Source organism: Geobacillus sp. FSL W8-0026, assembly GCF_037966255.1.
In the GTDB taxonomy this organism is placed as follows: Bacteria; Bacillota; Bacilli; order Bacillales; family Anoxybacillaceae; genus Geobacillus; species Geobacillus icigianus.
On sequence record NZ_CP150194.1, the window covers coordinates 3,411,553 to 3,469,223 of the forward strand.

At 52.3% G+C, this 57,671-nt stretch carries 57 protein-coding genes and 1 pseudogene (2 of these 58 only partly in view); 8 read left to right on the top strand and 50 right to left on the bottom strand.

Features of this window, described 5'->3' with window-relative positions; all coding sequences use genetic code 11:
* The 11 genes from NST29_RS17050 to NST29_RS17100 form a co-directional block, all read right to left on the bottom strand.
* Window positions 1–427: the 5' portion of a DUF1861 family protein gene (locus NST29_RS17050; protein ID WP_033018263.1), read on the bottom strand. It extends 545 nt beyond the left edge of the window; the window shows 427 of its 972 coding nt (coding positions 1–427); the start codon lies at window positions 425–427; the stop codon falls past the left edge of the window.
* Window positions 428–696: 269 nt separating this feature from the next.
* The gene (locus tag NST29_RS17055) at window positions 697–1,185 is read right to left on the bottom strand and encodes a macro domain-containing protein (protein WP_033018203.1); all 489 of its coding nucleotides are present in this window, start codon (window positions 1,183–1,185) and stop codon (window positions 697–699) included.
* Between the two features lie 34 nt (window positions 1,186–1,219).
* On the bottom strand, window positions 1,220–1,615 hold the full coding sequence (locus NST29_RS17060) for a DUF488 domain-containing protein (protein WP_033018204.1): 396 nt from the start codon (window positions 1,613–1,615) through the stop codon (window positions 1,220–1,222).
* A gap of 21 nt (window positions 1,616–1,636) precedes the next feature.
* Window positions 1,637–2,068 (bottom strand): hypothetical protein, encoded by a 432-nt coding sequence (locus NST29_RS17065; protein WP_033018206.1) that lies wholly within the window; start codon window positions 2,066–2,068, stop codon window positions 1,637–1,639.
* Window positions 2,069–2,070: 2 nt separating this feature from the next.
* On the bottom strand, window positions 2,071–3,384 hold the full coding sequence (locus NST29_RS17070; protein ID WP_033018213.1) for an AAA family ATPase: 1,314 nt from the start codon (window positions 3,382–3,384) through the stop codon (window positions 2,071–2,073).
* A gap of 955 nt (window positions 3,385–4,339) precedes the next feature.
* Window positions 4,340–5,224 (bottom strand): UTP--glucose-1-phosphate uridylyltransferase GalU, encoded by an 885-nt coding sequence (gene galU, locus NST29_RS17075; RefSeq protein ID WP_033018214.1) that lies wholly within the window; start codon window positions 5,222–5,224, stop codon window positions 4,340–4,342.
* Window positions 5,225–5,858: 634 nt separating this feature from the next.
* The gene (locus NST29_RS17080) at window positions 5,859–6,917 is read right to left on the bottom strand and encodes a glycoside hydrolase family 130 protein (RefSeq protein WP_339232501.1); all 1,059 of its coding nucleotides are present in this window, start codon (window positions 6,915–6,917) and stop codon (window positions 5,859–5,861) included.
* 2 nt (window positions 6,918–6,919) lie between these two features.
* Entirely contained in the window at window positions 6,920–7,867 is a 948-nt protein-coding gene (locus tag NST29_RS17085; protein ID WP_033842909.1) for a DUF1861 family protein, read from the bottom strand.
* Between the two features lie 40 nt (window positions 7,868–7,907).
* A complete protein-coding gene (locus NST29_RS17090) occupies window positions 7,908–8,738 on the bottom strand; it encodes a carbohydrate ABC transporter permease (protein ID WP_033018219.1) in 831 nt (276 codons plus the stop codon).
* Window positions 8,725–9,603: a sugar ABC transporter permease gene (locus tag NST29_RS17095; RefSeq protein WP_033018220.1), complete on the bottom strand. Its 879-nt coding sequence runs from the start codon at window positions 9,601–9,603 to the stop codon at window positions 8,725–8,727. Before NST29_RS17095 ends, NST29_RS17090 begins: the two co-directional genes overlap by 14 nt.
* A gap of 1 nt (window position 9,604) precedes the next feature.
* A complete protein-coding gene (locus NST29_RS17100; RefSeq protein ID WP_339232503.1) occupies window positions 9,605–10,930 on the bottom strand; it encodes an extracellular solute-binding protein in 1,326 nt (441 codons plus the stop codon).
* Between the two features lie 548 nt (window positions 10,931–11,478).
* Here NST29_RS17100 and NST29_RS17105 point away from each other — a divergent pair.
* Entirely contained in the window at window positions 11,479–12,615 is a 1,137-nt protein-coding gene (locus NST29_RS17105; protein WP_033842531.1) for an IS110 family transposase, read from the top strand.
* Between the two features lie 512 nt (window positions 12,616–13,127).
* Window positions 13,128–14,141: a substrate-binding domain-containing protein gene (locus NST29_RS17110; RefSeq protein WP_033018223.1), complete on the top strand. Its 1,014-nt coding sequence runs from the start codon at window positions 13,128–13,130 to the stop codon at window positions 14,139–14,141.
* Window positions 14,142–14,201: 60 nt separating this feature from the next.
* On the opposite strand, the gene NST29_RS17115 is transcribed toward NST29_RS17110, so the two are convergent.
* Window positions 14,202–15,083, bottom strand: coding sequence for an Rpn family recombination-promoting nuclease/putative transposase (locus tag NST29_RS17115; RefSeq protein ID WP_033018224.1), 882 nt, complete (start codon window positions 15,081–15,083; stop codon window positions 14,202–14,204).
* A gap of 183 nt (window positions 15,084–15,266) precedes the next feature.
* Entirely contained in the window at window positions 15,267–16,202 is a 936-nt protein-coding gene (locus tag NST29_RS17120; RefSeq protein WP_324699041.1) for a DMT family transporter, read from the bottom strand.
* Between the two features lie 294 nt (window positions 16,203–16,496).
* On the opposite strand from NST29_RS17120, the gene NST29_RS17125 reads away from it, so the two are divergent.
* The 3 genes and pseudogenes from NST29_RS17125 to NST29_RS17135 all read left to right on the top strand — a co-directional run.
* Window positions 16,497–16,970 carry a hypothetical protein gene (locus tag NST29_RS17125; RefSeq protein ID WP_033018227.1) on the top strand — a complete coding sequence of 158 codons (474 nt, stop codon included), beginning with the start codon at window positions 16,497–16,499 and terminating at the stop codon, window positions 16,968–16,970.
* A 69-nt stretch (window positions 16,971–17,039) separates the two neighbouring features.
* Window positions 17,040–17,537 carry a L,D-transpeptidase family protein gene (locus tag NST29_RS17130; protein WP_033018228.1) on the top strand — a complete coding sequence of 166 codons (498 nt, stop codon included), beginning with the start codon at window positions 17,040–17,042 and terminating at the stop codon, window positions 17,535–17,537.
* A gap of 263 nt (window positions 17,538–17,800) precedes the next feature.
* Window positions 17,801–17,944, top strand: a pseudogene (locus NST29_RS17135) (transcriptional regulator); the annotation flags it as partial.
* Window positions 17,945–18,272: 328 nt separating this feature from the next.
* Here NST29_RS17135 and NST29_RS17140 read toward each other — a convergent pair.
* Complete coding sequence (locus tag NST29_RS17140; RefSeq protein WP_033018230.1) at window positions 18,273–19,265, bottom strand: zinc-dependent alcohol dehydrogenase family protein; 993 nt, start codon at window positions 19,263–19,265, stop codon at window positions 18,273–18,275.
* 419 nt (window positions 19,266–19,684) lie between these two features.
* Here NST29_RS17140 and NST29_RS17145 point away from each other — a divergent pair, with 419 nt between their 5' ends.
* Complete coding sequence (locus NST29_RS17145; protein WP_033018237.1) at window positions 19,685–20,137, top strand: N-acetyltransferase; 453 nt, start codon at window positions 19,685–19,687, stop codon at window positions 20,135–20,137.
* Window positions 20,138–20,617: 480 nt separating this feature from the next.
* On the opposite strand, the gene NST29_RS17150 is transcribed toward NST29_RS17145, so the two are convergent.
* The 3 genes from NST29_RS17150 to NST29_RS17160 are packed head-to-tail and all read right to left on the bottom strand — an operon-like array spanning window position 20,618 to window position 24,129.
* A complete protein-coding gene (locus tag NST29_RS17150; protein WP_033018240.1) occupies window positions 20,618–22,006 on the bottom strand; it encodes a zinc ribbon domain-containing protein in 1,389 nt (462 codons plus the stop codon).
* Window positions 22,006–23,634, bottom strand: coding sequence for a zinc ribbon domain-containing protein (locus NST29_RS17155; RefSeq protein ID WP_339232508.1), 1,629 nt, complete (start codon window positions 23,632–23,634; stop codon window positions 22,006–22,008). Before NST29_RS17155 ends, NST29_RS17150 begins: the two co-directional genes overlap by 1 nt.
* A 12-nt stretch (window positions 23,635–23,646) precedes the next feature.
* Complete coding sequence (locus NST29_RS17160) at window positions 23,647–24,129, bottom strand: zinc ribbon domain-containing protein (protein ID WP_033842897.1); 483 nt, start codon at window positions 24,127–24,129, stop codon at window positions 23,647–23,649.
* Window positions 24,130–24,808: 679 nt separating this feature from the next.
* On the opposite strand from NST29_RS17160, the gene NST29_RS17165 reads away from it, so the two are divergent.
* A complete protein-coding gene (locus NST29_RS17165) occupies window positions 24,809–25,747 on the top strand; it encodes a LytR family transcriptional regulator (RefSeq protein ID WP_339232509.1) in 939 nt (312 codons plus the stop codon).
* Window positions 25,748–25,805: 58 nt separating this feature from the next.
* Here the strand turns inward: NST29_RS17165 and NST29_RS17170 are convergent, their stop codons facing one another.
* The 7 genes from NST29_RS17170 to spoIIID form a co-directional block, all read right to left on the bottom strand.
* Window positions 25,806–26,174 carry a hypothetical protein gene (locus tag NST29_RS17170; RefSeq protein WP_033842895.1) on the bottom strand — a complete coding sequence of 123 codons (369 nt, stop codon included), beginning with the start codon at window positions 26,172–26,174 and terminating at the stop codon, window positions 25,806–25,808.
* A gap of 496 nt (window positions 26,175–26,670) precedes the next feature.
* Window positions 26,671–27,108 carry a 3-hydroxyacyl-ACP dehydratase FabZ gene (fabZ, locus tag NST29_RS17175; RefSeq protein ID WP_033842894.1) on the bottom strand — a complete coding sequence of 146 codons (438 nt, stop codon included), beginning with the start codon at window positions 27,106–27,108 and terminating at the stop codon, window positions 26,671–26,673.
* 162 nt (window positions 27,109–27,270) lie between these two features.
* Window positions 27,271–27,630: a DNA-directed RNA polymerase subunit beta gene (locus tag NST29_RS17180; protein ID WP_033842893.1), complete on the bottom strand. Its 360-nt coding sequence runs from the start codon at window positions 27,628–27,630 to the stop codon at window positions 27,271–27,273.
* Window positions 27,631–27,642: 12 nt separating this feature from the next.
* Entirely contained in the window at window positions 27,643–28,464 is an 822-nt protein-coding gene (locus NST29_RS17185) for a flagellar hook-basal body protein (protein ID WP_033842892.1), read from the bottom strand.
* 18 nt (window positions 28,465–28,482) lie between these two features.
* Window positions 28,483–29,313 (bottom strand): flagellar hook-basal body protein, encoded by an 831-nt coding sequence (locus NST29_RS17190; protein ID WP_033844740.1) that lies wholly within the window; start codon window positions 29,311–29,313, stop codon window positions 28,483–28,485.
* Between the two features lie 715 nt (window positions 29,314–30,028).
* Window positions 30,029–31,030 carry a rod shape-determining protein gene (locus tag NST29_RS17195; RefSeq protein ID WP_033842891.1) on the bottom strand — a complete coding sequence of 334 codons (1,002 nt, stop codon included), beginning with the start codon at window positions 31,028–31,030 and terminating at the stop codon, window positions 30,029–30,031.
* Window positions 31,031–31,123: 93 nt separating this feature from the next.
* Window positions 31,124–31,387: a sporulation transcriptional regulator SpoIIID gene (gene spoIIID / locus NST29_RS17200; protein WP_008880665.1), complete on the bottom strand. Its 264-nt coding sequence runs from the start codon at window positions 31,385–31,387 to the stop codon at window positions 31,124–31,126.
* A gap of 311 nt (window positions 31,388–31,698) precedes the next feature.
* Between spoIIID and NST29_RS17205 the strand changes: the two genes are divergently transcribed.
* Complete coding sequence (locus tag NST29_RS17205; RefSeq protein ID WP_033842890.1) at window positions 31,699–32,208, top strand: BsuPI-related putative proteinase inhibitor; 510 nt, start codon at window positions 31,699–31,701, stop codon at window positions 32,206–32,208.
* Between the two features lie 63 nt (window positions 32,209–32,271).
* Here the strand turns inward: NST29_RS17205 and NST29_RS17210 are convergent, their stop codons facing one another.
* The 26 genes from NST29_RS17210 to NST29_RS17335 all read right to left on the bottom strand — a co-directional run.
* Window positions 32,272–33,876, bottom strand: coding sequence for a gamma-glutamyltransferase family protein (locus NST29_RS17210; protein WP_033842889.1), 1,605 nt, complete (start codon window positions 33,874–33,876; stop codon window positions 32,272–32,274).
* A 517-nt stretch (window positions 33,877–34,393) separates the two neighbouring features.
* Complete coding sequence (locus NST29_RS17215; protein ID WP_033842887.1) at window positions 34,394–35,269, bottom strand: M23 family metallopeptidase; 876 nt, start codon at window positions 35,267–35,269, stop codon at window positions 34,394–34,396.
* Between the two features lie 126 nt (window positions 35,270–35,395).
* Entirely contained in the window at window positions 35,396–36,424 is a 1,029-nt protein-coding gene (gene spoIID / locus NST29_RS17220; RefSeq protein ID WP_033842886.1) for a stage II sporulation protein D, read from the bottom strand.
* A gap of 310 nt (window positions 36,425–36,734) precedes the next feature.
* Window positions 36,735–38,039: a UDP-N-acetylglucosamine 1-carboxyvinyltransferase gene (murA, locus tag NST29_RS17225; RefSeq protein ID WP_033842885.1), complete on the bottom strand. Its 1,305-nt coding sequence runs from the start codon at window positions 38,037–38,039 to the stop codon at window positions 36,735–36,737.
* 31 nt (window positions 38,040–38,070) lie between these two features.
* Window positions 38,071–38,835 (bottom strand): YwmB family TATA-box binding protein, encoded by a 765-nt coding sequence (locus NST29_RS17230; RefSeq protein ID WP_324698706.1) that lies wholly within the window; start codon window positions 38,833–38,835, stop codon window positions 38,071–38,073.
* 270 nt (window positions 38,836–39,105) lie between these two features.
* Window positions 39,106–39,345: a DUF1146 family protein gene (locus tag NST29_RS17235; protein WP_033020467.1), complete on the bottom strand. Its 240-nt coding sequence runs from the start codon at window positions 39,343–39,345 to the stop codon at window positions 39,106–39,108.
* A 280-nt stretch (window positions 39,346–39,625) separates the two neighbouring features.
* Entirely contained in the window at window positions 39,626–41,122 is a 1,497-nt protein-coding gene (gene nuoN, locus NST29_RS17240; protein WP_033020469.1) for an NADH-quinone oxidoreductase subunit NuoN, read from the bottom strand.
* A 4-nt stretch (window positions 41,123–41,126) separates the two neighbouring features.
* Window positions 41,127–42,671: an NADH-quinone oxidoreductase subunit M gene (locus tag NST29_RS17245; RefSeq protein WP_033842883.1), complete on the bottom strand. Its 1,545-nt coding sequence runs from the start codon at window positions 42,669–42,671 to the stop codon at window positions 41,127–41,129.
* Window positions 42,668–44,527, bottom strand: a complete 1,860-nt coding sequence (gene nuoL, locus NST29_RS17250; RefSeq protein ID WP_033842882.1) for an NADH-quinone oxidoreductase subunit L — start codon at window positions 44,525–44,527, stop codon at window positions 42,668–42,670. The genes NST29_RS17245 and nuoL overlap by 4 nt, the downstream gene beginning before the upstream one ends.
* Window positions 44,528–44,546: 19 nt before the next feature.
* Window positions 44,547–44,852, bottom strand: coding sequence for an NADH-quinone oxidoreductase subunit NuoK (gene nuoK, locus NST29_RS17255; protein WP_033020473.1), 306 nt, complete (start codon window positions 44,850–44,852; stop codon window positions 44,547–44,549).
* Window positions 44,849–45,370: an NADH-quinone oxidoreductase subunit J gene (locus NST29_RS17260; RefSeq protein WP_033842881.1), complete on the bottom strand. Its 522-nt coding sequence runs from the start codon at window positions 45,368–45,370 to the stop codon at window positions 44,849–44,851. The genes nuoK and NST29_RS17260 overlap by 4 nt, the downstream gene beginning before the upstream one ends.
* Complete coding sequence (gene nuoI, locus NST29_RS17265; RefSeq protein WP_033020477.1) at window positions 45,367–45,786, bottom strand: NADH-quinone oxidoreductase subunit NuoI; 420 nt, start codon at window positions 45,784–45,786, stop codon at window positions 45,367–45,369. Before nuoI ends, NST29_RS17260 begins: the two co-directional genes overlap by 4 nt.
* 365 nt (window positions 45,787–46,151) lie before the next feature.
* Entirely contained in the window at window positions 46,152–47,153 is a 1,002-nt protein-coding gene (gene nuoH / locus NST29_RS17270) for an NADH-quinone oxidoreductase subunit NuoH (protein ID WP_033842880.1), read from the bottom strand.
* Window positions 47,150–48,250, bottom strand: a complete 1,101-nt coding sequence (locus tag NST29_RS17275; protein WP_033020480.1) for an NADH-quinone oxidoreductase subunit D — start codon at window positions 48,248–48,250, stop codon at window positions 47,150–47,152. Before NST29_RS17275 ends, nuoH begins: the two co-directional genes overlap by 4 nt.
* A gap of 3 nt (window positions 48,251–48,253) precedes the next feature.
* Window positions 48,254–49,681 carry an NADH-quinone oxidoreductase subunit C gene (locus NST29_RS17280; RefSeq protein WP_033020483.1) on the bottom strand — a complete coding sequence of 476 codons (1,428 nt, stop codon included), beginning with the start codon at window positions 49,679–49,681 and terminating at the stop codon, window positions 48,254–48,256.
* Between the two features lie 3 nt (window positions 49,682–49,684).
* On the bottom strand, window positions 49,685–50,197 hold the full coding sequence (locus NST29_RS17285) for an NADH-quinone oxidoreductase subunit B (RefSeq protein ID WP_033020484.1): 513 nt from the start codon (window positions 50,195–50,197) through the stop codon (window positions 49,685–49,687).
* Entirely contained in the window at window positions 50,188–50,556 is a 369-nt protein-coding gene (locus NST29_RS17290; RefSeq protein ID WP_033020485.1) for an NADH-quinone oxidoreductase subunit A, read from the bottom strand. Before NST29_RS17290 ends, NST29_RS17285 begins: the two co-directional genes overlap by 10 nt.
* A 227-nt stretch (window positions 50,557–50,783) precedes the next feature.
* The gene (locus NST29_RS17295) at window positions 50,784–51,185 is read right to left on the bottom strand and encodes a F0F1 ATP synthase subunit epsilon (RefSeq protein WP_033020486.1); all 402 of its coding nucleotides are present in this window, start codon (window positions 51,183–51,185) and stop codon (window positions 50,784–50,786) included.
* Window positions 51,186–51,207: 22 nt separating this feature from the next.
* On the bottom strand, window positions 51,208–52,629 hold the full coding sequence (gene atpD / locus NST29_RS17300) for a F0F1 ATP synthase subunit beta (RefSeq protein ID WP_033020488.1): 1,422 nt from the start codon (window positions 52,627–52,629) through the stop codon (window positions 51,208–51,210).
* 27 nt (window positions 52,630–52,656) lie between these two features.
* Complete coding sequence (atpG, locus tag NST29_RS17305) at window positions 52,657–53,514, bottom strand: ATP synthase F1 subunit gamma (RefSeq protein WP_033020489.1); 858 nt, start codon at window positions 53,512–53,514, stop codon at window positions 52,657–52,659.
* A gap of 66 nt (window positions 53,515–53,580) precedes the next feature.
* Window positions 53,581–55,089, bottom strand: a complete 1,509-nt coding sequence (gene atpA / locus NST29_RS17310) for a F0F1 ATP synthase subunit alpha (protein ID WP_033020490.1) — start codon at window positions 55,087–55,089, stop codon at window positions 53,581–53,583.
* A gap of 24 nt (window positions 55,090–55,113) precedes the next feature.
* On the bottom strand, window positions 55,114–55,650 hold the full coding sequence (locus NST29_RS17315) for a F0F1 ATP synthase subunit delta (protein ID WP_033020492.1): 537 nt from the start codon (window positions 55,648–55,650) through the stop codon (window positions 55,114–55,116).
* Window positions 55,647–56,180: a F0F1 ATP synthase subunit B gene (locus NST29_RS17320; protein WP_200878282.1), complete on the bottom strand. Its 534-nt coding sequence runs from the start codon at window positions 56,178–56,180 to the stop codon at window positions 55,647–55,649. Before NST29_RS17320 ends, NST29_RS17315 begins: the two co-directional genes overlap by 4 nt.
* Before the next feature lie 122 nt (window positions 56,181–56,302).
* Entirely contained in the window at window positions 56,303–56,521 is a 219-nt protein-coding gene (gene atpE, locus NST29_RS17325) for a F0F1 ATP synthase subunit C (protein WP_011232830.1), read from the bottom strand.
* 47 nt (window positions 56,522–56,568) lie between these two features.
* Window positions 56,569–57,282, bottom strand: a complete 714-nt coding sequence (gene atpB / locus NST29_RS17330) for a F0F1 ATP synthase subunit A (RefSeq protein WP_033020498.1) — start codon at window positions 57,280–57,282, stop codon at window positions 56,569–56,571.
* Window positions 57,272–57,671 carry the 3' portion of an ATP synthase subunit I gene (locus tag NST29_RS17335; protein WP_051985083.1) on the bottom strand. Its footprint extends 8 nt past the window's final position, so 400 of the gene's 408 nt are visible here — the last part of the coding sequence; the start codon falls outside the window, past its right edge; the stop codon is at window positions 57,272–57,274. Before NST29_RS17335 ends, atpB begins: the two co-directional genes overlap by 11 nt.

Consider the following 57,671-nt stretch of genomic DNA (forward strand, 5'->3'; position numbering starts at 1 on the left):
CGTCCGGCCCCTGCGCGAACGGTTTCAGCCCCCGGATGTTCGGGCCGCGGTAAAAGACCGTCCGCCAACAATACTCGCCGTCGAACACCGGATGCGGAAACGTTTCCACCCCACCAAACACAAGCTGGCCGTGAATGCGCGCCACAAACGGATCTTGCAAGGCAAACACCGGCGCTCCTTCGCGCGGAATCCAAACCCCATCGCGCTCCACGAAAAAGTACACTTCCGACTGTTCGCTGTCCCGCGATTCAACGCGGCCAGCGATGACCAACTCGCCGTCATCTGCAAACGGCGCGGAAATATTATAAACGTCTCGATCCCCAACACCCGCAAAGCGCAATTTTTGCGGCTCAAACGGCTGTGGGGCCAAGCGGAATTCATCGACTAACACTTGACATGTCTTCAATGTCGGTGATTGGAACAGCATCATCATCCCTCCAGGCGTTGCCAAAAACGCCGTGCGCCTTGTTTTTGGCTGTTGTCCCTGAACAGGCTTGCGCAGGAAACGCTCGTTGACTTCCTTTTCCCCAATTCCCATTCATCGGACAGGAATGGCAGCGCCACCTCCTAGGCTAGACAAGGAAGTCCATGAAACTCGTTTGTGTGTTATATTATAATATGATATGGAGAATTGTGAAACCCGTTATTGTTTGCCAAAAAAGAAGGGCCAAGCGTTGTCAAGGCCCTTTTTCTTCCTTATTCATCTGGCTGAATGTGACGGATCAACGACTCATCGATGTCCACGACCACAAACTCCACATCCGTTACCGGCGCGAGCACCTCGACAAACAACCGCGCCACTTTTTCTTTGTCAAGACCCCCGACACCTGTCCCGAGCGCCGGAAGCGCCACCTTCTTGATCCCGTGCTCCCGGCAGTGCGCGACCAGCCGCTCGAGGCATTGGCGAACGATCGCATACGACGTCTCTCCTGCCGGCTGCTTCATCGTCACAAGATGAATCACGCCGCGAAACGGCAACGTTCCCGCTCCGGTCACATACAGATCGCCCGGCTGTGGATCTTGCGCCTGGCAGATGCGGATCGCCTCTTCCTCAATCACGCGTCCGCCCGCTCGGCGAATCGCCGCCGCCACCCCGCCGCCCATCGGCCCGATGCCGTTGGCGGCATTGCAAATGTACTCGATCCCTTCCACCTTCGTCAAATCGCCGACCATGGCGCGTATCACCGTTCATCCCTCCCGCCAAGGTTGATCGTTATCGTCATTCCATCTGTTCGCACCGCTTCCCATATGCTCCGTTATGGCCGCACCGATGCAAAAATTCCCGCAGCACAACAGCATGGTTATATCGCTCATCTTTCGCCGCATAAAGCAGCGTCACCGTTCCCGAAAGCGAAAGCAGCTCCTTCACCAACGCCTGCTTCGTCCCGTCTGTCGTAAGCTCCCACTCGTACCGCCTAGCAAACTCGGTAAACCGCTCGGGCCGATGGCCGAACCATTGCCGCAATTCCGAGCTTGGGGCGATCGCCTTCATCCATCGGTCAAGGTGCGCCTCGCTTTTCGCCACGCCCCGCGGCCAAAGGCGGTCAACGAGAATGCGGATGCCATCATCGCGTTCGGCCGGGGTATAAATCCGTTTTAGCCGGTAATCATCCATATCGTTTGCCTCTTTCCTGCCCTATACGTTTACCTCGTCCCACTTGGCCTTTACCACTAATGTCCCGCCCGTTCTCCTCAACATTTTTTCCAGCTTAATCAAATAAGTCGATTTCAAAGCGGGCGTCCTCACACGGGTAGTCACGATTCTCCCTTCGAATATATATCCAGGCAACCATTTCCCTAACTGTTCAATTGTTCGGGTGATCTGGTGTACGGCTTTCTCAAGGTCAGACCCTTTTAGTTCGATGAAAAATGCCCGATCTCCTTCTATCACTAAAAATAAAAAATCGCATTTTACCCCCTCTTTAAGCAGACAACCGTCTACACGGTACAGGGCCACCCTCTTTTCCTTCTTGTTGACGAAACGAACCCCTCTTCCGTTTTCCTCAACAACAGCTAATTTTCGATGGTCGCAATATTGCAAACAACTTTCCCATTCTACAACCCACATGTTTACTCCCCCGCTTCCTCCGCCTCCATGAGCTCATCAAGTACACGGTTGATCGCAGATGATGCTTCATCGATCGCTTCGGCCTGAATCAACCGTAATTCATCATCGATAATGCTTCGGTAGCGGAATCTCCCTCCCTCGCTCTCCAGCATGTAGGCCTTTAACCGCTCCGGAGAAAGGCGCAGCTTTCGGTCCACAATCGGATCGGCGCGTCGATCCAGCTTTTCTCCCATCTTGGCCGCGTACAAATAAATATTGAAAGCGGATAAAATATATGGGCTATGAGTCGTAATCACTAGCGTATTATCCGTCGCATTTAGCAATAATGCAAACAAGGCGACCATTTCTTTTTGCGCGCTCGGGTACAAGTGAGCCTCAGGCTCCTCAATAACCATAAACACTCGTCGCCGTTCCAAAATAACCGTGAATATAAGCAACAAAATCCACACTACTTCTTGTTGCCCTGAGGATGAAAATTTTAGCTTTGTATACTCTCTTTCATTAAAAAAGATTTTTTCTCCATGGTCAGAGAACATGTACTTTCCTTTCATCACCCGCTCAATAATATCAATGGCAAACCGAATCGCCTCAAAGTCAATTTTCTCTGTCGAAAATTTTTTCCGATCCTCGACAATTTCCTCAAACGATTGCGAAAACATCTTCTTCAGCAAGTTAATTCGTTCGATAAACTGTTCTGTCAAGACATCGAGTTGCCGTGGGTTAATATCTTGCAGCTGATCGGACAACGTCGCGACTAAACTTCTACCTGCCGGAATGAAGATCGATGTTTTCGAATCGCCAAATACTTCATCAATAGACGTTTTAATTGTTTCCACAACACTTTGTTGCCGCGCTTTCCAAGATGAGACATTCCAAAAATCAGTCAACAGCCGCTCTTGATATTGCGTCTCTTTTTTTAGCTGAATAACGTGCTTGAACGTCTCTAAAATCCCCTTTTTCAAGGAATCGCTAAAGTGGATTTGCACATAACCATCTTTCAAGTCAAGACGCACAAATTTTCCGTCACTATATTCATAACGAATGTGAAACGGTTTCATATGTTTTGTCGTTCCAAAGTAACCGACAAATTTTCTCCTAAGATATTTATTGAACTCAAAAAACGGGCTGTGCTCATCCGTTTGTCGGGACGAAAGCAAATAATTTACCCATTCATCCGGAATAGAGCGGAAGAAAAAAATCAGTTTGCTAATCGTACTTTTTCCGCTCGCTTGAGGACCAATCAAAATCGTTACATCGGTAATCTCCTCATCAAACAGCCCCACTGGCCCAAAATGCTCAATGCGAATGCGAGCCATACCTACCCTCCTCTTGCGGCCATTTTCGGTCTATATGATCGCCCCGCGTGTTAATGATCTTGAGAAAAAATACACCCGGAACTTGAAATCGTCGTTTTCCGAACATTGTTTTTCCCACTAAACAAATTGATACTCTTTAGCTCGTCCAATTGAATGCGCCAAATGTTTTTGAAATGTTCAATCTCAAACGCTCGAATCCTACCGAGTCCACCTGCCCTCTCCTTTTATATGGCAACGAATCCAATAAAGAACATTTGTTCTGATTTCATTGTAAACGTCCCATTTTCGCGGAACAACACGAACATTTCGACAAAAATTTCACGAAGCGAACACACGCCGGGCAATCGGTTTTTCCGTGCTGCTCCGACTTGTAAGGCCGCCATGCGTCAGAGCACACGGTTCACCGTACAAGCGGATGTTGCAATCCAGCCTAGAAGGGTGGTGATTTCGTGGAAAATACTGCTATTCCATCTATTTATCAGTTAGAAAAGCCTAACGAAATCAGCCTTCTTTTTTGGCGATATGTCGCTGATTTGCTCGTGGCAGCCGTTTTTCATCGCCCTCCTAGGAAGCCGGTGATTTCGTGCAAAATACTACTGATTTCACTCATTTCTCAATTAGAGAAGCGTTGCAGAATCAGTTTTCTTTTCTGAATGAAAGTGCGCTGATTGGTGTGTGCCAGCGGTTTTTCGCCCGCCATCTAGAAGGCCGGTGATTGAAGGGGGCAAGCCGCTGATCAAACCCGTTTCTCAAATGGATAAGCCTTGTCGCATCAGGAGCGCCTTTCAAACATCCCCATTGCTCAAGAGAAACAACCGTTTTTCACCAGCCTCCTAGAGGAGAGCGGCCAACGGACAACGAATAACGGTTTTTTTACTGTAGGCACCATATCGTCACTGGCCCCTATTTCCTGCCCGTAATAGCCGCAATTCCATGCACTAGCACCGATATTGAATTAGCTGACTGATCCCTTCGCCTCCGCTACAATCCGCTCCAAAAACGCAAGCAAATCGGCGCGCAACTCTTCATTTTGCAAGGCAAACTCGATCGTCGTTTCAATAAAGCCGAGCTTCTCTCCGACATCGTACCGTTTTCCCACAAACTCGTAGGCAAAGACACGTTGAATTTCGTTGAGCTGCCCGATCGCATCCGTGAGCTGAATCTCCCCACCTGCGCCAACTTCCTGTTTCTCTAAAAACAAGAAAATTTCCGGTGTCAACACGTATCGTCCGACGATCGCCAAATTCGACGGCGCCGTGCCCGGAGCGGGTTTTTCCACGAAGCGACGAACCTGGTAGCGGCGTCCTTGCTGCTCAAGCGGGTCGATGATCCCGTAGCGATGCGTTTCTTCCTCCGGCACGCGCTTGACGCCGATCACCGAACTGAACGTCTGTTCATACTGCTCAATGAGCTGTTTTAAACAAGGCGTTTCCGCTTGGACGATATCGTCACCTAACAGCACCGCAAACGGCTCGTCCCCGATGAAATTGCGCGCGCACCAAACCGCATGCCCCAGCCCTTTCGGCTCCTTTTGGCGAATGTAGTGGATGTCGACCTTCGACGGCTCTTTCACTTTCTCCAGCAGATCTAGCTTCCCTTTTTGCTTGAGAATCTGTTCCAACTCAAACGCGTAGTCAAAATGGTCCTCAATCGCCCGCTTCCCTTTCCCGGTGACGATGATAATGTCCTCAATGCCGGATGCCATCGCCTCTTCCACAATATATTGAATCGTCGGTTTATCGACGATCGGAAGCATCTCCTTTGGCATCGCCTTTGTCGCGGGCAAAAACCGCGTTCCAAGTCCTGCTGCCGGAATGATGGCTTTGCGCACCTTTTTCATTTCTGCTGTTCCTCCTCTATTCCACGATGATCAATCATTGGCACCCTATCTAGGCGGCCGGTGATTGAAGGGAGCAATCCGCTGATCAAACCCGTTTTTCAAATATAGAAAAGACTTGTCGCATCAGGATCGTCTTTCAAACGCTCCCCCATTGCTCAAAAGAAACAACCGTTTTTCACCAGCCATCTAGAAGCGCGGTGATGGTAAGAGAGTGCAGCTTACCAGCCCCGTTTCTCAAATAGAAAAACCCTGTAGCATCGGTATTTTCACAACTTCCCATCGATCAGGGGAAACAGCCGTTTTTCACCACCTCTCTAAGAGGCTGATGATTTCATCGTGTATACGGCTGTACAATATCATTTCTCCATGAGAAAAACTTTGTTGCATCAATCCTGTTTTTCACTCATTCTCGCCTTGATGAAGGGAATCAGCGCCTTTTCACCGACCTTCTAGAACTATATCCTTCGATGTTCACATCGATGTACCATTTGTATAGTGAACAATTGCGTTGTTTTTATTATACCAAATCCTGTGGAATGGAAAAGAAACGAAACTGTTGCGCCAACCCAAAAAGAAACGCCCGGCCGTTCGGGCGTTTCCATTCTGGCATCGCCACCGGCGGGCAACTTTACGATTATACTTTCACAAGCGAATCCAAAATCTCACCGAGCTTCAGCTCGACGCACGCCATCGACGTATCGGCGGCGCCGTAATACATTTTCACGACATCGCCCTCAACGAGCGCTCCGCACGAGAACACGACGCGCCCGAAAAAGCCGTTCACTTCGTAATCGGCCTCCGGCTCGACGAGCGGCCGCTCCGAGCGGGCGAGAACGTTCGATGGATCGTTCAAATCGAGGAGCACCGCGCCCATGCAGTAGCGGTGGTCTTCCGACGCCCCGTGGTACAGCTCAAGCCAGCCGTGCTCCGTCTTGATCGGCACCGCCCCGCCGCCGATGCGGGCGCTGTCCCATTTTCCTTCCCGCAAACCGAACAAAAAGCGGTGGTTCCCCCAGTAGCGCAAATTGTCCGACTCCGCGATCCACACCTCAGGGCGGCCGTTGCTTCTTGGCACCGGCCGATGAAGGGCGTAATACTTGCCGTTGATCTTCTCCGGAAAAATGAGCACATCTTTGTTTTCCGGCGCGAAGATCATGCCGTGATGCACAACCGTCCGGAAATCCGTCGTTGACACCATCGCTTCGCCAACCCCTTTCGGCGACACGGCGCTAAAATAAATGTAATACGTCCCGTCAATGCACGTAATGCGCGGGTCTTCCACCCCGAATGTCTCTAATTCATTCGAAGGATAAATAAACGGCCGATCCTCAATCGCAAACCGTCGCCCATCTTGACTGCGGGCGAGGCGCAAATAGGAAAGCGACGTCAAATACAAAAACCGCTCCGACCCTGCCTCTTTAATGACCCTCGGGTCGGAAAAATCATAGCGCGGGTCATCCTTGCGGAACTCGTAAACATCGACCTTCCCCGTCCGTGGATTCCACACCGGCGCCTTCACCACGTTCGGGTCATCCGAAACCGGCCGCTCAGCCACCCGCAGCAGCAGCAACACTTCCCCTTGAAATTTCGCCACCCCAGCGTTAAACGCCCCGATCACTTCAAATCCGTCATGGTACGGCGGCACATCGTTCGGTGTAATCAGCGGGTTTTCTTCGTAGCGGTAAAGGTGCATCGTCACCCCTGCCTTTCGTATTTCGAAAATGGATCAACAATCGTTAGTTTTTGCGCTTCTGCGTCACTTGTTCCAGCATAAAAATCGGCCGTGCCATCCTCTTTGCGAATCAGTCCACCGCTAAACACCACATCCGCCAAATCCGGCCGCTTCGCCGGGCCGTCGAGGAAATGGGCTCTGGTGGCAATCAACTCCATGTCCGACGCTTCCCCGGTATCCGGATTGAACGCAAACACCATGGGATAATAATGACGGTTCCTCTCCTCATCAAAGCAGGCAATATGCCCGAGAACGCCGACCAACCCATTGGCAAGCAAATGAATTTCATTGGCGCCTCCCCATTCCCCGTCCGCAAACTGGCCATCAATCAACGGGGCGTCTTGAATCGCTTCGACCGTCAGTTCCTCAAGCGAGCCGACACGGGTGAATCCGATTTTTCCGCGTCCGCCTTTTTTCCCTTGCGGACGGGTGAAAACCCCGACCGATCCATCCTGCAGCTCGACAAGACGGATGTCTTTCATCCCATCAGGCCCCGTAAAGAACGGCGTCAAATCATGGAGCGTCGTTCCTCGGTAAAACACCGTCCGCCAATACAACATCCCGCGCAACACAGGATGAGGAAACGCCTCCACACCGCCAAACACCAAATGCCCGTGCACCCGCGAAACAAACGGATCCTGCAGCGCAAACACCGGCGCCCCTTCCCGCGGCACCCATGTCCCTTCACGCTCGACGAAAAAGTATACTTCGGATTGCTCACTGTCTCTTGCTTCCACCCGTCCAGCAATGACCCGTTCGCCACCGTCTGCAAACGGCGCAGAAATGTTGTACACATCCCGCCCGCCAACGCCGGCAAACACGAGTTTCTCCACCCGCAGCGGCTGCGGTGCGCGCTGGAATTCCTCAAGCAATGTCTTGCATGCTTTCCTTGTCGGCGTCCTTGTCTGCATCACGTCTCTCCCTGCTCCCTCTTCCATCATGATCGTTCTATTATTTTAATATGAACTGCATGCCCTCTTTAAAATTCTTGCTAAACAAAAGGAACAAAATCAAAATCGGCAGCGTGAGAAGCACCGAGGCAGCGTACATCGGCCCCGGATAGCCGCCGTACGGTCCAAACATTTGCGCCAACAATACGTTTAACGTCAGCATCTTTTCGTTATTCACAACAAGCATATCCCAAAGCAGTTCCACCCATCGTTCCATAAAAAGGAACAAGAAAATGATCGTCGTGATCGAGCGCGACATTGGCCAGACAATGCGGCGAATAATGGTGAAATGGCCCGCTCCATCCATCTTGGCCGCTTCGATCAATTCATCGGGAATGCTGCGGAAAAAGTTCGTATACATAAAGATGGCCCACAAGTTGACAGCCTTTGGCAAAATCATCGCCCAATACGTGTTGTACCAACCGAAATACCGGACGATCAGAAACAACGGAATGAGCAAAATGATCGACGGATAAAACATTTGAAACAAAATGGCGTTATTGACCCACTGCCTCCCTTTAAACGGCACTTTCGACAACGCGTAGCCCACCATCACCGCCGTCACCAACATCAACAGCGTTGACGCCGATGTGACGAGCACACTGTTGAAAAACGCCCGAAGCCACGGCCGCGGCACGACATCTTCTCCCCCTTGAAACAGCCATTCATACGAGCGAAGCGTCAACGACGACGGGATGAGCTTTCGGTCGACCTCATTCCATGGGGAAAGCGAGCCGAGCACCATGTACAAATACGGAAACACCATCACGAACAGAACGGCAAACGCCAACACATAAAGCAGCCCAACCTTCCATCGTTTACTCCCAACCATGTTTGCCACCCCATTTTTCCAACACCTTGCGAAAGACGAAAATCGACGCAAAGGTGACGATCGAATTGATGATCGCGACCGCGGTTCCGTAACCCGCATTCAATTTTTCAAACGCCTGATTGTAAATCTCCAGCTGCCACGTATGGGTCGCATACTCCGGCCCACCACCTGTCAGCACATACGGTTCGGTGAAAATGCCAAACATCAAACCAACCGCCAAAATCGTCACCGTATAAAACGAAGGATACAACATCGGAATCGTCACGTGCCAAACCCGCTTCCAGCCAACCGCGCCATCGATTTCCGCCGCTTCATACACTTCTTTCGGGATGCTTTCCAAGCCGGCCAAAAACAACAGCGCATAATATCCGACAAACTTCCAAGCCATCATAAGCGCAATGACGAGCGGTGCTAAGATGGGCGAGCCGAGCCAGTCAACATCCCAGCCCAACGCGTTCCGCAAAAATTGATTCAATGGGCTGTTGTAGGAAATGACTCCTTTGACGACAATCGATGACGCCACCCCCGACGCCAAATACGGCAGAAAATATCCGACGGCAAACAGCCCTTTCCACCGAGGCAGATGGTGAATGATCAGCGCCAAAAACAGCGAGCCGGCGATGACGATCGGTACAAACATCAACATAAACTTGTATGTCACCCAAAACGCGGCCCGCACGCTCGGGCTGAAGAAGGCGTCAAGGAAGTTTTGCATTCCCACCGTCTCATACTCGGGAGAAATTAAGTTCCAGTTCGTAAAAGCGAGAAATAACGCCCAAAACAGGGGGATCAAAAAGAAAATAGCGGAATAGATAAGGTATGGGCTGGCGAGCAGCCAACCCATTTTTGCCGCATGTTTATTCATGTTATTTTAACACCCCATTGATCGCTTTTTCCATGTCCTCCCACGCTTTTTCTGGGGTTTTCTCGCCTTTGACGACCGGGTTCAACGCTTCTTTGCCGATCAGCTCTTGAAGCTCAACCATTTTGGCGTTATCCATCGGCGGGATGGCATTCGGAATGTTTTCCGCATACAATTTCAGCTGCGGATGCTCCTCAAAATAGGAGACAAACGCCTTGTTCGTCGACAAGTCGTCCCGCGCTGGTGGCAAATTCGTTTCTTTCAGCCATTCCAAATCGTTTTGCGGATCGGCATACACCCACTTAACGAAATCGAACGCGGCTTGTTGCTGTTCTTTTGTCGCCGAAGCATAAATGACCAGCCCTTTTGTATCGGCGAACGTTTTCGCCTGCGACGGGTCCATGCCATCAGGCACCGGCGGCATCGACAACACGTATTTCTCATTAAACTTCATTTCTGGAAACTTCTCGGCCCAATACGGGAACGTCCACGGACCTAAATCGGACATCACCGACACACCGCTTTCAAACGGGTCTTTCGTCTCTTTCGTCAACACGAGCTTGTTCTTGCTTAAATCAGCGAAAAACTGGAGCGTCTTCACACCCGCATCACGATCCGCACTCAACTTGTTCCCATCGATGAAATGCGCCCCACTCGACGCCGCATTGTAAATCATGAAGAAGTCAAACCATCTCGCCCACCACGTTGGTTTGACCAAGTCGGCTCTTGCCCATAGAAACTTGTTTGGATATTTTTCCTTGAGCTTTTTGCCGACTTCCATGACTTCGCTGTATGTTTTGGGCGGAGCGTTATACCCCAACTCTTTTAGAATATCGATTCGCCAACCGAACAGCATGGCGTTGGAGTAAATCGGCAGCACATATTGATGGCCATCGGCGAACTTCCATGTTGAAATCGTGCTTTTCATTTGCCGTTTGTCGATTAAATCATCAAACCCTTCAAATTGATCCAGCGGCACAATCGCCCGGCTGTCCGCCAATTGGGCGGCAAACCCACGGGAGATGTTTTCGGAAATGACCGGCGCATTTCCTGCGGCAATCGCCGACTGAATGCCCGCCTCCGAAGAAGGGCTTTCCGGCATCGGCGATACTTTGATTTTCACGTTTTGATGCTCTTTCATATAGCGATCCGCCATCTTCTTCCAGAATGCTTGCTGCGTCGGATTCGGCGCCGCCCAAAAATCAATTTGTACGGTCGATCCTTCCTTCTTCTGTCCTTGTTCATTCCCGGTCTGTCCTTGACAGCCTGTTCCGATCACCGCAGCGGCAAGCAACAACGAAGCCAGTTTGAACCACTTGCGCTTTTTCATCTTCCATTCCCCCCTTGGATTGATAAATAGACTTAAAAACGCTTACACAAACAGCCGCTTCAGACAATCTCTCCCCATGACAAATCATAGCGACAGACAAACCTGTCAACTAAAAATGAATATTTGTAACTGTGTTTTATAACATTACAATTACATTATTTCACGATTCCACGAAATAGTCAACTTCTTTTTTACAGAAAAGATCCATGGGGCAACCTTTTGTCCGCCACCCAGTCATGAAAATCGCAACTCACCGGCGTGCGATTTTCACGGAAAAGATCCATGGGCAACGTTTTGCCCTCCACCCAGGGATGAAAATCCCCCTTTTCTTCCCATAATGAAGAATAGGCGCAAACAGTTCAACAGGACGTTATGCTTAATGGTGGCTTAGACCCTGTACGGAAAAGTGTTTGAATCCACTGGGTGCACCACCCATTGTCCGCCCTTTCCTGTGATAGAGGAAAGGTGACGACGAACGGAAAACTGCCGCATTTCTCCCGTGGATTCGCTGTTTGCGCACTCGATCATCGAAAAGGAGGATTTTCATCATGGATGTCATCTATCCTCGCTGCGCAGGATTGGATGTTCATGCCGAAACCATCGTCGCCTGCGCGCTATGGGAAGAAGATGGACACATTCAAAAGGACATTCAAACCTTCTCCACGTTCTCGAAAGGACTTGGCGACCTGCTTGAGTGGCTCGAAGAACATGGCGTTACCCATGTCGCCATGGAATCCACCGGCGTGTATTGGAAACCGGTCTTTGCCTTCCTCGAGGGCTATGTCGACTTGACACTGGCCAATCCGCAGCGGATCAAAAATGTCCCGGGAAGAAAAACCGATGTCTCTGACGCCGAGTGGATCGCCAAGCTGCTCCGCCATGGACTCATTGAAAAAAGTTTCGTCCCCCCAGCGGATATTCGCGAATTGCGGGATTTTACCCGCCTCCGCAAAAAGTGGGTCGGACAGTTGAGTTCAGAGAAAAACCGGATTCAAAAAGTGCTGGAGTCTTCCAATGTCAAACTGGGCTCCGTCCTCTCGGATCTCTTCGGCGTTTCCGGACGAAACATCCTTGCCCGGCTGCTCGAGAAGGGATACGTGGACAAGGACGAGCTGGATCAATGCCTGCGCGGCAGGCTCAAAACGAAAAAGCAGGCGGTGTATGATTCGCTGCTGGGCACCTTGACCGAACACGAGCTCCGTCTCCTTCGCCTCTTGTGGAAACACGTGGAGGAATTGGAGCAGTTAATCGAAGAAGTCGACCAGCACATCGACCGCCTGCTCGAGCCGTATCGGGAGGAAGTGGACTTACTGATGACCATGCCTGGAATCAAAAAACAAACCGCCGCCGTCATCATCGCCGAGATGGGAACCGACATGAGCGTCTTTGAAACGCCGGAACGGGTGGCTTCATGGACGGGGTTGTCCCCCGGCAACCATGAAAGCGCCGGAAAGCGAAAGAGCACGCGTACGACTAAAGGCAATCCCCATCTTCGATCAGCGTTATGCGAGGCGGCATGGTCAGCAGCTCGATCCAAGACACATCCCTTGTCCCGAAAATTTTGGTCGTTGGCGGCCCGATGCGGGAAGAAAAAAGCCCTCATCGCCACGGCTCGACGAATGTTGGTGATCATCTTTTGCATGATCTCCCGCAAAGAGTCGTTCCGCCAACCACAACTTATCTAGTATAGCCAACAGGCAGCCAGATCATACGAGATGTCCGAAAATCGGGCACCTCTGCTTTCCTATTGCCTTCTTTGGCCATTTTCAGTATACCCGCACGGATCAGGAGCGTATACAGCACTCACCCAGTGGTGGGGATTTTCACGGAAAAGATCCATGGGCAGCACGATCTGCCCTCCATCCGGGGATGAAAATCACCGCTCGCCGGCGTGGGATGTTCATAGAAAGGACAAGAAAAAACCATGATTTTAGACGCCATTCATCAACTTGACAAACAAAAATTGTAACGTTACAATATCATTCCGAATATATTTGCTTCGAGAGCTTGAATGTCTTTCGTTTTTACAAGGGATATACTTGAACTAGAGAAAGCAAGCAAACGCTGCGAAAGGGGAGCCAACCTTCCAGATTTCGATGTATACTTGAATGATGGAAAGCGAAAAACCATAACGGCCGTCCTTGTCGACGCCTCAAATCACCGAAGGGCAAAAATAGCGAATCAGTGGAGGTAACGAATGAAAAAACGCATCACCATGCAAGACATCGCCGATCGGCTGAACATTTCCAAAAACTCGGTCTCTCAAGCGCTGCGCGGCAAAGAAGGGGTCAGCGAAGAAACGAGGGAGCTTGTGAAGCGTGTAGCCAAAGAAATGGGATATGAATATCCCGCCTCCCGCGCGAAGTCGCGCGGCAAACCGCCAAAGCAAATCGCTCTCATCGCCTCGGACCGCACGTTTTCGCTGAAATTTTTTGGCGAAATCTACTTAAGCATTGAACAGGAAGCACTATCACACGGCATGAGGCTGCACATCCAATCGGTCAATGAACAACAAAAACAGCGACTCCTGCTGCCTTCGTTCATTGAAGAAAAGGTCGTGGACGGCATCATCGTCCTTTCTCACATCAGCACCGAGTACATTCAACAAATCGTCGCCACTGGCATCCCGACCGTCCTGGTCGACCATCACCACCCGAACATTTCCGCTGACGCGGTGCTGACCAACAATCGGTTCGGGGCGTATGTGGCCGTCCAACATTTGTTGGAGCTCAACCATACCGACATTGCGTTTGTCGGCGACGTCAACTATTCGCCAAGCTATCAAGAGCGGTATGAAGGGTACTTATTGGCGCTGAACGACTATGGAGTGAAACCAAACGAGGAGTGGATGTTCTGTCAGGCGCAAGAGGACGAAACGGTCATCGCAGGCTACATCCGCGACCTGAAGCAGCAGCCGACCGCCTGGTTTTGCGTCAATGACGGGCTTGGCTTTTTCGTCAGCACCAGCCTGCAGCAATACGGGCTAAAAGTGCCCGATGACGTTTCCGTCTGCAGCTTTGACAACGGACAGCTGTCGCAAATCGCGACGCCGAAAATCACGACCGTCGACATCGACCTGAAGCGCTACGGCAAACGAGCGGTGGAATTGTTGCTATGGCGGTGGGACCATCCGAACGAACCATTTCAGGAAGTGCTATTGTCTACGAAACTGATCAAACGGGAATCCACAGCAGCGAAACCAAAGCGCTAGGGCGGGGCTGGCCTTTCGCCCCGCCTGTTTGCCAAGCAGCGTGCGGCGATTCCTTTCCATTCACTTGGAGCCGCCTTGTTTCATTTCCTCAATCTCCGCCACAGACAATCCGGTCAGCTCGTGAATCGTTTGCGCATCAAACCCTTTCCGCAGCATCCGTTTCGCAATGTGCCGTTTTTCTTGCGCCGCTCCCTCTTTGCGTCCTTCCTCCCGTCCTTGAATTTTTCCCCTTTGCTCATATGAGATGATCAATTCCAGCACGCGTTCTTTTTCTTTCGTCTCCATTTGTTCCACCTCGCTTCGGAGCCGTTGTTCTTCTTCATCGGACAGCTTCACATACGTTTCAAAAAAACCTATCAACAGACGCTGTTTGGCCTCGTCTAGCTCGAGACGCACCAACATGCGCAAAAATTGCTTTTTCAGTTCCACTCGTTCACTTTCAGTATACCCCATTTTGCTAAGCAGCGCAGCCGCCACCGGGTTGTCGGTGCGGATGAATTGGCGCCAGTTTTGCTTAGGCAACTCCACATGGAAAAAGCGAAAGTCAAGCACATCGCCAAACGGAAAGGAGAGCGTGAACGAGGAGGGTTCGTCTCGGATGGCATCATAGCTGAAGACGGCAATCGGAATGATCGGAGCGCGGTATTTTTCAAACAAGCGGCTGAAATAAAGAAACATTCGCTCGGGAAACGACGATTGGATGTACGCTTGGTTTTCCACATGAACAATGATCCATCCGTCTTCCCCTTTGAACTTCGTTTTCGCCAGCAAGTCTACCCGGTACTTCTCCCCAGCCGTTACATCCGTAAACAGCTCTTCGGACAAAAACGACAAATGGTTGAAATCGATATGCTCGTGCATATCCGGGAAGAAGAGAAGCACAAATTCCTCAAAAAACGTCTGCAACAGCTCTTTGAACAGCCGGTCGTGATCGATCGCCATACATTCACCTCACAAGAATACGTTTCGTATTCTCTTTTTCGTCATCGTCCGGCAAAATCCTGCCCATGGTAAAAAAATGGCCGTCCCTTTTCGAGAAGAGACAGCCAAACACCAAACCCCTATCTGCTTCTGACAACACGAACGTTTCCTCCTTGCGCGCATGGGGTCAATACGGGGAGCGCGCTACCCCAGCCCCGCCTTTCTTCCCCCAGCCGCAACTTTCGCTCGGCGGAAACGGGCGACGACGTCATCCATCCCCCCGCTGCCCAGCATCACGCCCGCGACGATGAAGAGAAAACCGGCCAGCTGCATCCATGAAACCGGCTCGCCAAGCAGCCAATGCGCCCCCAGCAGCGAAAAGAGTGGATTCAAGTTGATGAACACCGCCGACTCGGCCGGGCCAAGGTGTTGCACAGCCTGATTGTAAAACATATGGCCGAGCGCCGTCGCCACGACCGCTGAAGCGAGGAAAATGAGCCAAAGCGGCAGCGTGCCTGTTTTCAAACTCGACAAGCCATGCGGTTCAAGCGCGAAACTTAGGACAAACAGCCAAAGCGACCCGAAGACAAGCATCCACCCTGTCATCACCCGCGCCTCAACCGTCGCCTTTTTGATCAGAATAAAGCTGATTCCTTGCGCCAAGACAGCCAAAAAGACGTACACATCGCCGATTGACAAATGGCCGAGGCCGCCGTCGCCGTTCGCGACGACAAACACAACCCCAAAAAACCCAAGCGCGATGCCGAGCAACCGAAACGGCGTCGGCCGCTGGCCTAAACACACGATCGCCAACAGCGCCGTCACCAGCGGCACGAGCCCTAAAACAAGACCCGCATTCACCGCCGTTGTGTTCCTCAGGCCCAACGCAAGAAAAAAGTGGTGAGCGACGACACTAAACATGGCGGCCAAACCGATCTGTTTCGCTTCATTCCAGCCGATTTTTTCAAGCCGCCCGATCCCCCATAAAAACAAAAGCACAACCAACCCCGCCGTGAAAATTCTAAACGCCGTCAAGGTCACCGGGGAAAAATGCTCCACAAGAATTTTCAACGCCGTCACGTTCAATCCCCAAGCAACCATGATCCCAACCAGCAGCGCATAAATGAATGATTTCCTCATCACTCTCTACCTCTCCTGCCTGTTCGATGTTCCCGGGAACGCCAAAGGAAAAACGGAGCTCTAACCGCTCCGCCTTTCCGCCTGCTTCCCAATCAGACCAACCGCCGTTTCTCACGCCCGTGCATCATTTCCAACCACTCCTGCCATCCATTTTACTACAGTCTGATGAATGTTTTAACTAAAACATGCGGCCGTATGTCTATCCTGCGGCACAGGTTATGGCGCTTCCCCTTTTCCCCGCCCATATCCGCCGCCCATCGTGCATATTGTATAACAGAGAGGGGAGGAGACTCGATGTTCTCACGCTACCGCCAAAAAACGATCCGAGCCAAGACGGGGGTGGCGGTTCTCGCTGCCGTCGCCGTGTTGGTGGCGATTTTGTCTCTGTTTCTTTCAAGCGAACGGAACGAGGCAAAAGAAATCGTTGATACGTTTTACCGCTACGAACAGGCAGGAGACTTCGGCAGCTCTTGGGAGCTGTTTCACCCGCTCATGAAAACGAAATTCCCAAAAGACGTCTACATCCAGCGCCGCGCCCACGTCTTTATGCAAGACTTCGGCGCCGAAACGTTCGAATACCGCCTTGACGAAGTGGAACACTTGTCTTCTTGGTCGATGTCAGACAAACAAAAACCGTTCCAAGACGTCTACCGCATCCGCGTCATCCAGACGTTTTATAGCGTGTTTGGCGTGTTTGAACTCCATCAAGACGTGTTTGTCGCGAAGAAGAATGGGAAATGGGGGATCGTATTTTCTTACAATTCATAAACCACCGTAGTTCTTCATTAACTGCTATCATGGCACTTCTCCAGCGAGCGAGAAAGGAGTGAAATGGAAATGTATCAACATATCGTCAAACGCGGGGAAACAATCGCATCCATCGCCAGAGACTACCGCACGTCCGTCGCGGCGCTGCTTCGCGCCAACGGCCTTACCGCCTCGTCCGTCATCGTTCCCGGCCAAGCGATCCTCATCCCCCACCTTCCGGCCAAAGGCTCGATTCCGTATACGATCCATGTATCGATCAGCCGCCGCCAACTCACCTTAAAGTATCGGGGAAGAACGATCCGCACCTACCCAATCGGCGTCGGCAAAATGATCACCGCCACCCCCGTCGGCGACTTTGTCATCGTCAACCGTCAGCCAAACCCAGGCGGACCGTTCGGCGCGATGTGGCTCAGCTTATCGAAAATCCATTACGGCATCCACGGCACGAACAACCCGTCCTCAATCGGCAAATACGTATCCAAAGGCTGCATCCGCATGCACAACAAAGACGTGCTCGAACTCGCCTCGATCGTCCCGAACGGAACGGAAGTGTTCATTCGGACGTGAGGATTAAAACCAATCGTCATTCGTTATGACAGCTTGGTTGACCAAGCATCCGCTGAAGAGAAACCATTCGATCTGCGAAAGAAATCCTTTTTGGACCATCTTCGATTTTCAGGACGACGGCCGTTGATCCCGAACGGACAACGCGGTTCCGTTCGGGCGGAAGATCACAACCAATCGAACAGACGGTAAACAAGTGAAGTTGAGACGATGGGGGGCGGGATTTCCCTTCACACCAAGGACATTTTGTTTAAGCGGTGAAGAACCAAGAAAAAGAACTAGCGGTAAAACAAAAGGCCTTTGCAATCGCCAAAAACCTCCTCAATGTCTTGACCATTCACGAAGTGGCGAAACGAACCGGGCTGACCGCCGCCGAAGTTGCCGACATCTCTAGGAGGCCGGTGATGTAATGCAAAATACTGCTGATTCCACCCATTTCTCAATTAGAGAAACCTCGTAGAATCAACTTTCTTTTCTGAATGAAAATACCGCCGATTCGTGTGTGACAGCGGTTTTTCACGGGCCTTCTAGGGCAATGGACAACGATCCGTCGCCGATCCAATAGCGCCAAAGAGTCACAAGATAGCCCCCTAAAAAAGAGCTTCAAACAAAACTCAGATATATTAGCCCAACAGCAAGCTCAAAAGCTGTCTGCGTTTCTCTATTCTAACGAAGATCCATTCGAACCCGCGACATCTCCGACCAAGCGTTAGGCAAAGAAAACACCAAAAACCATTTTTAGGGACTCGTCAAAAAGATTTTCCCTTTATTGAATGGTGCCGATTCGACTGCACGGATAGCTTTCGTTATATCATGCAACGAATAATAGGAAGCAGGCGTCATCAACTGCAACTTCTTTTCATGTATAAGAGCGATTAAACGACAGAAAACGTTTTGCCAAGTTTGTACGGATGCTTGTTGATTCCAATGGCGAAGATGAAACAGTTTTACATGGACTTTCGCCTTTTGCGACACTTCTCGCCCATTCACAGGGGTGCCTGATAAAAGGCCTATCGTTAATAATACTCCTTCAGGACGAACGCAAAAGGCTAGTTCAGCGCCGTCCGCTCCGCCGATGGAATCAATGGCAGCACTTGCCCCCAATCCATTTGTAAGTTCCATTACCATTCTATATAACGATGTATTCGATGTATCAACCACATCAGAAGCACCGAGGTCAAGGAGTTCTTTTGTATGATGCTCGTTTCTTGTCACCGCGATCAAGCGAAATCCGAGAACTTTTGAGAGCTGGGCAAAAATCCGCCCAATCGAAGAGCCGCAAGCATTGACTAATAAAATATCCCCCGGTTGCAGTCTTAATACTTCGGTGCAAACGACCCACGCAGTAACCGGATTGATATAAAGTTGTGCGGCAGTACCATTATTGATAGAATTAGGGATTACGACAGCGAACTCTGCCGGCGTTTTGACATACTCCTGCCACGTACCTTCCCCGCGGAGCGGAAGGACACGCTTACCAATCAAGTCTTGGGAAACGGAAGGACCCACGTCTTCGACAATCCCTACCCCTTCATATCCAGGAATCGCAGGCAAGGAAATGCGGTGAGAGTAAACTCCTTTGATTGGTAGCAAGTCCGACGGATTGATGGGTCTCGCTTGCATGCGAACAAGCACTTCTCCATTCTCCGGTGGACAAATATGTTTATGTTCCAACTTTAATACGTTTTCAGGACTGCCAAATTCATAGAAACGAATACATGTTGCCCGCAAATGACAACCCTCCTTTAATCAGACGTTACTCCAAGTATATAAGAGAAACACAGAACGATCTATAAAATTGCAGCCATTCGGTTGATTCTTATAAAGAAAAAAATCGTTCTCAAAACAAATCATTTTGAATAGAGATTGAAAATATGGTTATTACTTGCCCCTACATTTCCAGCCTCAACAATGCAGAAAAAAGCATTTTTTCATTGGCATGATTTTCTGGATGTACTCGCCGAAAAACCCCTTCTTTTCCAACCTTGAAATGAAACGATCCTCTCTATGCATCGAAAAAGTGAAGCACCGGTAAGACATCGCCCACAAACCCGCACGTCTCAGCCGAAAAAAAAACAATTGCATATAAAAACAAAAAATCGTATATTTATAAAAAAGAATCTATGATCATACGATAGTGAGGGAGCCCAATGCGCATTAGTCATGCCGTCACGAGCGATGTGAAAGAGATGCACGCGTTAATTCAACACTTTGCGGAAAAAGGATTGGTGTTGCCCCGCTCGTTATTATCGATCTATCAGCACTTGCAATGCATGTATGTGGCCAAGGAAAATGATCAAATCGTCGGCACAGCGGGGCTGCATATCTTGGGGCACGATCTCGGGGAAGTCCGTTCGTTAGTCGTATCCCCTGATCATATGGGGAAAGGAATCGGCCGCATGCTCGTTGACCATATTACGAACGAGGCCATCCGACTCGGAGTAAAACGATTAATCTCGTTCACATACCAAATCGAGTTTTTTCAAAAATGCGGATTTGAAATTGCGGAAAAAGCCACATTGCCGGAAAAAGTATGGATCGACTGTGTCAATTGCCCGAAGCTCGACTGTTGTGATGAAACGGCCATGATTAAATACCTTTGATCCTTCTCCCGCCTATGCAACCGCGGAGAGGTGGGAGATTTTTCTTTCGAAGCCCCTGCCCTGCGGCAGGCGGGGAATGGATCATCTCTTTCCAAACAATCCCGCCTGCAGGCGGCGCAGGGAGAACATCGATGATGAGGACGCCGATTCCCGTCTCCCTTCCACTCATGTTGAAAAGCGGGGACCTTCTCGGCGTGAGAGGATGAAACAACCGCTGATCGATCTCCTTTGTTCAATCATTCCCGCTTTCGCTTTTAAATCAATAATAGCAGATTACTTTCCTAGCTGTTCGAGCGTGTCGAGGAGTGAACGTCTTGCAAAATGCAGCCAATCACCTTTTCAAGCGAAGGTCGTTGGTTCTGGAAAAAAACAAAGATCACCTTGTTACGATTCGTTTTTCAACACTTGTTTTCATTGCTGAAGGAGCTCTTGCACCATACTAACGTTCACGTCCATACTTCATGTATATAGGTTAAAAACTCATAAATCTTCTGAAGATAAGACCGTGGTATTTATCAGGGAATGGATTTTGTATTCATCCCCTACCCGCTTTAGCAAATACTCGGATGTAAACTTTTTCTTTTTGGCTGTCCCATCATTGTAATAAATGTCGTACTCCTCTTGCGTCAATATCGTAATTCCCTCATCGCTCCATTTGCAATTGGTGACTTGAACATCAACTAGATTTTCCTTGATTCCTTCGGAAACAACATGTTGAATGTATTTTTGCAACTCTTTGAAAATCGGACCGTTTTCATCAAGATACGGTTCAATAATCGAAAAGTCTCCTTCATTATAGGAACTTACGGCTTTGGATAAGTAATCATCCATAAACCATTTGATTGTTGAATTATAATAGCTCTCCTCATCTTGGACAATCTTATCCCAATGCAACGCTTCTATTTCCATGTTGTTAAATTCCAAGTCAACTTCCTCATCTGCTCCCGAAACGGTCACCTCATCGGTTTTAATACGGCCGTTTTTATTTTGGTATTCAGCGTGTAAAGTCACAGATCCATTTTCATCGATTGGGCCAAACGAATCGATCTCGTGAATCGTTTTTCCAGTTGGTTTTCCATTAACAAATAATTCTGCTTCCTCGACGTTTGAAGTGATGGATATAAAAGAAGCCTCCATCTCTGCCTCATAATCTAATTCATTTTTATGAGCTTCCGAAAAATCCAGAGTAAAATTTTTTCTTATCGTTGTGTAATCAGATTGATACGTAGCTGTCATTTTGTATGTTCCTGGAAAAAATAAACCAATTTTATATTTCTCATTGGCGTCACTCAACGTCTTCTCTTTTTGATCTATTTTTACGTGCACATGATCGAGATTACAAGATACCAACAAGCGGAACGGAATCACTTCAATGGAATATTGCTGATAAATTCCAAACTTTTTTTCTCCCTTCGCTAAAATGAACAGATCGTTTCCATTTCGGTCTGTGACGGGAGAAAACAAGTGATATCCTTCTGGATTGTGAGCCTGTTTTCCTAATTCCGCAAACATTTGGTGTACATCGGCTTCCTCATTTATATATTGTAGGAATCGTTTGGCATTTTCCTCTGTCCACGATAGATGAGGATTATCTTTCTTCAATAGGTTAATGAACTGCTTTACATTTTGCTCTTTTACCGCTGTTTCCAACTGAAAAACGAGTCTCTCAGGGTCAGAACGATACAATAATGTAAAATGAATAACCATGATGCAACACAATAGCAATAATCCTACACCCACCAGCCAATAAAACCTCTTCTGTCGTCCCCTTTCTCGAACTGCTTTCTCTCGATTTTCTTGCTTTGCGCCGCAATGGGGACAATATGACTTGGTCGAGTCTACATTTTCACCACAATTCGCGCAACGCATTATTTCATCCCCCTCTTTTGCTTAGCGAACTGCTGCAACCATGAACCTGCAAATGTGAACAATAGAGAAAAAATAAAGCATTTGACCAGCAGTGTTAACGGCTCTATAAAGAGAGCCATTGATCGTTTCACTTCAGTTTCTCCGTTGACGCTCACAAAATAGCTAATCCCTAGCCGAGAAAACTGGCAAATAACCACTAATCCAATACTATACAAAGCGGCAAAAACGACAATTGGTTTCCATACTAGTTCATAATTCTGACGAATACGGTATCCAACATAAAGAAAAATGGCGATTGGCAATAAAATCAGCAGCTGCATATATATTTCTTTTTCAAAAAATCCCGTATGGAAGAGCCAATCGTATATTTCTTCATAGAATCCAGTATCGTTGCTTATCGGCTTCAAATCAGAAAACAAACCGTAAGTTACAGATTGATGATCATGGAGATTATCACGCTGAAAATGTAATACTCCCAGATGCAGCATTGCCCATAGCCACACTGCCCATTGCATGGCTAAAGCAGCATAAAACAGCTTGGATAACACAGCTCCACCTGCGATCCATTCCAATTCATCGATCTCTAAGCGGGATATACCTAAAAACACAAAAGGTAGCAGCAAAACGAATAGCAGCCCAATTCCTCGCAGCTGCCAAGCACATCCACTGTAAATGACATCGCCATAACGAACGAATTGTTTTATTTCATGAACCGTTCGTTTGTATCCCCTCGAGATCCATATCCCTGTTCCAGCAAAAAAGAAAGAAAGAAGAACCCCATTGACCAAAGTAGTCCAAAACGGATACGTTCCTGTGATATGAAACGAAATAAGACCGTGATCATTTGTATTCATTTCATAAGAAAAACTAGCAACCAGCGATAAGATAGATAAACAAGTCCCGTAAAGGAAGGAAAAGACGATAAGATGACCCATCAGTGTACGCATATTGGTTCGCCATGCTTTTGCAAGCACCACCCCCCCTACAAATAGCGCAAGGAATGGAATGATAAGAAACCTAATAAGTCCAGTTTCTACTGAACCGCCTGCTTCACCAACTTGTCTATCAACATATGCTGCTGCATTCATTTTTATTTCTGGATTTACGGCATGAGTCCAAAGCGTAAAATCAGCCATTGCCTTAATCCAGTTTAGCTTCTCAATATTAGCACGATCCAAGTAGGACAATACGTATTCCAAATCATGTCTCAAACCTGGATTAACAGCATAAAGCCAAGATGACTTCATTCCTTTGATGGCCATTGCCGATAAGAGAAAAAGCACGATAAAGCTGGTTGATACTGCTAAAAGCACTCGTTTCCAACGCAAACTTTTACATAGATCCAACAAAGAAGAAATGGACAAACCTCGATACTTTTGATTTGCTTCGTCTTCCTCTTGCATATGTCTTATATTTTCGCTTTTAGCGATATGCACTTGAAACACCGGTGATCCACAAGATGAACAATACATACAATCGCTCAGTAAGGAATATCCGCAGTAAGGGCAAAAGGTTTTTTGATTCTTTGTATAAGCAAAAGAGATTTTTTCTTTTTGTAATGCCGTGCCATCCTTATAGCAGTAATTAGCCGAAGCAGGGTTTTGAGCACCACATGTTGTGCAATACATTCCTCTACCTCCCTACGCTAACTTTATACCACAACAAATACAAAACTCAGCCGGTTGCAGGATTGGTTGTTCGCATCGTGGGCACACGACGTATTGTTCTCTTTCTTCTTCTTTCTGTTTCACCGGCTGTCCACAAGCACCACAAAAGCGATCCTCCAAAGACAACGGCTGTCTGCAATGCACACACACTTTTCCTTCTGCTCCATGTTCCATGAGTTTCTCTAATTTGTTCTTTGTTTGATACAATGTTTTATCCAATTGTATTAGCACTTCCGAAAGGCTAAGAAGATCAGGATCTTCAATTTCTCCGAGCCTAATTTTTTTATAAATGGCTTCCCCTAATTTAATGAGCACCTCCGCTCGTTTTTCAACTGTCTCTTCGATAACATTTTTGCATTTATTGATTTCTTGGGCGATTTGCAGCTTTTGTTTTCCTTGCTCAATCGATTGCTGAATTTTCGTAATTCCTCCGCTTATCTTCGTTTGCAAATCCATTTACAAACCACCTCCAAAAACATATCTTTTCGCATCTTTGAACTAGCTGGTACGGACACTTCAAAAGGGATAGGACATATGTGCATCGGCTGACCAACTGTTCAGCATGATGTCGATAACATGGCTCTGCCCTGTCTATCTGTCTATCCAAGGAGGACGAATACCGCTGAATTCCACCCATTTCTCAATAAGAGAAACCTAACACAATCAACTTTTCTGTTTTGAATGAAAATGCTGGCGATTGGGGTGCGACAGCGGCTTTTCACTAGAATTCAAGGAAAAATGCTAACATTGAGACAGTAGATTCATCGCTAAAGAGACGATGATGATTGTCATGCTCTCATTACCACCACTTTTCCCCAAAACCGACACTATCCTTCATCACTTTATATACACAAAATATGTATATAATGTTATTACAACCTCCTTTTCCTTCATTTTTCCAATCTTTTAAACATCAATAATGATAGCATAGTACCTTTGTCGTATCAATCATATTTTTGGTCGAATAGTGTAGAAAAAGCGGTTGAGATGACGAATTTTGTCTCGCTCTTTCTTTCAGTTAGTTGGTTCTACAAGTCAAGCTGTATAAAGCAGTTCGCAGTTGTTTTCTCACTTAAAACCGTCTATAATCGAAATGACGTGGCTAAAATTTTCTTGAAGCAAAGGAAGAGCAACGATGAGGGCAAAACGCAGAAAAACGAGAATGTGGCTTCGTTGGTTGATAGCTGCATTAGTTATATTGTTGATTGGAACAGGGATATTTGCCTACTCGATTTACCACCACGTGAAACAGACGGCAAACCAAATGCATGAAGACATCGATTGGAAATCAGGAAAGCGGCAAGAGGATGTATCATTCGAGCGGAAGACACCGATTTCGATCTTGTTGATTGGTGTTGACGAGCGGAAAGGAGACCGTGGTCGTGCGGATACGCTCATCGTCATGACGGTCAATCCGAACAAACAGTCGATTGAGATGGTCAGCGTCCCGCGCGATACGAGAACAGAGATAATCGGAAAAGGGACGAAAGATAAAATCAACCATTCGTACGCCTTTGGCGGAGTGGAGATGACGATGGCGACGGTTGAGCATTTCTTGGACATCCCGATCGACTATTACATTAAAGTCAATATGGAAAGCTTCCGCGATATCGTCAATGCGGTCGGGGGAGTGACGGTGAACAACCCGTTTGCCTTTACGTACGAAGGAACGTACTTTTCCAAAGGGAAGATTACGCTCAATGGGGACGAAGCGCTGAAATATTCGCGCATGCGGTATGACGACCCGCGCGGCGATTTTGGGCGCCAAGACCGCCAGAAACAAATCATTCAAGCCATTATTGAGAAAGGGGCAAGCTTCTCGTCGCTCACGAACTATAGCGATGTGCTCACGGCGATCGGGAAGAACATCAAAACGAACTTAACGTTTGAGGAAATGAAAGAAATTCAGGCGAACTACAAAGATGCCCGTAAACAGATCAAGCAGCTGCACATCACCGGTCAAGGGACGAAAATTAACGGAATCTATTATTTAATCGTGCCGGAGAGCGAGCGGTTGGCCGTTTCCAATGAGTTAAAAGAACATCTTGAATTGAAGACGACAGCAGTAAAATAAATACACAAAACAGGGATGCCCAAAAAGAGACCATTCTCTTTGGGCACCCTTATTTTTCTCACTCGTCTTTATTGTCTTTGTCATTCGCATCCCGCCGATCCTCGACCGGGTCTTCGCGGTCCGGCACTCTGTCCCGCTCATCGTCGCCCGGTCCGTTGTTCGTGTCGTCTCCCGGCGGGAGTTGATTGTTTTGATTGTCGTTCAAATCGGTATCGCGGTTGTCCGGGATGCCGTCGTTGTCTTTGTCGTTGTCCACGTCGTCGTTTTGGTTGATGTCATCGGCCGGGTTCATGTCTCGGTCGTTGACATCGTTTTGGTTGTTTGGCGGCGGCGGGTTGTTGTTATCACGGTTCATATTGCATCCAGCTGCCAAAAAGAGGGCGACAAGGGCGCTAAACAGCCGGATCAGCACCGCTTTTTTCTTCATCCTCTCTACTCCTTTCCATCGGTTGTAGTGACCTTATGTAAGACCGGTCCTTGCTTATCTTTCCCCGAACGGATGATTTCATGCATGAAATGCGGAGGGATCCGTTTCTGCGCTACTTTTCGGTGATCTCTCGGAGGCTGGTGATTTCATCCTATATAAGTTGAAATTTTGTTTTACATCCCGCTGATTCCTCTCATATCAACTTGCACTTAGATGAAACCCGCAACGAAAAATCGGAAATTCTTTATTGAAACTTATATAGATACGGGTTTTCCATGTCATTTCTCAATTAGAAAAACCTTGTTGCATCGGCTCCGCGCGTTCTCCCATTGATGAAGGGAGCCAATGGTTTTTCACCACAGCCTTCTCGGCCAAAAACGAAGAGGATGTCCCGAACGGAACGGGACATCCTCTTTTCCCACTATATACGCAACATGTTCTTCCTATTTTGCCTATCTTGAAGACGGGCCACCTTTTCGGTCCGCGCGGGTTCCATTTAACGAGACGGTTTGTCCCCCAAAGCGAACATGAGCTCTGTTTCGCAAACGAGCTCGCCGTCGACAGTGGCGACGCCTTTGCCTTTGCCGATGGCGCCGCGGGCGCGGAGAATTTCCACTTCGAGGCGGAGCTGGTCGCCTGGTTTCACTTGCTTTTTAAACCGGCAGTTGTCGATACCGGCGAAAAAGGCGAGGCGGCCGCGGTTTTCCTCGCTTTGCAAGAGGACGACAGCACCGACTTGAGCGAGCGCTTCGACGATCAACACGCCAGGCATAACGGGGTATTCGGGGAAATGACCGGCGAAAAACGCTTCGTTGGCGCTGACGTTTTTGAGGCCGACAGCGCGTTTGCCTTCTTCCATTTCAACAATGCGGTCCACAAGCAAAAACGGGTAACGGTGTGGGATGATGGCTTGAATTTGTTGGACATCAAGCATCGGAAACGCTCCTTTCTGCTGGAATCAAGAAGGCTGGTGATGGAAGGGAGCCGTCCGCTTCCTATCATCATTTCTCCAATTGAACATGCAGCACCGTTCCTGCTTTGCCCAGTTCACTCATCGCTCACCGTTTACCAGCCTTCAAGGAGGGCGGTCTTGTCTCTATGCCCCTTTTTGGACAAAGTCAAAAATGTGCTGCCATGTCGACGGACGAAACACGTCAAGCCAGTGCCCGTCGCCGATGACGCTGTAGCCGACAGCCACTCCCACCGCTAGGCAGATGACCATCAGTGCGATGACCATGATCAGCCGCAGCAGCACTGAAACGAACCGGGCGCGCGCAAAATGGCGCGTTTCCGGCGTTGTTTCCGCCTCAGACGGCGGGGAGGTTTTCGTCACCGGCGGCCGTTCTTGCAAGGCCGCGGCGCTCCCGTCGGTCGAAAACGCGGCCAAGCGCGCTTTCCTTCGCTGTTTTCGCCGTTCGCTGCGAGAAAGCGGCTCGTTTTTCGTTTCGTTGCCCATGTTCATCTCTCCTTAAGAGGAGCGCACGTTGTTAATGAGCCCGAGCATTTGTTCGGAAATGGAAATGGCGCGGGCGTTGAGCTGATAGGCACGGCTCGTTGTCATCAGGCCGACGAGTTCCTCGCCAAGATCGACGTTCGCTTGTTCGAGCGCGCCTTGCTTGATGCGGATTTGGTTGCGCAAACCGCCGTTCAACTCTTCACTGGCGCCTGGGACGGCAGGCAGAGTGAAGACGTTGTCGCCTTGGGCCTCAAGAAGCTGCGGGCGGCGAATCGCCGTGACACCCAAGTTGACGCGGGCGACGGCCGCTCCATTGGCGTCGATGGCGGTCAACGTTCCCGTCGGTGACAGCTGCACGTCATGCGTATTCGCTGGCAGCACGATCGGTGCGTTCGTTTCATCAAGCACGAACAGGCCGTCGCTTGTCGTTAACGCGAGCTGGCCGTTCATCGGCGTCAGCGAAAAATTGCCGGCGCGCGTGTAGCCGATCGCAGCCGCGCCGCTGCCGTCGACGGTGCGGACGCGAAACCATTGGTTAGTCGCGGTGAAAGCGAAATCGAGGGCGCGGCCCGTCTCGACAAGCGGCCCTTGCGCAGTGACGAGCATCGTCGAAGCGAGTCCAGCCCCGTTTCCGTAGCGCACCCCCGTCGGCGTTTGCCGGGGCGCTTCGTCGTTCGGCAGGCGGTCGACTTGCTGGGCCAGCAGCTCAGCGAAGCTCGCTTCGCGCCGTTGAAAGCCGACGGTGTTGCTGTTGGCGATGTTATGGCTGATCGTATCAAGCCGCTGCTGCAACGCGTTCATCGTATTAGCGGCGGTGAACATCGAGCGGAGCACAGGCTTGTCCCCCTTTCATCATTTTAGGCGGCCGACTTCGTTGACGGCCTTGTCCAAACTGCGGTCGTACGCTTGCACGATTTTTTGGTTCGCTTCAAAGGCGCGGTAGGCGGCGAGCAAGTCGGTCATCGTCCGCTCGACGTCGACGTTCGACCGCTCAATGAAGCGCTGCTTTACGGTATACGTCACATTGCCCGGCGCCGGCGGCAGCGGACCTCCGGTGCTGCGGAAGAACCCGTTTCCTTCCTTCACTAAGGTGTTCGGATTGGCGGCAAACGCGACACCAAGACGAGCGGTTGCCCCTGTTTCGTCGATGATCGTTCCATCGTCACGGACGGAAAACTGTTCGCTTGACAGAGGGATGCGCTCACCGCTCGCATCAAGCACATACCAGCCGTTTTGGGTCGTCAAATAGCCGTCCGGGCTCAACGTGAAATGCCCGTTTCTTGTGTAACGGATCTCGCCTTGATCGTTTTCAACGGCAAAAAACAGCGCGCCGCGCTCCCCGCTCGTTGGATCGACCGGAACTTGTCCATCTATTAAGGCGACATCGGTCGAAAGCCCGGTTTCTTTGATATCCCCTTGGCGAAAGTTCGGAATCAGTTCTTGCATATAAACGCTGGTATTGAGCGGGCCGATCACGGTTTGGGTCGGAATGGCGCGCGGGGGATTGGCTGGAACCGAACGATCGGCAAGCCGGCTCATCAATAGCTCCGGAAACGCCCTCATCGCTCCAACGTCCGCTTTATACCCCGGCGTTTCGACGTTCGCCAAATTGTTCGTCAGCCAATCGACGCGGCGCTGTTGCGCGAGCATGCCGCTGGCGGCTGTATACAGTCCTCTCAACATGGCCATCACCTCGCTTGTCCTCATTTTTGGCCTTCGTTCGTCGCAACGTTCGGACGCCGTAGCCTTATTTTGTCGCTTTTCATCATTCGCTGGCCCTTCGCGCTCATTGGGCGACCTAAGAGACCGGTGATGCAATCGTGCATACCGCTTCCTGTCATTGTTTCTCAAATAGAAAAGCTTTGTCGCATCAGGATCGTCTTTCAAACGCTCCCCCATTGCTCAAAAGAAACAACCGTTTTTCACCAGCTCTCTAGAAGGCTGGGGATTTAGTGCAAAATACTACTGATTCCATCCGTTTCTCAATTAGAGAAGCCTTGCAAAATCAAGTTTCTTTTCTGAATGAACATGCCGCCGATTCGTGTGTGACAGCGATTTTTCACCAGCTCTCTAGGAGGTTGGGGATTTCATCCTAGATACGGGTTTTCCATTTTATTTCTCAATTAGAAAAACCTTGTTGAATCGGCCCCACGCGTTCTCCCATTGATGAAGGGACTCAGCCGTTTTTCACCGGTTTTCTAAGCCATCTCGGTTCGCGGCCTCAACCGAAAAGGCCGACAACCTTCCGCAAGGCAAAAGAAGCTGCGCGGTCTTGGCGGCGCAGACAACGGCCCTTTTTCTTTATTATAGATGGGCAAAAGCGGCCGCCGCATCCCCCGCCTTTCCTTTTTTCGCGCATCTTCTGTCCGCCCGTGGGGCGCTGGCGATGAATCAACCGTTAAAGAAGCTGCGTTTTCGGCGCGCGGTCGATGTTCTCGAGCATCAATCCGGTGCCAAGAGCGACGCAGTCCATCGGATTCTCGGCGACAAACACCGGGAGCTTCAGCTCTTCTGACAGCAGCAAATCAATGCCATGAAGCAAGGCGCCGCCCCCCGTCAAGATGACGCCGCGATCGATAATGTCCGCCGACAGCTCTGGCGGCGTGCGCTCAAGCACGCTTTTGGCCGCTTGGACAATCAATGACACCGGTTCGCGGAGAGCGCGTTCGATTTCATCGGAACGGATCGTAATCGTGCGCGGCAGCCCGGTGACAAGATCGCGGCCGCGGACGTCGATTTCCTCGGCCCGTGCGCCTGGGAATACCGTTGCCACTTTGATTTTGATTTCTTCGGCCGTTCGCTCCCCAATGAGCAGTTTATATTCACGCTTGATATAGTTTAAAATTTCCATATCAAACTTGTCCCCGGCCATCTTAATGGAAGAGGCGGTGACAATGTCTCCCATCGAGAGAACTGCGACATCGGTCGTGCCACCGCCAATATCGACGACCATGTTTCCGCACGGCTGAAAAATGTCCATTCCGGCGCCAATGGCAGCGACTTTCGGCTCTTCCTCCAAGTACACTTTTTTGCCGCCGCTTTTTTCCGCCGCTTCTTTGATCGCTTTCCGCTCGACGGATGTCGTGTTCGTCGGGCAACAAATCAAAATGCGCGGTTTGGCGAAAAAGCCTTTGAGGTCGAGCTTGCTTAAAAAGTGCCTAAGCATCGCTTCGGTAATGTCAAAATCGGCAATGACGCCGTCTTTGAGCGGCCGAATGGCAACAATATTCCCAGGAGTACGTCCGACCATTCGTCGTGCTTCTTCGCCGACTGCCAGCACCTTGTTTGTATTTTTGTCGATCGCCACGACGGACGGCTCATTGAGCACGATGCCTTTGCCTTTGACGAAAATGAGGACGTTCGCCGTGCCTAGGTCAATCCCGATATCTCGTGAAAACATACCTTGCCCTCCTTGCCTCTGCCCTAAAAAATCATTCCTAATAGGTTATTTTACCATATGGCGACCGCAAACGGCAGATGGCAAGGAAAAAAGTCAGTTATTTTTTACCGCCTGTTTTTTATACTTTTTCTTTGTCGCTTCACCGCCGCGCAAATGGCGGATCGATTTATGGTAATCGAGAATTTGTTTGACTTCTTGGGCCAGCTCCGGGTTGATTTCCGGCAGCCGCTCGGTCAAGTCTTTATGAACGGTGCTTTTGGACACGCCAAATTCCTTCGCGATGACGCGAACGGTTTTCCTCGTCTCCACGATATACTTGCCAATCTTGATCGTACGCTCTTTGATGTAATCGTGCACACCACTCGCCCTCCCTAAGTTGGATGTGAGAAGTGAGAAGTGTGAAATGAGACTCGTCTTGCCTATGATGAGCGCCGCTTTCGTTGGATGTCTCGGAAGCGTCTTCGCCGCGTCGCTTGCCGGTTGTGAACGATCCCCACCTCAACCACTCTCATTGCTGTTCAATTTGTAACATTTTATTAGACAAATCGGGCATATATACCAGAAACATCAAGGCGGACAACGGTTTTTTTCACAATTTTTTACGGTTTGTAACGAACGGAAAATGGGAAACGACTATATTGTAAAAGAGGTGAAAAGGAGGCACCGACATGGGCAAAAGAAAAGTGATCGGCATCGTTGCGGCATTAGCAGGGATGACGGCAGCGAACGCACTGCTCGTGCATGTTAATGCCGACGATCGGCCGCAGGCAAAAAACCACATTCTTGGCCCCGCCCCAGCAGGCAAACCGGGATCCGCAGGCGGGAAAGGCATCATCGCTGGGACGTTGGAGCCGTCATTGACATATAAGAAGAAAGACGGCGTCTATGTGTTTACCTTCACAGTGAAAAACCAAACCGAGCGCGTGCAAACCGTAACATTCACGAGCGGAAAAAAATACGACTACATTTTGTACTGCGATGGCAAAAAGGTGAAGCAGTTCAGCGAAGGAAAGATGTTTACGCAAATTTACGAGCAGCGGACGTTAAAACAAGGACAAGAACTGTCCTTTCAGGAAACGTTCCGCCACCTAAAACCTGGAACATACACACTTGAGTGGTGGCTCGCCGACAAAAACTGGCCGAACGCCCGGGCGAAGGTGACGTTTACAATCAAATAAAAAACGAGCGAAAGAGGGAGCGAAGGAGCGGAATCCCCTCTTTCGCCGCTACATATGTGAGTTTCACCAAGCGGCGACCGCTCCATCCGTGCGCGGCTCCGTCCCGGCAGCGAGCACGCCGGTGTCAGGATCGCGCCAAATGATTTGCCCGCGCCCGAACGGGCCGCCGTCAAGCGCCACGCGGATGTCATGCCCTTTGCGAGCGAGCGCTTCGGCGATATGACGCGGGAAGTGCGGCTCGACGAGCACGGTTTTCCCTTCTAGCCACTGCCAACGCGGCGCATCGAGCGCCGCTTGCGGATTCAGCGCGAAATCGACCGTGTTCATGATCACTTGCATATGCCCTTGCGGCTGCATGAATCCGCCCATGACGCCAAACGGGCCGATCGGTGTGCCGCCTTTCGTCAAAAAGCCGGGGATGATCGTATGGTACGGCTTTTTCCTTGGAGCGAGCCCGTTCGGATGGCCGTCATCAAAGGCGAAGTTATGGCCGCGGTTGTGCAAGGCGATGCCCGTGCCCGGGATGACGAGGCCGGATCCGAAGCCCATGTAATTGCTTTGAATATAGGACACCATATTCCCTTCACCGTCAGCGGCAGCCAAATAGACCGTTCCGCCTTTTGGCGGCGTTCCCGGCTCTGGCATGAGCGCCTCCTTGCCGATTTGCGCCCGGCGCATCGCAGCAAACGATTCCGATAACAGCTCGTCTAGACTGTAGTCCATATAGCGGCGGTCGGCGATGTACGCCTTCCCGTCGGCAAAGGCCAGCTTCATCGCCTCAATTTGCCGGTGGTGCGTCTTGACATCCGGCATGCTTGGGACGTCAAAGCCGTTCATGATGTTGAGCGCCATCAACGCGACAAGCCCTTGGCCGTTCGGCGGGATTTCCCATACGTCATAGCCGCGGTAGGAAACGGAAATCGGCTCAACCCATTCCGGTTCATACTCGGCGAGATCCTCGAGCGTCAAAAAGCCGTCGTATTGCTTCGAAAAGGCGGCGATTTTTTCCGCCAGCTCGCCGCGGTAAAAGCTTTCCGCTTCCGTTTCCGCGATCGAGCGAAGCGTCGCCGCATGAGCAGGCGACGCCCACACTTCCCCGATCTTTGGCGCGCGGCCGCCCGGCGCAAACGTCGCGAACCACGAAGCGAACTCCGGCCCGCGAAGCGCCTCTTTGTATGTACGAAACGCCGCGGCCCAGCACTTTCCGAGCACAGGTGATACCGGGTAGCCGTTTTCCGCATAAGCGATCGCCGGCGCGAGCGTGTCGGCAAGCGGCAGGCAGCCGAAGCGCTTCGACAGCGCCGCCCATGCCGCCGGCGCCCCCGGCACCGTCACCGGGGCGAAACCGTATGTTGGCATCTCCGTATAGCCGCGCTCTTTCAACGCTTCAATCGAGATCGCGTTCGGCGCATAGCCGCTCGCGTTTAAGCCGTACAACTTCCCGTTCGTCCACACAAGGGCGAACGCATCGCCGCCGATGCCGTTCGAGGTCGGCTCGACGACCGTTAAGCAAGCGGCCGCAGCCACCGCCGCATCGATGGCGTTGCCGCCTTTTTTCAGCACCTCAAGCCCCGCTTGCGCCGCGAGCGGCTGCGATGTCGCCACAACACCGTTTTTGGCGAACACCGTCATCCGCTGCGATGGGTGTGGGTGGTATAAGTAGTCCATGGCCGCGCTCCCCTTTCTTTTGTTCAGGAAATAGAGTCAATAGTATGAATTTTCCTTTTGTTTTATTTTAAAAGAAAAAGGGTGGTGATTTCTAGTCATATTATGTAAAAAAAGGAATATCGAAAAAAATAATTCTTGCAGCTTTAACTCCACCCACCCCGGAAAGCGATGCACGGCTCGAGACGGAAAAGTTCCATGGACAGCGCGGCCTGCCGTCCACCCGGGGATGGTCCCGCCTTTTCACGCAAAAGATCCATGGGCAATTTTTGCCCTCCACCCGGGGATGAAAAGGGCCGCTTCAAGCGCGCGTTTTTAAGAAAAAGTTCCATGGACAATGCGTCCTGCCTTCCACCCGAGGATGGTCCTGCCTTTTCACGCAAAAGATCCATGGGCAACGTTTTGCCCTCCACTTGGGGATGAAAATCCGCACCAGCTCGGCATGTTCACGAAAAAGACCTGTCCGCTTGCTGGCAAACGGACAGGCCTTTTCGCTTTCGCTGTCAGACGCCGTGGCCGGTTACGCTCTGGCCATGCCAATGGAGGCGTCTGGCGTTTTGTAAGAGGAAGCGTCCTCATTTTGTTCGGAATGATCGTCGCTTGGCGCCGTGGTGTTGTCATCAGCCGGTGTTTGTTCGGTTTCGGTCGGCGCTGTTTCATCGCTTGGCATCAATTGCTTTTCTTTGTTGGTGGCGGCGCGGTCATCACCGGCGTGATCTTTCGCTTGATCAGTCAAAGCGGTTAACGGTTTGTCAATGTATTCGATCGGATTGACGGGTTTGCCGTCTTTGCGGATTTCAAAATGAACGTGAATGCCGGCTTCCTTGTTGAACTCGCTTTGCCCTGCCTTGCCGATCACTTCGCCTTGTTTCACCGTATCGCCGGCTTCCACTTTCACATCAGCGAGCGATTGATAGACGGTCGTGACCCCTTGTTCATGATTGATTTCGACAACATAGCCTAAAATCGGGTCTTTTTCCGCTTTCGCCACCGTGCCGCTCAGCGCAGCGGTCACGTCAAACGTTTTGCCGTCTTGGCGCGCCAAGTCGATGCCTTGGTTCGGGTGGTACGTATGATCATAAAAGACAAGGGCTGCTTCCTGTTCTTGTTCCGATGCGTCGTCATCATAGAACGGCGTTTTTACTTGCACCGCGTTCGGATCGAGCACAGGCATGGCGATGTTCTCTACCGTCTCATTGACCGGGACCGCCGGGTTTTCTTGCTGAGCGGCGCCGTTTTCGGCGACGTTGTCTTTGCCTGTATTCTCATCTTTGCCCAGTTGGAACCAAAGCGCGCCAGCGACAATCAATGCGGCCGATGATAAATAAATCGCCGGAAATACCCAACGTTTGCGGAACAGACGCTTCAGCGACGATTGTTTTTGTTCCTCTCTCATGTTCATCACCTCAGCAACCATTTTGAACAGAAAGAGGAAAAGATATACACGCCGAAAGCAATTTTTTGCTTATTTTTTGACATTCCTGCTGGTTTTATGCAAAAAAACAGGGCGTTCGCCCCGTTTTCATTTTTTCGCAGTCAGTTTGTTCAAAAACGCCGTGGCTGATGAAATATGAACGCCGCGGTAATAATGTTTGACGATGTCGGCGTACGTTTTCCCTTCTTTCGCCATAAAATTGGCCCCGTATTGGCTCATGCCGACGCCGTGGCCATAGCCTTTGGTCGTAATGACAATGTCATCGCCTTGGCGCACCCAAGTAAAATCGGCTGACGCTAAGCCGAGCCGTTCCCGCACTTCACGGCCGGTGAACGTTTTGCCGCCGATGTTCACCTCACCGACGCGGCGGCCAGGGGTGCGGGAGAGGATGACGCCGACCGATCCGTTCTGGGAAAGCGTGACGCCAAGCCGGCGTTCAAATTCGGCCACCGACATCCATTTGCGCTGGTAAAACTTTGGGGATTGACGATCCCATGGGCTGGCCACGCTTTTTAAATACGGAAACTCATTTTTCCAGTAGGCTTCGGAGTTTTCCGTATAGCCGTTGCTTGTCGAAAAGAAAAGCGCTTCAATCGGCTGATTGTTGTACGTTATAATTTGTCCGCGCGTTTCCAACACCGCTTTCGTCACTTTTTTGATTTTCCAGTCATAATCGCTTCCCCATAACTTGCGCAGCTCGTCATCGCTGTAATACACTTGGTGGGCCACCGTATCGGTCACGTTCGCCCCTTCCGGCAGGCGAAACGGTTGGTTGGCAAGCAATTGCTTGACGATGTATGTTCTTGCTGTCAACGCTTGCGCTTTTAACGCTTCCAATTCAAATTCCGCCGGCATTTCTGCCGCAACGACGCCGATGACATATTGTTCAAGAGGAATTTTTTCGACGCGTTGTTCCTTGCTTCGGTAGACCGCCACTTCGACGGACGGTCCTTCGGCTGCCTGTGATCGCTGCGTTTGATTTTGCTTGTGCAGTTGTTCGGCCAACTTTGCCACCTTCCCATCGTAAAATGGCAAAACGAGCGCCGCTGGAATAACAAGGATGGCGACAAACAGGCATAGTGCGAGTGCGAATACTGGTTTTAATCGTTTGACCATAGCCGAGCCCCCAATATGCATTTTTCAAGCACCAGCGGACATCTTCCATCAATGCCTGCTTTGGCTTCAGTTCGTTACTATAGTTATGGGCTCGGACAAGTATATATGACTGTTTTCTTTATGATAAAGGCCGGTGATTTCGCCGCTCGTTCCGCTTCCCGGCGTCATTTCCTAAATAGAGAAATCTTGCCACACCGATGACTCTTTTGACACGCTCACCCATCATTTCGTGAAAATCGCCGTTTTTCCCCTCGGTCACAAAAAACGGCCGCTCCCTGCCTTGAGGCAGTTCACCGCCGTTTTTCGCTCTTTATCTGTTCCATTCCACCGCTTGGATTTCACTAGGCGATTCGGTTTCTTCATGGACGCGTTCAATGTCAGCCCCGAGCGCGGCCAACTTTTCATGGAAACGAACATAGCCGCGGTCAAGATGACGAAGCTCCGTCACGCGCGTATAGCCGTCCGCCGCCAGACCTGCCAAAATCAGCGCGGCAGCCGCGCGCAAATCGGTCGCCGCCACCTCGGCGCCTTGGAGCTGACACGGGCCATTAATAATGACGGAACGCCCTTCGATTTTAATATCGGCGTTCATGCGGCGGAATTCTTCGACATGCATAAAGCGATTTTCAAACACCGTCTCGGTGATCATGCTTGTGCCTTCCGCTTTCAACAAGAGAGCCATCATTTGCGACTGCATGTCAGTCGGAAATCCAGGATACGGCATCGTTTTCATATCGACGGCTTTCAACTTTTCCGGGCCGATGACGCGCACCCCATTTTCCTCTTCGATGACCGTCACACCCATCTCTTCCAGCTTGGCGATCAGCGAACCTAAATGTTCCGGCACCGCCCCTTGCACGAGAACGTTGCCGCCGGTGATCGCCGCCGCCACCATGAAGGTGCCCGCTTCGATGCGATCGGGAATCACGGTATGCGTCGTGCCGACAAGCTCATCGACCCCTTCGATGCGGATCGTGCCGGTGCCGGCGCCGCGAACTTTGGCGCCCATGGCGTTCAAAAAGTTGGCCAAATCGACGATTTCCGGCTCTTTGGCGCAGTTTTCGATCACCGTTGTCCCTTCCGCCAGCACGGCGGCCATCATAATATTTTCCGTGGCCCCGACGCTTGGGAAGTCCAAATAAATTTTGGCGCCGCGAAGACGGCCGTTCACTTCGGCATCGATAAAGCCGTTGCCGACTTTCACCGAGGCCCCCATCGCTTCAAACCCTTTCAAATGCTGGTCGATCGGGCGCGACCCGATGGCGCAGCCGCCCGGCAGCGCGACGCGGGCGCGGCCGTTGCGTGCCAGCAGCGGCCCCATCACCAGCACCGAAGCCCGCATTTTTCGGACATATTCAAACGGCGCTTCCACCGTCAATGGGCCGGTGGCATCCACCGTGATGACATCGCCGGCGATGTGAACGTCGGCGCCTAAATAGCGAAGCACTTCACTGATTGTATATACATCGGAAAGAGCAGGCACATCATGGATCGTACTTGTTCCTTTCGTGGCCAATAAGGTGGCAGCGATGACGGGCAAAACGGCATTTTTTGCGCCTTCGACTTTGACGGTGCCGCTCAACCGGTTTCCGCCACGGACGATGATCTTTTCCAAGGTATTCCCCTCCGCGTCCAATTTCTCTATATTAGTATTCAATGGTAATGATTGGGGTTCCAACAACGACGCGCGTCTTGCCACCCAATCTTTCTCTCATGGCGAGTTGCAGGTTGATGCTTTGATGATTGGCGGCCGGGAGAACGTTCTTCCACTGCCCAGTATATGCAGACAGGGAAACGAGTGACTCTTCCTTCAACCACTCGACCGGCGTCGCTTGCAAATCATGAAGCAGTTGAGAGGCTTGATCAAACAAACCACCTTTCATATTACCACTGAACTCGCCTTCCATACAAGCAAAAAATGTAGGATTGTTCACAAATAGTTCACTCGTCTTTGTTTGAATGCGCTGCGCTGCTTCTTTCCACCTAGCTTCGCTCCACGCGGAGCCGGCCGCTTCATAGAGGAGATACGTTTGCGGTCCTCCGTTTGTGACGGTCATCACGAGCTGAATTTGTTCGCGAAAGAAAGGACGTTCATTGATGCCGATCGCTTTTGGTCCATGGCTTGTCCTCACCAATGACCAGCGAAACGAACGGTTTTGCCGTTTCAGCTCCGCCATTTTTTTGAAAAAGTCCGCATCATTTTCAATATCGTGGGCATACTCTCTTGTGTACACGACCCAGCGATCAAGCGAAGCACCATGCCGCTTCAGCGTCTGAGCGATTGTTTCGAGCGGCTTCGACCACTCGTCCCCTCGTGCGCCTTCTGTCCGATTTTGCCATCCGGCCCAAACCAAGCCCGTCAGCACAAGCGCGGCCAGCCATGCCGTCCAGCTTTTTCCCATCTTTCTCATCTCCGTTCCCTTCCTCTCCTTAGTTGTTATTGTTGCCACCAGACAAGGGAACATACGTCAAAAAAATCGACAAAAGCAGTTTTTGAAATCGTTTTCATAAACAAACCAACGAGCAGGACGAGCTGCTCGCTGAAGTGGAAACACACCCGCGGTCGAACGCACGGCGAGACGCGGGCGGAAAGCTGAACCAACACGGTACGGGCGTCAATGGCAGCGGCCGCGTTCGAAACGGCGGATCGGCGCCGGGCGGACGGAGGTCGCCTCCCTCCTTTAATCGCGGAACAAATACGGCAAATCCGTTGACCATGTCCAATAATCAAGGAAAAAGTTCGCCACGGTCGAGCCGATGGCGATCGTCAACAAAATGTACAGCAGCCGTCCTTGGACGACGCGGTTCGGCTTCAGCAACACCTCGATGCGCACCGCCTGCAGCGTCCACCATGTCACGGCGATCAACGCTAAATGGACGATAATGGAAATGAGCGCTTGTTGGCCCATGATCGGCATCATCTCATTCACCTCTTTCCTGCACACATCGTTCGTTTCGTCTGTAGGTCGGCACAACTCTCATTCTTTTCAAATTGGCGGCAGTGGGATTACGTTTATTACTTGGGGGGCCTCCAACAACATCCTCTTTCACCAGCCGTCTAGTGGTCATACTGGCGGCAGGGAACAGCGAGAACAGGCGGGACCACGCCAAACCTCTTCCGCTTTGCTGTTGAGTTCGGTCCCCTCTCACCCGCCGTCCAACAAAAAAGAGGAGAGGCGTTCCTCTCCCCTTATTGTAACGCTACGGCAAAAAATCGCCAAAGTGATCAAACTGGGCGAGCACATTGTATGCAAGCCCCGGTGCCCAGCCGAGCGCCAGCGTCCCGAGCGCGCAAAGAACGACGGCCGCCGACAACCCGGCCGACATGCGGCCAAGCGGTGCCGAAGAGAACAGCGGACGGAAAAAAAGCTGGACGATCAAGTTGAAATAATACACATAAGAGATGACGGTCGTAATGGCCATCACCGCAGCGAGCACGTAATGGCCCGGCTCGGTGACGACAAGGCCGATGAACAAATGGAGCTTGGCGATAAATCCTGCCGTGCCCGGAATGCCAGCGAGCGATAGCAAAAACAGGCCGAGCGCCGCAGCCAACAGCGGGCGATGGCGGTACAGCCCCGTGAGCCCGTCCCAGTCGTCTGAACCCGTTTCATCGACGATATGCGACACGATGGCGAATGCCCCCATGTTCATCAACAGATACGCAAGCAAGTAAATCCAAAGCGAGTCGATCATCGCCCACGACATCGCGGCAAACCCAGCGAGCAAATAGCCAGCGTGGGCGATGCTGGAGTAAGCGAGCAGCCGCTTCAAGCTCCGCTGCCGGAGCGCCACAACGCTTCCGATGATCATCGTCAGCCCAGCGAGCACAGCGATCGCCGGCTGCATCGACAACAGCAGTGATGACGGATCCCGCCCTTCCGCCGGCGCCGCAGCAAACATCGTCACCAGCAGGCGGAGGAGAAGAACAAATCCGGCTGTTTTTGAGACAACGGCAAAAAACGCCGTCGCCGGAACGGGCGCCCCTTCGTATACGTCCGGGGCCCACATATGAAACGGAACGGCCGCCAGCTTAAACGAAACGCCAATCAGCAAAAGAAGAAAGGCCAAGGCCAGCATGTACGGCTCATTCGTCTCTTGCAGCCGGCGGGCGATTTCGTTGAGGTTCGTCGTTCCGGTCAAACCGAACACGTAGCTCATGCCAAACAGCATGACGGCGGTGGCGATGCCGCCGTTGATCACATATTTCAGCGCCGCTTCATTGGATGCCGCAACGGTTTTGCGCAAGCCGGCCAAAATGTAGGACGACACTGTCAGCAGTTCCACGCTGACAAACAAGGTAAGCAAATCGCCGCTCGATGCCGTCATCATCGCGCCAAGCAACGCAAACAGCAACAGATAGGCAAACTCGCCGCCATAACGGCTACCCTCTTTTGGATTCCATCCCGCCACGATCAGCAAGGCCAGCGCCCCGCCGGCAAGCAGCAAAAGCTTGAACGCTTTCGCAAAGCTATCGAGCCGAAACGTCCCATGCAAAATCGAAGCCGGTTCAGCCGGAATGAGCGCCGCCGTCGCCCCGAGCGCAAGCACCGCCCCGAGCGCCGCCCCCCAAGCAAGCGGACGGCGGCTTCGCTCGTCTGGCATGGCCACATCGATGAGCAACAAAACCACAGCAACGGCGAGCACAATCCATTCGGGCGTCATGAGACTCCAATCAGATTGCCATACGTCATTCATATGATCACCCTCCTAACCCGTTCATCATCGTCTCGAGCGCGGCGGCAAGCTGCCCCGCCAACAGCTGCGGATACACGCCAACCGCCACAATCAACGCGACGAGAATGAACGCCGGAACGGCTTCGTTCATCCGCAAATCGGCGACCGCCTCCCGCGGTTCGCTTTGCCCCGCCGGAGGCTGCGACCCACGGGCGCGGCCGAACGTCACGTTCAACACCGCCTTCAGCGAGTAGGCGGCGGCGAAAATCAAACCGAGCGCCCCTACCGCTGCCAAGATCGGCTTCTTTGCAAACAAGCCGAGAAACGCAGTGAATTCGCCGACAAATCCCGCCAAGCCCGGCAAGCCGAGCAAAGCGAGGGCAGCGGTGAGCAAATATCCGGAAAAGACGGGCATGGACGCCGCGAGTCCGCCTAGGCGGCGAATGTCGGTCGTTCCCCATCGATCGGCAAGCACACCGACGAGCAAAAATGACAAGGCGGCGATGAGCCCGTGGGCGATGGATTGGAAAATCGCCCCTTGAATGCCGGCCTCATTGAGCGCGCCAAGGCCGACGAGCACAACTCCCATGTGCGACACGCTCGAATAGGCGAGTACATGTTTTAACTCGTGCTGTCGAAGCGCCAACAGCGCGCCGTACAGGATGTTGACGACCCCGAGCGCGGCGATGACCCCGGCAAACGCGCGAAACTCATCGGGAAACAAGCCGATCCCAAAGCGGATCATCCCATACGCCGCGATTTTCAACAATACGCCGGCGTGAAGCATGACGACCGGCGGCGGCGCTTCGACATGGACGCGGATGAGCCAGCGATGAAGCGGAACGGCTGGCAGCTTGAAGGCAAACGCCAGCAGCAACCCGCCAAGCAGCCAGTGCCGCGCCTCTGACGTCAACGGGGCGATCAGCTGTCCTTCGGCGACCGGGTGATGCAACATGTCGTCAAGCAAAGCGAAATTCGCCGTTCCGGTGCGGGCGACAAGCACGGCGATCACGACCAGCAGCAGCGCCGACCCGAGCCCGTTGTACAGCAAATAACTGTATGCCGCCCTCTCGCGTTCAAAGCCGCCCCATTTGCCGACAAGCAAGAACATGGCGACAAGCGTCACCTCTAAGAAGAAGAAAAACCAAATGAAGTTCGCCGCGGCAAACACGCCCAACATGCCGACCTCTAGCGCAAGCAACCACATAAAATACCCTTTTTTCTCCTCGTTGACAAGCAAGGAAGCCACCGCTGCCAGCGTCCCGAGCACGGCGGTCAAGACGATAAAGAGAAGCGACAGCCCATCGATGCCAAGTTCATAGCGGATGACATACGCCGCATCGGTCAAAAATGGGAAATCGGCAAGACGAACCCAATGATGCGCTTCATCCAACCGCTCAAGAGGAAATCCGCGCACCGACTCGATGAACGCAAACAGCGAGAGCAGCAGCGGCGGCACGGTGGCGGCCGTTCCGATCCATTGGATCATGTTCGTCTCCGTTTTGCGAACCCATGCCAGCAGCCCGATGCCTAACAACGGCGAAAAGACGAGCAGCGACAAAAAGGTCATAACCAGTCCCCTCCTGTCAAGGCAAAGATGACGACCAACATCGCTAAGCCGGCCGCCGCCACCAACCCATACGTCTGGGCTTGCCCGTTTTGCCCGCGCGATCCGGCGGAAGCGATCGCGTTCACCGTGCCGGTGACAAACTGAACGAGCCCTTCCACCAAGTAACGATCGACATACCCCAACAGGCGGCTAATGGATGACACAAGCGCCACAACGGTCGACCGGTAAAGATCGTCCATGTAATAGTGGCGGCGCAACAATTCGTACCCGTACGGCGCGCGCGCGGACAACCAATCGCGCGGCACCTTCCGCGCCCCATACATGAGCCAAGCGAGGAGAATCCCGGCCAGCGACACGCTCGCCGCCACAACCGCGATCCATCCTGGCGCCGCTTCATGATGGTACGCCCCATCGGTCAACCACTCGCCGAGAAACGAGCCGAACCAAGGGGTTTGAATGTACCCAGCAGCGACCGATAAAACGCCGAGCACGACCATCGGCGCCGTCATTGACATCGGCGCTTCATGGACGGCGCCGTCATGGCGATGTCGCACCTCACCGGCAAAGACGAGGAAAAAGAGCCGGAACATGTAAAACGATGTCAACAGCGCTGCGGCGACCGCCAGCCAAAAGAGCCCGACCGACCCGTTCGTCCAAGCGGCGGCTAAAATTTCATCCTTGCTGAAAAAGCCGGCAAACAGCGGAATCCCGCTGATCGACAGCGCCCCGACGAGAAAGAGCGGCGCGGTCCACGGCAACCGTCGCCAAAGCCCGCCCATTTCCTCGATGTTTTGCGTATGGACGGCATGAATGACGCTGCCGGCGGCCAAAAAGAGCAACGCTTTAAAAAAGGCGTGCGTCGTTAAATGGAAAATGGCGGCGACATAACTCCCCGAGCCAAGCGCCAACATCATATAGCCGAGCTGGCTGATCGTCGAGTAAGCGAGGACGCGCTTAATGTCCGTCTGCACCAAGCCGATCGTCGCGGCAAACACCGCCGTCCCCCCGCCGATCACCGCCACGGTCATCATAGCGGCCGCGCTTGCCTCGTAGAGCGGAAACAAGGCCGCCACAAGGTACACCCCGGCCGCCACCATCGTCGCGGCGTGGATGAGCGCCGACACCGGCGTCGGGCCTTCCATCGCATCCGGAAGCCACGTATGGAGCGGGAACTGCCCGGACTTGCCGATCGCGCCGATGAAAATGAGGATGGCCGTCAATGTCGTCATACCGGGCGACAGCGTGCCGTTGCCAACGGCGCGGAAAATGTCGTCGTAATCAAAGCTTTTCGTCTGCCAAAACAAGAGCAGCATGCCGATCAAAAAGCCGACATCGCCGATGCGGGTCATGATAAACGCCTTTTTCGCCGCCGCTTTCGCTTCTTCTTTGTAGAAATAAAACCCGATCAGCAAAAACGACCCAAGTCCGACGAGCTCCCAAAACATGTACGCCTGCAACAAGTTCGGCGACAGCACAAGCCCAAGCATCGCAAACGTAAATAACCCTAAATACGCATAAAACGTCGAAAACCGCTCATCCCCAGCCATATAGCCTTGCGAATAAATATGGACAAGCCAGCTGACCAAGGCGACGACAACGAGCATCCAAGCGTTTAACGCCGTAACGGAAACCCCGACCGTCAACGTGGCGTCACCGATTTTCATCCACGTCCAATTCGCTTCATACGTCGCTCCGCCGAGCCGGCTAACCAGCACGCCGAACGCCGCGAGCAGCGACAGAAGCGTGGCAGCGATGCCGACATAGGCGCTCGCTTGTTTCCATTTCCGCCCGAACCACAGCAGCAAAACAAACGAACAAAGCGGGAACAGCGGCACGACCCAAGCTAGGTTCATCATCTTTCCCCCATCCCCTTTTCTAATGTTTCAGCGAATTGGCTTCATCGACCCGAACCGTTTTCCGATTCCGATAAAAGGCGATGAGCGCTGCCAAACCGACCGCCGCCTCCGCCGCCGCCACGGCGATCGCAAACAGCGCAAACACGTGCCCGTGAACGCTGGGATGGGGGCCGTATTTGGCAAAGGCAACGAAGTTGATGTTCACCGCGTTCAACATCAGTTCAATACAGATGAGAACAATGACCGTATTCCGTTTCGTGAGCGCCCCGTATAGCCCGATGCAAAACAGGATGAGCGAAAGCGCTAAATACGCCGATAATGTCATTCGTCTTCCGCCCCCTTGCCGTCTTTTTTCGCCAGCACGATCGCCCCAATCAAGGCGACGAGCAAAAGGACAGACACAATTTCAAACGGAATCGTATAATACGAGTACAGCCATTGGCCGATCGCCTTGGCGTTATCGGCTGGAAGCGCGCTGCCGTCAGCGCCGAAATCAAGCGTACGGATGCCGACGTACACAGCAAGGCCAAAAGCGAGAACCGCGAAGGCGGCGGCCGCTTTATGCCCAACGCCGCCAGTCGTCTGCCGCTCCTTGTCATCGGCGTGATGGCGCGTCAACATGATGGCAAACAGCATGATGATCGTAATGGCCCCGGAATAAATGAGCACTTGCACGACAGCGACAAATTCAGCGGAAAGCAAAACGTACAGCCCAGCGATGCCCAAAAACGTCATGACGAGGGAAAGGACCATATGGACGACGTTCGTCAACTGGAGCATCATCACCGCACCGGCGATCGCCGCGAGGGCGAGCAAGAAAAAGGCGATGTCCGTTCCGCTCACGGTTTATTCTCCCTTCTTATGTTCGTGTCGTTTTCATCGAGCCAGGCCAAGTCCTTATACAAGGCATCGCGACTATACTCGGCGAGCTCAAAATTGTTCGTCATAACGATCGCTTCCGTCGGACAGACTTCGGTGCACAAATCGCATAAAATGCAAATTTCAAAGTTGATGTTGTATGTTTCGATCACTTTCCCTTTTTTCGTCGGGTCCGGATGCTTTTTCCCGGTCAGCTGGATACATTCGGTCGGACAGATGTTCACACACTGGTTGCACACGATGCATTTTTCCGGATAAAACTTTTGAATGCCGCGGAACCGGTCAGGAAGCGGGAGCGGCTCGTGCGGGTAACCGTACGTCACTTTTTCGCGCGTCAGTTCTTTTAATGTATACGCCAATCCTTTCATCAAGCCGATCATCAGTCTACCCCCCTCCAATAAAAACTCTTTGGCATCGGTGCCGCTTTTCACACGTCTCCCGATCGCTCAGAGGAAACCAATGTTTTTCACCAACCTTCTAGGAGGCCGGTGATTTAAGGGAGCAAGTCGCTTATCAAGCCTGTTTCTCAAATAGAAAAGCCTTGTCGCATCGGGATCGTCTTTCAAACGCTCCCCCATTGCTCAAAAGAAACAACCGTTTTTCACCAGCCCTCTAGAAGGGCGGTGATTTACTCACGCAACCGCTTCTCAGAATCGTTTCTCAAATAGAAAAACTAGTTGCATCAGCTTCTATGTTCACGTGTTCCATCATCGATCAAGGCAAGCAGCGATTTTTCGCCAATCTTCTAGAAAAACCATGCCTTCACCACCGCCGTCAGCACAATGTTGGCGAGCGAAAGCGGAAGCAACACTTTCCAGGCGAACTCCATTAGCTGGTCGGCGCGCACGCGAGGGAACGTGGCGCGAAACCAAATGAAGACGAACACAACCGCACAAAACTTCAAAGCAAACCAAACCGCTCCGGGAATCCAGCCGAGAAAGGCGACCGGATGCCAGCCGCCGAGGAACAAAACTGTGATCAAGGCGGCCATCGCAAACATGTACACATACTCAGCAAGCATAAAAAACGCCCAGCGAAATCCGGAATATTCCACATGAAAGCCGGCGACCAGCTCGGACTCCGCCTCCGGCAAGTCAAACGGCGTCCGGTTCAACTCAGCCACCGCGGCGATGAGGAAAATCAAAAACGCCAACGGCTGGGCGAAAAGGAACCAGACGTCTTGTTGCGCGTTGACGATGTCGACCAAATTCATGCTTCCGGCCAAAAGCACGACGCCAAGCGCCGACATGACGAGCGGAATTTCGTATGAAATCATTTGCGCCGCTGCCCGCATCCCGCCAAGCAGCGCATATTTGTTGTTGGATGCCCAGCCCCCGGTGATGACGCCGACGATCGTTAATCCGGAAACGGCAATGTAATACAAAAGGCCAACGCCGAGATCAGCGAACCGGAACACATCGGTAAACGGCACGACCGCCAACACCATAAACGACGGCGCAAACGCAATCACCGGGGCCAGCACATACAGCGGGCGGTCGGCCGCTTTCGGGATCGTATCCTCTTTCAAAAGCAGCTTCAACACATCGGCGACAGTTTGTAAAAGCCCGAAACGGCCGCCGACTTGGTTCGGGCCGATACGCCCTTGCATAAACCCCATCACTTTCCGCTCCGCCAAAATGCTGTAGGTGACAAAGGCGAGCACGACCGCCAACAGCAGCGCTCCAAGCCCGAAAAAGAGGGCGATGTTCGACCAGCTTGGGGCGGATTCAAGCCATTGCTCCATCATCCGTCGACCTCCCCGAGCACAATGTCAATCGAGCCGAGAATGGCGATGACATTGGCCAAGTTTTCCCCTTTGAGCAGCTTCGGGAGTATTTGCAAGTTATAAAACGATGGGCGCCGAAATTTCAGGCGGTACGGCTCTTTTTTGCCGTCGCTCGCAATATAGCAGCCGATTTCACCGCGCGGCGCTTCGATGCGGACGAACGTCTCGCCGGGCGGCGCCTTAATGATGCGGGGCACTTTTCCCATGATCGGCCCCTCAGGTGGAAATTGCTCGCACGCCTGCTCGATGATGCGAAGCGACTGTTCGATTTCCGCCATTCGGCATTCATAGCGGGCTAGACAGTCGCCGCCTTCGCGCACCGGAACATCGAAGTCAAACCGGTCATACACGGAATACGGCTCATCTTTGCGCAAATCCCATTTCACGCCCGTCGACCGCAAGTTGACGCCGCTTAACGAATAGCTGATCGCTTCTTCTTTCGTATACCGCCCGACACCGGTGACGCGTTCACGGAAAATCTCGTTGCCGGTAACAAGCTCATGGTAGCCGGCGAGTTTCTCGCGCATGTACGGAACGAACTGTTTCACCTTGTCGATCCAGCCGTCCGGCGCATCCCACTTGACGCCGCCAATGCGCATATAGTTGAACGTCAGCCGCGCCCCGGACAGCTCATTTAAAAGATTAATAATCATTTCGCGCTCGCGGAATGCGTACAAAAACGGGCTTATCGCACCGAGGTCAAGCAAATACGTCCCCCACCAGACGAGGTGGCTGGCAACCCGACCGAGCTCCATCGCAAGAACGCGCAAATACTCGGCCCGTTCCGGCACTTCAATCCCCATCATCGTTTCGACCGCATGGCAAAGCACATAGTTGTTCGTCATCGCCGACAAGTAGTCCATCCGGTCGGTATACGGGATGATTTGCGTGTATTGCAGCCCTTCGGCGATCTTCTCCGTCCCGCGGTGCAAGTAACCGATGACCGGCGTCGCCTCTTGAATGATCTCGCCGTCAATTTTTAAAATGAGGCGGAACACGCCATGGGTGCTGGGATGTTGGGGGCCGACGTTTAAAATCATTTCTTCTGTGCGCAGCATCGCTCACACCTCCGCATCGTACGGCTCGTAATCTTTGCGCAGCGGATGACCGACCCATTGCTCGCCTAGGAAGATGCGGATCAAGTTCGGGTGGCCGCGGAATCGGATGCCAAGCAAATCATACGCCTCGCACTCCGGCCAGTTCGCCCCCGGCCAAAGCGGGACGAGCGAATCAATTTCCGGGTTGTCGCGCTCGATTTTCACTTTCAGCGCCACCGGCTGCCGATTTGAGTACGAGTACAAGTGGACGTACACTTCCATATGCGTCTTGTAATCGGTGCCGTGCAGCTCGGATAAATAGTCAAAGCGGAGCTGTTCATGGCTTTTCAACAACTCAGCGACTTTGTAGTACGCCTCTTTTTTTACGACAAGCGTCGGCACATCTTTCGCCAGCCGGTTGATATACGCGTCTTCAAGCACATCGGGACCAAGATGCTCACGAATGAGACGAACGTAGTGGTCAAGCAGCGGATCGTTCGGCGACGAGGCGGTCGGCTGTTCCGTCCCGCCGTCAGCGGCTTTCGCCTTCGCCCGGGCGGCGGCCGCGGCCTTCGCTTTGGCAGCCGCAGCCGCCTTTTTCTTCGCGAGTTCCAGGTCCTCGTCCGCCGCCCCATCGTTTGCCGCCTCACGCTGTCGCCGCAGTTCTTCCGCCTTCGCCCGCGCCTCTTCCGCCGCCTTCCGTTTCGCCGCTTCAAGGTTATCCCCACTCGGCGCTCCCATCGCTGCTGCCTCGCGCTGTCGCCGCAGTTCTGCCGCCCTCGCCCGCGCTTCCTCCGCCGTCTTCCGCTTCGCCGCCTCAAGGTCGTCACCGGTCACCGCACCAGTCGCCGCCTCACGCTGTCGCCGCAGTTCTGCCGCCCTTGCCCGCGCTTCTTCCGCCGCCTTCCGCTTCGCCGCCTCAAGGTCGTCACCGGTCGCCGCACCAGTGGCTGCCTCACGCTGTCGCCGCAGTTCCGCCGCCTTCGCCCGCGCTTCTTCGGCTGCCTTCCGCTTCGCCGCCTCAAGGTCGTCACCGGTCGCCGCACCAGTCGCCGCCTCACGCTGCCTCCGCAGTTCTGCCGCCCTCGCCCGCGCCTCTTCCGCCGCCTTCCGTTTCACCGCCTCAAGGTCGTCACCACTCGGCGCTCCAGTGGCTGCCTCACGCTGTCGCCGCAGTTCTGCCGCCCTCGCCCGCGCTTCTTCAGCGGCTCGTTTTTTTGCGGAAGCGAGATCTTCTGCGGAAGCCGGCGGTTCCGTTCTCGGCGCTTCTTTTATGGGGCCGGGGGGCGGAACGGCGTCCGCATTCGTCTCATTCGTTGGCCGCCGGCCTTGTTCAGCGGCTGGCTGGGCCTGTTCGGCGGCCCGCTTGGCGGCGAGCCGTTCACGCGCCAATTGTTTCGCCCGCTCGGCCGCTTCCTTTTTTCGCTGGGCCAAATCTTTTTCCTCGTCCATTGGTTACAGCACCTTCTTCCCTGTTTTGGCTTCCAAGCGAATTTTTTCTTTCAATTTATGAATGCCGTAAATGAGCGCCGCGGGGTTGGGTGGACAGCCTGGTATGTACACGTCGACGGGAACGATCTGGTCGACCCCTTTGACAACGCTGTACGACTTGACATACGGTCCGCCGGCTGTCGCGCATGACCCCATGGCGATCACCCATTTCGGCTCGGGCATTTGATCATACAGCCGCCGCAAAAGCGGCGCCATTTTTTTCGTCACCGTGCCGGAGACGATCATGACGTCCGACTGTCGCGGAGAGGCCCGAAAAAACGAGCCGAACCGATCAAGATCGTAGTGAGCTCCACCCACCGCCATCATCTCAATGGCACAACAGGCCAGTCCGAACGTGAGAGGCCAAAGCGAGTTGCTCCGCGCCCACCCTTTTAGCTGCTCGAGCGTTGTCAAAAACACGCTCCGCTTGATCTCCTCCATCTCCGCCAACGAAAAACCATCCCATTTCACATCCATCGTAACACCTTCTTTTTCCAAGCATAAATAAGACCAAGGGCAAGCAACGTGATGAACAGAACCATTTCCACGAAAGCAAATAAGCCGAGTTGATCGTAGACGACCGCCCATGGATAGAAAAACACCGTCTCAACATCGAAAATGACAAACAACAAGGCAAACAAGTAATAGCGGACTTGAAACTGGATGCGGGAATCGTGGAACGGATTGTTACCGCTTTCATAAGTGGTCTCCTTTGCCTCACTCGGTACGTGCGGCCGCAGCCAGCGTCCAAGCGTAAGCGCTCCAACCGGAAGCAACACCCCAAGACAAAGGAAGACGAAAACGATGGCATAACTATTGGCATAGATGTTGCTCAACGAGCTCGCCCCCTTCCTGGTTTACTACATACGTATGATAATAATGATGAAATTTTTCAATAATTCCATCGATTCCATTATAACATTTATATCCAGACGTGTCAGCAAAACTTCAGAGGATCGCCGCAACAACATTACAAGCCGCGGGATGCGCTGCCGCTAGCCAATTTCCGCCGCTGGTGGCGAAGAAAAGCAAAAAAAGCAGGGGAATCCTCATTCCCCTGCTCTTACTTCATTTCCGCGACATTCAAACGGTTCAAGGCGCGTTTTAACGCCAGTTCAGCCCGCTTGAAGTCGATGTCATCCTGCTGGCTTTGCAGGCGGCGCTCCGCCCGCTCTTTCGCCGCTTGGGCGCGCAGAACGTCAATGTCTTCGGCCCGTTCAGCCGCTTGGGCCAAAATCGTCACTTTGTCCGGCCGAACTTCCAAAAAGCCGCCGCTCACGGCGATATATTGCGTTTTGCCGCCTTTTTTCAGCCGCGCCGCGCTGATCTCCAGCGGGGCGACAAGCGGAATGTGGCCGGGCAGAATGCCGAGCTCGCCGCTTTTCGCCTTGACGCTGACCATCTCGACATCGTCCTCGTATACCGGGCCATCAGGAGTGACGACGCTCACATGGATCGTTTTCATTGTCCAACCCCCCTATCCCGGGTCACACTTCGACACCCATCGCTTTCGCTTTTTCCACCACTTCTTCAATGCGGCCGACTAAGCGGAACGCCTCTTCCGGAAGGTGGTCATATTTGCCCTCTAAAATTTCTTTAAAGCCGCGCACCGTTTCCTTCACCGGCACGTACGAACCCGGTTGGCCCGTGAATTGTTCCGCCACGTGGAAGTTTTGCGACAAGAAAAACTGAATGCGGCGGGCGCGATGGACGACAAGTTTGTCCTCATCGGACAGCTCATCCATCCCTAGGATCGCAATGATGTCTTGCAGCTCTTTATACCGTTGCAGTGTTTGCTGCACTTGGCGAGCGACTTGGTAGTGCTCCTCGCCGACGATTTCCGGCGCCAATGCCCGCGAGGTCGACGCAAGCGGGTCAACGGCCGGATAAATCCCCATCTCAGTGAGCTTCCGCTCAAGGTTCGTCGTCGCATCCAAGTGCGCGAACGTCGTCGCCGGGGCCGGGTCCGTATAGTCGTCGGCCGGAACGTAAATCGCCTGAATCGAGGTGATCGAGCCTTTCGCCGTCGAGGTGATCCGCTCCTGCAATTGGCCCATCTCTGTCGCCAATGTCGGTTGGTAACCAACGGCTGACGGCATGCGACCCAACAGCGCCGACACTTCGGAACCGGCCTGCGTGAAACGGAAGATGTTGTCGATAAACAGCAATACGTCCTGGCCTTGCTCATCGCGGAAGTATTCGGCCATCGTCAAGCCCGTCAACGCCACGCGCATCCGCGCGCCCGGCGGCTCGTTCATCTGCCCAAACACCATGGCCGTTTTGCTGATGACGCCGGAATCTTTCATTTCATGGTACAAGTCGTTTCCTTCGCGCGTCCGTTCGCCGACGCCAGCGAAAACAGAAATCCCGCCGTGCTCTTGAGCGATGTTGTGGATCAGCTCTTGGATCAAGACCGTTTTTCCGACGCCAGCGCCGCCGAACAAACCGATTTTTCCACCTTTAATATACGGGGCTAACAAGTCAACGACTTTAATGCCCGTTTCCAAAATTTCGACTTCGGTCGCCAGCTCTTCGAATTTGGGCGCCGGCCGGTGAATCGGGTCGCGGCGGGCGTCAGCCGGAATGTCGCCTTCCAAATCAATCGGTTCACCCAACACGTTGAACACGCGGCCAAGCGTCACTTCGCCGACCGGCACCGAAATCGGCGCGCCGGTGTCGATGACTTCCATGCCGCGGATGAGGCCGTCTGTGGACGCCATCGCGATCGTCCGTACGGTATCATCGCCAAGGTGCAAGGCGACTTCCAATGTCAAGTCGATGTCGACTTCGTTTTCATTGCGCGCTTGATGTTGAATTTTCAGGGCGTTGTAGATCGCCGGCAAGTGGCCGTTTTCGAACTTGACGTCTACAACCGGACCCATGACTTGGATAACGCGTCCTCTTGTCATCGTTTTCCCTCCTAACTTGCTAGTCCGCTATTGCAAGGCGTTTGCTCCGGCGACAATTTCCGTAATTTCTTGCGTGATCGCTGCTTGGCGAGCACGGTTGTAGGAAAGCGTCAGCGTGCGAATGAGCTCGTTCGCGTTGTCAGTCGCGTTCTTCATCGCCGTCATCCGGGCGGCATGCTCGCTCGCTTTCGCATCAAGCAACGCGCCGTAAATCAAGCTCTCCGCATACTGCGGCAGCAACACGTCCAAAATTTCCTCTTGCGACGGCTCGAATTCGTACACCGTGCGCTGTTTGTTTTCCGCCAAATCGGTGAGCGGGAGCAGCTTTCGTTCCGTCACCTCTTGCTGGATCGCACTGACGTAATGGTTGTAGTACATATACAGTTCGTCAAAGGTGCCATCGGCGAACAAGCCGACCGTTTTGCTGGCAATCTCTTTGATGTCGGCAAACGAAGGCTGATCCGGCAGGCGGGTGATATCGAGAATGACCGGCATATTCCGTTTGCGGAAAAAGCTCAACCCGACGCGGCCGATGACAATGATCGCATATTCATCGGGAGAAGCGTGGCGCTGTTGAATCGTTTGATAGACGAGACGCAACACGTTGCTGTTGTACGCCCCCGCGAGACCGCGATCGGATGTAATGACGAGATAGCCCGTTTTTTTCACCGGGCGCGAAACGAGCATCGGGTGCGAAGCGCCGCCGGCCCCGAGCGCCACATTGGCTACGACCTCTTGCATTTTCTCCATATAAGGAACGAACGATTTCGCATTTTGCTCCGCGCGGTTCAATTTCGACGTCGAGACCATTTCCATCGCTTTCGTAATTTGGCTCGTTTTTCTCGTCGCATTGATGCGCGTTTTAATATCGCGTAACGACGCCAAAGGTTTCACCACCTTTTTGCTGCACGGGATCTACAGGCGCAAGGGGGCAAAGCAGCCCCCATCGCCTTATTGGGAAACGACAAACGTTTTCTTGAACGCTTCGATCGCTTTGTTGATATCTTCCTCGTTCGGAAGGTCTTTCGTCGTGCGGATGTGTTCAAGCAAGTGCTGGCCGTTTTGATCGAGCCACAAGTAAAACTCTTTTTCAAAACGGCGCACATCTTCAACCGGAATGTCATCCAAAAAGCCGCGCGTCAACGCATAGATGATCAACACTTGTTTCTCAACCGGAATTGGTTGGTGCAAGTCTTGTTTCAGCACTTCCACCGTGCGCGCCCCGCGGGCGAGTTTCGCCTGCGTCGCTTTATCGAGGTCGGAGCCGAATTGGGCGAACGCCTCTAATTCGCGGTACGCCGCCAAGTCGAGACGGAGCGTCCCCGATACTTTTTTCATCGCTTTGATTTGCGCGGCCCCACCGACGCGCGAGACGGACAGCCCTGCGTTGATCGCCGGGCGGACACCGGAGAAGAACAAGTCCGATTGCAAGAAAATTTGCCCGTCCGTAATCGAGATAACGTTCGTCGGAATGTACGCGGAAATATCGCCCGCCTGCGTTTCAACGAACGGAAGCGCAGTCAACGAACCGCCGCCTTTCGCATCGCTCAATTTCGCTGCGCGCTCAAGCAGACGGGAGTGCAAGTAGAAAATATCCCCCGGATACGCTTCACGGCCCGGCGGACGGCGAAGCAGGAGCGACAATTCACGGTACGCCGCCGCTTGTTTCGACAAATCGTCATAGACCACGAGCACGTGTTGGCCTTTGTACATGAAATACTCGCCCATCGATACGCCAGCATACGGCGCCAAGAACAAAAGCGGAGCCGGCTGCGACGCCGAAGCGGTGACGACGATCGTATAGTCGAGCGCGCCGTGTTTGCGGAGCGTTTCGACAACCGTCCGGACCGTCGATTCCTTTTGCCCGATGGCGACATAAATACAAATCATGTTTTGATCTTTTTGGTTGATGATCGTATCAATCGCGACAGACGTTTTCCCCGTTTGCCGGTCGCCGATGATGAGCTCGCGCTGACCGCGGCCGATCGGCACGAGCGCGTCGATCGCTTTGATCCCGGTTTGCAGCGGCTCATGCACCGATCTCCGGTCCATAACGCCCGGCGCCGGGCTTTCGATCGGGCGCGTTTCGGTCGTTTCCACCGGACCCAAACCGTCAACCGGCTGGCCGAGCGGGTTGACCACGCGGCCGATGAGCGCCTCTCCGACCGGCACTTCCATGATCCGTCCGGTACGGCGCACTTCGTCCCCTTCTTTAATGCCCGTGTACGGTCCTAAAATAACGATACCGACGTTGTTTTCTTCCAAGTTGAGCGCCATGCCCATGACGCCGTTGGCAAACTCAACGAGCTCGCCGGACATGACATTATCGAGCCCATGAGCGCGGGCGATCCCGTCACCGATTTGGATGACGGTGCCGACGTCGCTCACCTGAATTTGCGATTCGTAGTTTTCAATCTGCTGCTTAATGAGCGCGCTGATTTCCTCCGCTCGAATGCTCATGCCTTTCACCCCTATCTCCAAATGTTAGCCGATCAACTGCCGCCGGATCCGTTCAAGCTGTCCGCTGACACTGCCGTCGTAAATGCGGTTGCCGATGCGCAGCTTGACGCCGCCGATCAATTCCGGGTCAACGATATTTTCGATGTGAAGCGTCTGTTTTCCGACTTTTTTCGCAAAAACGTCAGAGAGCGCCCGCAGTTCCTCATCCGTCAATGGTCGTGCCGAATAGGCGACCGCCTTGGCGATGCCGCGCGCATCGTCGACGAGGGCGAGAAACTGTTTCGCCAGCTCAGGCACAAGGCCGAAGCGATGGCGCTCTAGAAGAAGGAGAAGCGTGTTTTGCACCGGAGTGGACACGCCGGCGAACGCTTCGCGGACAAACGCTTTTTTCTTCTCTAGCGAAAGCTTCGGATGCGAAAGAAGCGATAAAAACTCGCCGTTTTCCGCCAACGCTTGGCGCACGGCGCTAATATCCTCCTCGATTCGGTCAAGCTGCCCTTGTTCGAGCGCGATTTGAAACAGGGCGGCTGCGTACCGTTTGGCGATCGTTTCGTTGTTCATCGCGCTTCTCCTGCCTCTTGGACGTCTTTGAGATACGCTTCGATCAGCTTGCGTTGATCTTGCTCCGTCAGCTCTTTTTCAATCACTTTCGAGGCGATGAAGACAGACAAGGAAGCCACTTGTTCGCGAAGCGCAGCCATCGCCTGTTCTTTTTCGCGCTCGATCTCTTGCTTCGCCGCTTCTTTTACCCGTTCCGCTTCGGCGCGAGCCGAGGCGACGATTTGTTCCTTCTGCTCTTCAGCGAGCTTGCGTGCGTTTTCAATGAGCGCTTGCGCCTCTTGGCGCGATTGCTTCATCAGTTCACGCTGTTCTTCAAGCAGTTTTTCCGCCTCTTGGCGATGTTTTTCCGCTTGATCGATTTCGTTGGCAATATGCTCCTCGCGCTGTTTCATGATATTCATTAACGGCTGCCAAGCGAATTTGCGCAATAAAGCAAGCAAAATAATAAACATCAGCAATTGGTAAATGATCGTGCCGCCGCTGATGCCATGCGCCGCTTCGCCGAGCACCCATGCATTCGCGTTCCACAACACCGCGTTTCACTCCTTTCGACAGCTGCCGCACTGGCGCGATCGTACAACATCGCACATAAAGGAATGGCGAAGGTGGTCGTTGACACGAACTTCGCCATCACTTTCCATCATCCAATTTCTTATCGACCCAAGTAAATGAACGAGAAGACGACACCGATGATCGGAAGCGCCTCAACCAAGGCCACCCCGATGAACATCGTCGTTTGCAAAACCGGACGCAGTTCCGGTTGACGCGCGATTCCTTCGATGGTACGGCTAACGATCAAACCGTTGCCGATACCGGCACCCAACGCTCCCAAACCTACCGCAATTGCAGCTGCAAGCACACCTAAACTCATGTCTACATATCCTCCTTATAATTTCAGTAGTAAAATGATTCTGGAGATTAATGGTCATGGCTGACTTTATGCGCCATATAAACCATTGTTAACATCGTAAAAATAAACGCTTGAATACAGCCGACAAAGATGCTGAACGCTTGCCATACCATCATCGGAATGGCCGCGCCCACCGCCCCAAGCACCCCATAGTTCGTGCCGAGGCTTGCCAGCAAGCCAAGCAAAATTTCCCCGGCGTAAATGTTCCCGAAAAGACGCAAACCGAGCGTCAGCGTGTTGGCGAACTCTTCGATGATTTTCAGCGGGAACAACCAGCCGACCGGACGGGTAAAATCGCGAACGTACTCGGCCGCTCCCTTCATTTTGACACCGTAATAGTGGGTCAGGGCAACGACCATGACGGCTAGCGTCAACGTAACGGTCGCATCAGCGGTCGGTGATTTCCACCAAAGCTCGCCGTTCACATGGACGGAGAACGGCAATCCGAGCATGTTGGCCACAAAGACGTACATGATGAGCGTCACGCCCAACGTCAAAAAGCGGCCGCCGGTTTGCCAGTCCATCGTGCTGTTGATGATGCCCCTGACAAAGTCAAACACCCACTCAATAAAGTTTTGCATTCCGGTCGGGCGCAATTGGAGCGAGCGAGTAGCCGCCACAGCAATGATGAAGACGATCAAGCTGGTGATCGTGATCATCAACATATCGGATAAATTAAAGGTAAGGCCTAAAAATTTGACAAGCGGCGCTTTATGCTCCATCATCATTCACCTCGCTTTCATGCGGCTTGTCATGTTTCCATTTGTGAAAGAGGAAATCTATTACAATGACAAGATAGGATGTCATTAATCCCACGATCGTCGGCACGGGGGCGAAATAGCGTGGATAGGCCCATGCGATGACGGCGGCCAACGCAGCGAGCGAAAACCGCGTCAACGTGCCCAATGTGCGCACTTTCTTGCGCGCTGTCACCGCTTGCCCAAATTTTTCGATTTTCCAGCTTAAATTCCAGATGATCAGAAGACCGATTGACGTGCCGAGAATCAAGCTCAGAAAGGCGGTTTTGTACGGCGTCCATCCAAATCCAAGCGTATAGATCGCGAGCAAATACAATATGTACTTGACATGCCGCAAGCGCATTGCTCGAAAA

Excerpts from the sequence above, each read along its gene's own strand:
- NST29_RS17115 (WP_033018224.1), bottom strand. The coding sequence starts at position 15,083 with ATGGCGATCGATCACGACCGGCTGTTCAAAGAGCTGTTGCAGACGTTT.
- fabZ (WP_033842894.1), bottom strand. The coding sequence starts at position 27,108 with ATGCTTGATGTCCAACAAATTCAAGCCATCATCCCACACCGTTACCCG.
- NST29_RS17165 (WP_339232509.1), top strand. The coding sequence starts at position 24,809 with ATGAGGGCAAAACGCAGAAAAACGAGAATGTGGCTTCGTTGGTTGATA.
- NST29_RS17080 (WP_339232501.1), bottom strand. The coding sequence starts at position 6,917 with ATGCACCTTTACCGCTACGAAGAAAACCCGCTGATTACACCGAACGAT.
- NST29_RS17235 (WP_033020467.1), bottom strand. The coding sequence starts at position 39,345 with ATGATGCCGATCATGGGCCAACAAGCGCTCATTTCCATTATCGTCCAT.
- NST29_RS17210 (WP_033842889.1), bottom strand. The coding sequence starts at position 33,876 with ATGGACTACTTATACCACCCACACCCATCGCAGCGGATGACGGTGTTC.
- atpA (WP_033020490.1), bottom strand. The coding sequence starts at position 55,089 with ATGAGCATTCGAGCGGAGGAAATCAGCGCGCTCATTAAGCAGCAGATT.
- NST29_RS17245 (WP_033842883.1), bottom strand. The coding sequence starts at position 42,671 with ATGACCTTTTTGTCGCTGCTCGTCTTTTCGCCGTTGTTAGGCATCGGG.
- NST29_RS17095 (WP_033018220.1), bottom strand. The coding sequence starts at position 9,603 with ATGAATAAACATGCGGCAAAAATGGGTTGGCTGCTCGCCAGCCCATAC.
- NST29_RS17150 (WP_033018240.1), bottom strand. The coding sequence starts at position 22,006 with ATGCGTTGCGCGAATTGTGGTGAAAATGTAGACTCGACCAAGTCATAT.
- galU (WP_033018214.1), bottom strand. The coding sequence starts at position 5,224 with ATGAAAAAGGTGCGCAAAGCCATCATTCCGGCAGCAGGACTTGGAACG.
- NST29_RS17315 (WP_033020492.1), bottom strand. The coding sequence starts at position 55,650 with ATGAACAACGAAACGATCGCCAAACGGTACGCAGCCGCCCTGTTTCAA.
- NST29_RS17160 (WP_033842897.1), bottom strand. The coding sequence starts at position 24,129 with ATGGATTTGCAAACGAAGATAAGCGGAGGAATTACGAAAATTCAGCAA.
- NST29_RS17070 (WP_033018213.1), bottom strand. The coding sequence starts at position 3,384 with ATGGCTCGCATTCGCATTGAGCATTTTGGGCCAGTGGGGCTGTTTGAT.
- NST29_RS17110 (WP_033018223.1), top strand. The coding sequence starts at position 13,128 with ATGAAAAAACGCATCACCATGCAAGACATCGCCGATCGGCTGAACATT.
- NST29_RS17100 (WP_339232503.1), bottom strand. The coding sequence starts at position 10,930 with ATGAAAAAGCGCAAGTGGTTCAAACTGGCTTCGTTGTTGCTTGCCGCT.
- NST29_RS17125 (WP_033018227.1), top strand. The coding sequence starts at position 16,497 with ATGTTCTCACGCTACCGCCAAAAAACGATCCGAGCCAAGACGGGGGTG.
- NST29_RS17120 (WP_324699041.1), bottom strand. The coding sequence starts at position 16,202 with ATGAGGAAATCATTCATTTATGCGCTGCTGGTTGGGATCATGGTTGCT.
- NST29_RS17230 (WP_324698706.1), bottom strand. The coding sequence starts at position 38,835 with ATGAGAAAGATGGGAAAAAGCTGGACGGCATGGCTGGCCGCGCTTGTG.
- NST29_RS17215 (WP_033842887.1), bottom strand. The coding sequence starts at position 35,269 with ATGAGAGAGGAACAAAAACAATCGTCGCTGAAGCGTCTGTTCCGCAAA.
- NST29_RS17130 (WP_033018228.1), top strand. The coding sequence starts at position 17,040 with ATGTATCAACATATCGTCAAACGCGGGGAAACAATCGCATCCATCGCC.
- nuoH (WP_033842880.1), bottom strand. The coding sequence starts at position 47,153 with ATGATGGAGCAATGGCTTGAATCCGCCCCAAGCTGGTCGAACATCGCC.
- atpE (WP_011232830.1), bottom strand. The coding sequence starts at position 56,521 with ATGAGTTTAGGTGTGCTTGCAGCTGCAATTGCGGTAGGTTTGGGAGCG.
- NST29_RS17170 (WP_033842895.1), bottom strand. The coding sequence starts at position 26,174 with ATGAAGAAAAAAGCGGTGCTGATCCGGCTGTTTAGCGCCCTTGTCGCC.
- spoIID (WP_033842886.1), bottom strand. The coding sequence starts at position 36,424 with ATGGTCAAACGATTAAAACCAGTATTCGCACTCGCACTATGCCTGTTT.
- NST29_RS17280 (WP_033020483.1), bottom strand. The coding sequence starts at position 49,681 with ATGGACGAGGAAAAAGATTTGGCCCAGCGAAAAAAGGAAGCGGCCGAG.
- NST29_RS17065 (WP_033018206.1), bottom strand. The coding sequence starts at position 2,068 with ATGTGGGTTGTAGAATGGGAAAGTTGTTTGCAATATTGCGACCATCGA.
- NST29_RS17060 (WP_033018204.1), bottom strand. The coding sequence starts at position 1,615 with ATGGATGATTACCGGCTAAAACGGATTTATACCCCGGCCGAACGCGAT.
- nuoI (WP_033020477.1), bottom strand. The coding sequence starts at position 45,786 with ATGATCGGCTTGATGAAAGGATTGGCGTATACATTAAAAGAACTGACG.
- NST29_RS17105 (WP_033842531.1), top strand. The coding sequence starts at position 11,479 with ATGGATGTCATCTATCCTCGCTGCGCAGGATTGGATGTTCATGCCGAA.
- NST29_RS17275 (WP_033020480.1), bottom strand. The coding sequence starts at position 48,250 with ATGCTGCGCACAGAAGAAATGATTTTAAACGTCGGCCCCCAACATCCC.
- NST29_RS17190 (WP_033844740.1), bottom strand. The coding sequence starts at position 29,313 with ATGTTGAGAGGACTGTATACAGCCGCCAGCGGCATGCTCGCGCAACAG.
- NST29_RS17195 (WP_033842891.1), bottom strand. The coding sequence starts at position 31,030 with ATGTTTTCACGAGATATCGGGATTGACCTAGGCACGGCGAACGTCCTC.
- NST29_RS17180 (WP_033842893.1), bottom strand. The coding sequence starts at position 27,630 with ATGGGCAACGAAACGAAAAACGAGCCGCTTTCTCGCAGCGAACGGCGA.
- NST29_RS17145 (WP_033018237.1), top strand. The coding sequence starts at position 19,685 with ATGCGCATTAGTCATGCCGTCACGAGCGATGTGAAAGAGATGCACGCG.
- atpB (WP_033020498.1), bottom strand. The coding sequence starts at position 57,282 with ATGGAGCATAAAGCGCCGCTTGTCAAATTTTTAGGCCTTACCTTTAAT.
- NST29_RS17085 (WP_033842909.1), bottom strand. The coding sequence starts at position 7,867 with ATGCAGACAAGGACGCCGACAAGGAAAGCATGCAAGACATTGCTTGAG.
- nuoK (WP_033020473.1), bottom strand. The coding sequence starts at position 44,852 with ATGACATTATCGGCGTATTTAGCGCTTTCGCTCATCCTGTTTTGCATC.
- NST29_RS17295 (WP_033020486.1), bottom strand. The coding sequence starts at position 51,185 with ATGAAAACGATCCATGTGAGCGTCGTCACTCCTGATGGCCCGGTATAC.
- nuoL (WP_033842882.1), bottom strand. The coding sequence starts at position 44,527 with ATGATGAACCTAGCTTGGGTCGTGCCGCTGTTCCCGCTTTGTTCGTTT.
- NST29_RS17285 (WP_033020484.1), bottom strand. The coding sequence starts at position 50,197 with ATGGATGTGAAATGGGATGGTTTTTCGTTGGCGGAGATGGAGGAGATC.
- NST29_RS17205 (WP_033842890.1), top strand. The coding sequence starts at position 31,699 with ATGGGCAAAAGAAAAGTGATCGGCATCGTTGCGGCATTAGCAGGGATG.
- NST29_RS17090 (WP_033018219.1), bottom strand. The coding sequence starts at position 8,738 with ATGGTTGGGAGTAAACGATGGAAGGTTGGGCTGCTTTATGTGTTGGCG.
- nuoN (WP_033020469.1), bottom strand. The coding sequence starts at position 41,122 with ATGAATGACGTATGGCAATCTGATTGGAGTCTCATGACGCCCGAATGG.
- atpD (WP_033020488.1), bottom strand. The coding sequence starts at position 52,629 with ATGACAAGAGGACGCGTTATCCAAGTCATGGGTCCGGTTGTAGACGTC.
- NST29_RS17155 (WP_339232508.1), bottom strand. The coding sequence starts at position 23,634 with ATGTATTGCACAACATGTGGTGCTCAAAACCCTGCTTCGGCTAATTAC.